We start from the raw sequence: 40,857 nt of genomic DNA on the forward strand, positions 1-40,857 counted from the left end.
CCGCTGCTGTCGCGGCCTTCGGCCACCCAGATGTAGGTATCGGCACGCAGGGGCTGACCCTTGTAGCGACCGTCCCAGCCCTGGTTGATGGCCGTAGTGGCAAACACCTCGCGGCCCAGCTGGTCATACACGCGGAAGTAGCGGAAGGTGGTCAGGCCCACGGTGATCGGCTTCAGCAGATCGTTCACGCCGTCGCCGTCGGGCGAGAAGGCCGTGGGAACGAAGATGTCGTCGCCTTTCTGAACGCGCACCAGCAGGGTATCCACCGTGACGCAACCCGAAGCGAAGGATACCTGGATGCGGTATTCCTGCTGCTGGCTGAGGGTGGCCACCGGGTACCAGATGAAGGGGTTGCTGAGGCCCGTGGCGGGCGTCCAGCTATACCGGCCATTGGGCAGGTTGCGGGCATGGAGCTCCGTGGCGCGGCCGCTGACCACGTCCTGCGTGGCCAGGCGCTGACCCGGCAGCGGTGCTTCGATGCGAATGGTTTGCCGCACGGTATCGTTGAGCGATGTACAGCCATTCGGCGAGGCAATGAGCTGCACCGTATAGTTGCCCGTGCCGCCATACGTAGCCGCGGGGTGCTGCAGCGTGCTGTTCTGCCCGTTGCCGAAGCTCCATTGGTAGGTTACGATGCCGGAGCCGCCCGTGCCGGAGGTGTTGGTAAACTGCACCGGCGTGTTCACGCAATAGCTGTTGAATGTAAAGCCGGCCGTGGGCTTTTGTACGAGCGTCAATACGATGCTGTTGGAAGCCGCGCGTGTGCAGCCGAAGCTGTTGCTGATGTTGACCGTATACGTGCCTGCTGTGCTCGCATTGAAGGTAGCACCGGTAGCACCCGGGATCGGGTTGCCACCAAGGAACCACTGGTACGAGGTGCCGCCCGAAGCCTGCAGCTGGGTGCTGCCGCCGGCGCAGATAAGCGTTCCATTGGGTGCCGTGATCGTGCCCGTGGGCAGCGGGTTGACCGTGATCGCAAAAGTGACGGCTGTGCCGGCGCAACCATTTGCCGTCGGCGTCACGGTCACATTGGCCACGATGGGAGTCGTGCCATTATTGACAGCCGTAAACGGTGCAATGTTTCCGCTGCCGGCAGCCCCGAGGCCGATCGCGGTATTGTCGTTCGCCCAGCTGAACTGCGTACCCGCCACGGGGCCGTTGAAATTGGGCACGTTGATGCCTTGCCCGGCGCAAACCGTTACTGGCGCTACTGCGTTGACGACCGCGGTCGGGTTGACAGTGATCGTAAAGGTTTGCACGCTGCCCGCGCAGCCGGCCGCCGAAGGCGTTACTGTTATGGTTGCGGTCACCGGCAACGTCGTGCTGTTGGTGGCGGTGAACGAAGCGATGTCGCCCGTTCCCGCGGCAGCCAGCCCGATGGAAGGCGTGCTGTTGGTCCAGCTGTAGGTCGTGCCACTGACCGCACCGCTGAAGTTCACCGCGGTGGTAGCCGCGCGGTTGCAGACCGCCTGGCCCGCGAGGGCAGTAACCGACGGTGTCGGGTTTACCGTAATGGTAAAGGTCGCCGGGTTGCCGGCACAGGTCTGCCCGCTGTTGCTGAATGAAGGTGTTACGGTAATAGTAGCCGTCACCGCTGCATTCGTGTTATTCAGGGCCGCAAATGAAGCGATGTTGCCGGTGCCTGCAGCAGCGAGGCCAATGGAAGCGGTGTTGTTGGTCCAGTTATACACTGCGCCCGCAACACTGCCGCCGAAGCTAATGGCCGTTGTGTTCGCACCGTTGCAAAGCGACTGGTTCGTCACCACATTCACAGACGGTGTCGGGTTGACGGTAATCGTGAAGGTTTGCGCAGCGCCCGGGCAGCCGGCCGCAGAAGGGATAACGGTGATCGTCGCAACCTGCACCGTAGAACTACTGTTCACGGCGGTGAAGGAAGCGATGTTGCCGGTGCCGCTTCCAGCCAGCCCGATCGACGTGTTGCTGTTCGTCCAGCTGTACGTTGTGCCGCTCACCGGTCCGCTGAAGCTGACCGCCGCGGTGGCCGACCCGTTGCACAACACCTGACTGCTCACCGCTGTTGCGGCAGGCGTGGGATTGACGGTAATGGTAAACGTCACCGGTGTGCCCGTGCAGGTTTGTCCACCGCTGGCGAACGACGGCGTTACGGTTATCGTTGCCGTCTGTACCGTAGCAGTGGCGTTCACCGCGGTAAAAGCGGCGATATTGCCCGTGCCGCTGGCTGCAAGCCCGATGGAGGGATTGTTGTTGGTCCAGTTGAACACGGTGCCCGGCACCGCGCCGCTGAAGCTGACGGCCGTCGTGGCCGCCCCGGCGCAGAGCGTCTGACCGGTTACTGCGTTCACCACGGGTGTCGGGTTGACGGTAATGGTAAATGTCTTCGGCGTTCCCGCGCATTGCAGCGAAGCGGTCGTAAACTGGCCGAGCGCGATGGGCGCCGCGCCAACCGCTACGCTGGTCACCGCGTTCGTGGCCGCATTGATAATCGATACGCTGTTGGAGTTGCGGTTGGCCACGTATACCGTGCTGCCATCCGGACTCACGGCCACACCGTAGGGGTAGTTGCCCACGGCGATGGAAGCTGTCAGCGCGTTCGTGGCCGTATTGATCACCGACACGTTGTTGTTGCCGCTGTTGGTCACATACACTTTCGAGCCGTCGGGGCTTACGGCCACACCGAGCGGGTCGGCGCCCACAGGGATGGTCGCCGTCACACTGTTCGACGCCGTGCTGATCACCGACACGGAGGCCGAGCCGTTATTCACCACGTACACTTTGCTGCCGTCGGCGCTGAGCGCCACACCCTGCGGGAAGGCCCCGACGCCGATGCTGGCCAGCACTGCATTGCTGGCAGTGTTGAGCACCACCAGCTTGCCGGCGCTTACCGACGAAGCCACATAGAGCCGCGCACCGTCGGCCGATACGGCCATGCCTTCGGGTTGCGTCACGTTGGTCATGAAGGTCGACACGTTGCTGGCCACGTCGATCCACGATACGGCGTTGTCGGTCCAGCCGTTCACATACACACGCGTACCGTCGGGCGAAGCCGCGAGGCCGTGCGGTGCGTTGTAAGGCGAGCTGCCCGTAACACTATTGGTTGTTGTGTTGATGACCGATACGGAATTACCACCGGTGTTCGACACATAGATCTTGCTGCGGTCGGGGAGCACGGCAACGCCGAAGGGATTGGCGCCTACCGTGATGGGGCTACCGATGGCGGCACCGGTGCTGAGGTCGATCATGCTCACCGTACCCGACGTGTTGTTGGGCACATAGGCGCGGCCGCTCAGGGTTGCCTGCGGCGTCACCGTGATGGTGGCCGTAACGGGCGCCGTGCCGTTGTTGACCGCCGTAAAGGAAGCGATATTGCCGCTGCCCGACGGCGCGAGTCCGATCGAAGGATTGTTGTTCGTCCAGGTATAAGCCGTACTGGCCACCGTGCCGCTGAAAACCACGGCGGTGCTGCCCGTGTTGTTGCACATGATCTGGCTGGCTACGGTATTGACGGTCGGTGTCGGGTTGACCGTAATGCTGAACGAAGCGGCCGTTCCCGGGCAGGTGGTTCCGCCGGCGGTATAGGAAGGCGTGACGGTTACGAGTGCCGTCACCGCTGCCGTACCATTGTTCACCGCCGCGAAGGAGGCGATGTTGCCCGAGCCCGAAGCGGCCAGGCCGATGGAGGTCGTGTTATTGGCCCAGTTGTATACCGTGCCGGGCACACTTCCGCTGAAGGTGACGGCGGTCGTGTTCGCGCCGTTGCACAGGTTCTGGCTTACAATGGCGTTCACCGTCGGGGCGGGGTTCACCGTAATGGTGAAGGGTTGGGGCGCACCGGGACAACCGGCCGCGGAAGGCAGCACGGTGATCGTTGCCGTTTGTGCCGTAGCAGTTGCATTCGCCGCGGTAAAGGAAGCGATGTTGCCCGAGCCCGTGGCCCCAAGCCCGATCGACGGGTTGCTGTTCGTCCAGGTATAGGTGCTGCCACTGACGGCGCCGCTGAAGGTCACCGCGGTCGTGGCCGCGCCGGCGCAAACCGTCTGGCTGGCCACTGCGGCCACGGTGGGCGTCGGGTTGACGGTAATGGTAAAGGTGGCTGCGCTGCCTGTGCAGGTAACGCCGCCAGCCGTGTACGAAGGCGTTACGGTAATCGTTGCGGTCTGTGCCGTAGCAGTACTGTTCACCGCGGTGAACGAAGCGATGTTGCCGGTGCCCGTGGCAGCGAGCCCGATCGCGGAATTGCTGTTGGCCCAGGTATACACGGTTCCGGGCACGGTGCCCGAGAAGCTAACGGCCGTGGTAGCCCCGCCGGCGCAAAGTGTTTGAGCGGTGATCGCATTGACCGTTGGTACCGGGTTCACGCTTACGGTCACGGGGCCGCCGTTGGCCACGCAGCCGTTTGCGGTGACCGTTACCGAATAGTTGCCGGCGGCGCTGGCGCTGATGCTCGACGTAGTGGCTCCGTTGGACCACAGGTACGTAGCGCCGGGCGTTGTGGGTGCCGAGAGCGTCACGCTGCCGCCGCTGCAGATCGTTAGCGGGCCGGAGGCGCTGATGGTGGCCGTTACCGGCGGGTTGATAGTGATGTTTGCCGTTGCCGTCACCTGCGGGCAAGGGCCGGAAGCGGCGATCGTGTAGGTAACGGTATAAGTACCGGGTGTGGACGCCGCGATGTCAACGGCACCGGTGCTGCTGTTGAGGGAAAGGCCCGTGGTGGACGAATACGTACCGCCCGCCGTACCGGCGAAGGTGGGCGATGCCGTTCCGGTGCCGCTGCAATAGGGCGAGCTGGTGTAGGAGAAGCTGGCGGTGCGTTGCGGCGATACCGTGATCGTAAAGGTCTTCGGCGCCGCGGCACAGAAGCCCGCGTTGGCAGTCATGCTTACCGTGATGGTCGCCGTCACGGGCGCGCCACTATTGTTAACAGCAGTGAAGGCAGGAAGGTTGCCCGTACCACTGGCCGCCAGCCCGATGCCGGGCGTGTTGTTGGTCCAGGTAAAACCCGATCCGTTCGTGCCGCTGAACGTGACCGCCGACGTGGCACTGCCGCCGCACACCGTTTGGTTGCCGGGTTGCGTGATCACGGCGGCCGCCTGGATCGTTACGCTCGTGCTGCTGGTCAGCTCGCTGCAGCCGTTGGCAGCGGCGATCGTATACGTCACCGTATAGGTGCCCGGCGTGCTGGCCGCCAGGTCGATAACGCCCGTCGTGGCGTCGATGCTCAGGCCGGTGGTAGACGAATAGCTGCCGCCCGTGGTGCCGCTGAAGGTCAGCGTAGCGGTACCGGTAGCGCAGAAGGGCGTGCCGCTGTAGCTGATGCTCGCGGTCGGTGCCGGGTTGACGGTGATGGTGAAAGATTGGGGCGTGCCGTTGCAGGACACATATGTTTCGCAGGCGTCGAGCAGCTGCACTTCGGCGGCGCTGAGGGCGCGGCTGTAGAGGCGGAAGTTGTCGAGCGTGCTGCCCGCCGGCAGGCTGGCCGACGAACTGTAGCCGCCGACTTTGAAGGGGCCTGCGCCGGTAAACGAAACGCCCCCCTGGGGCACCGACTGCACAAGGGTGCCGTTCACGTAGGCGTGGATCACGTTGGCCGCGGCGTCGTACACAAAGGTCGTGGTGCTGGCGCCGGTGCTGGCGCCGCCAGGCGCCAGTACGTCCGCTAAGGGGCCGCGCAGGATCCAGTTGCCCGCGCCGGCCACACCGCCGGTGAACACGCGGAAGCCGCCGGCGTTCACGTCACCCAATATATAATAGGTACTGGTGGTGCTGGGCACGTTGCTCGTTTTGAAGGAAAGCGTCCAGCTGCTGTTGCCCAGGTTGGGCGCCCAGTTCGTATTGACATAGTCGCCCGTTGATGCCTGACCCGTGCCGATCAGCGAATTGCCGCAGGTGCCGGCGCCCTTCGTTTGACCGCCCCCGATCGTAGCCGTGGTCGTTCCGGCCGGGGGCGCGGATGCCAGGTTGGGCACGGAGGTGCCGGTGCCTTCAAACGTGTAATAGAACAGGTCGGGCAAGGGAGCGGCAGACACCGGAGAGCTGCTGCCCACCGGGGTGACGGTAACCGTAGCCGTTGCCGGCGCATTGGTACCATTGACGGCCGTAAACGAAGCGATGTTCCCGCTGCCGCTGGCCGCCAGCCCGATCGACGGGTTGCTGTTCGTCCAGGTGTAGCTGCCGGCTGTGCCGCTGAAGGTCACCGCCGTGCTGGCGGCGCCCGCGCACAGCGCCTGGTTGCCCGGCGCATTCACGGTAACGCTGGCGTTGATCGTCACGCTCGCCGTGGCCGTCACCGCGCTGCAGCCGTTGGCAGCCGGAACGGTATAGGTTATCGTGTAGGTACCCGCCGTGCTGGCTGCCAGGTCGATGACGCCGGTAGTAGTGTTGATGCTGAGGCCGGAAGCCGATGTATACGTGCCGCCGCCCGTGCCGGTGCGGGTAGGGGTAGCCGTACCCGTTGCGCAAAAGGGCGAGCCGCTATAGGAGATCGTCGCCGCCGGCTGCGGGTTCACCGTAATGGTGAAGCTGCGCGACTGGCCCTGGCAACCATTGGCCGTGGGCGTTACGAAGATCGTGGCCGTTTGCGGCGTGCTGCCGGCGTTCACGGCCGTAAAGGATGGAATGTCGCCCGAGCCGCTGGCCGCCAGGCCGATGGAAGGATTGGCGTTCACCCAGCTATAGGTCGTTCCGGCTATGCCGCCCGAGAAGGTCACGGCCGCCGTCGCGCCGCCAGCGCAAACCGACTGGCTGCCGGGCACGTTGACCGAGGTCGACGGCTTCACTGTAATGGTGAACGTGTTGGCGTTGCCGGCGCAGGTCACGCCATTATTGGTGTAAGACGGTGTTACGGTAAACAGGCCCGAAATGTTCGTCGTGCCCGGGTTGGTGCCGGTAAACGAGAGCCCGTTGCCCGAGCCCGTCGCATCGGCGCCGATGGCCGGGTTGTCGAGGGTCCAACTGTAGTCGGCGCCGGGCACGTTGCCGCCGTTCGAGATCGACAGGCCGATGCCCTGGTTGTTACAAATGGAAGTGGAGAAGCCCGCGTTGTTCCAGGAAGGCTTCGGGTTCACCGTCAGCGTAAAGGTCTTCGGCGTGCCGTTGCACTGGTAAGTAGCCGCCAGCATGTTGCCGATGCCGATGGGGCCGTTGGCGCCGGCAAAGGCTACCGTGCTGCCGGTGTTCAAAGACGCATCGATGATCGACAAGTTGTTCGAAAGGCGGTTGGCTACGTACACCTTGCCACCGTCGGGCGACACCGAGATGCCGTACGGGTAGGTGCCCACCGGGATGTTTCCCAAAACCGTGTTGGTCGCCGTATTGATCACCGACACCGCGTTGGAGGCGGCGTTGCTGACGTATACGCGGCTGCCGTCGGGCGAAATAGCGATGCCGAGCGGCGCCGTGCCCACGGGAATGTTCTGCACGGAATAGGTGCTGGCGTCGATCACCGACACCGAGGCGTTGTTGGCGTTGGTCACATAGATAAAGCGTCCGTTGGGCGCTACGGCCACGCCCTGGGGATAGTCGCCTACCGCCACCGTCACGACCGTGTAGGGCGCCGTGGTATTGACCACGTACAGGTAACCGGGCGCCGTGGCCGAAGCGACGTATACCTTCTGGCCGTCGGGCGAAACCGCCATGCCTTCGGGGTTGGGCACGATCGCCATGAAGTTCGACACGTAGGTCGGGCTGCTCATGTCGATCCAGCTGAGCGCGCCGCTGTTGCCGGGGGTGTACCCGTTCACATACACGCGGCTGCCGTCGGGCGAAGGCACCAGGCCGTGCGGGTTGTTGTAGGGTGATGTGCCCACAACGGTATTGCTGGCGGTATTGATCACCGACACCACGTTACTGGCCGAAGAAGCCACCAGCACCTTGCTGCGGTCGGGCAGCACCGTCACGCCGAAGGGTCCGTTGGCCACGGGAATAGTGGCTACCACGACATTGTTGGCCAGGTTCAGCACCGAAACCGTATTGCCGTTCAGGTTGGGAATGTAGGCGAAGCCCTGGAGGCCACTGCCCACTGGCGTTACCGTGATCGTGGACGTGAGGGGCGTGTTGCCGCCGTTGCTGGCGGTAAACGCCGCTATGTTGCCGCTGCCGCTGGCGGCGAGGCCGGTAGCCGTATTGTTGTTGGTCCAGGTATAAGACCCGGCGGTGCCGGCGAAGGCGGTCAGCGTCGTGGTCGACCCGGCGCACGCCGTAGCGTTGGCAGGCTGCGTCACATCGGCCTGCGTGTTGATGCCGATGCGCACCGACGACTGGGCCTGGCTGCAGCCGCCGGCGGCGGCCACCGTGTAGGTAACCGTGTAGAGGCCGGGCGTGGAAGCGGCCAGGTCGATGGCGCCGGTGCCGGCGTTGAGGGACAACCCCGCCGTGGAGGTCCAGGTGCCGCCGGCCGTGCCCGTAAGCGTGGGCATAGCCGTGCCCGAAGGGCAGAAAGGCGTGCCCGGGTAGGAGAAGGTGGCCGTCGGCTGTGCGTTCACGGTAACCGTAATGGGAGACGAGGCTTCGTTGCCGCAGATCCGCACGCGGTAAAAGCCGCTGGCAGTAGCCGTATACTGCTGGCTGGTTGCCCCGGGAATGGTCACCCAGGTGGTTCCGTTTGCCGAAGACTGCCATTCGTTGCCGTCCACCATGCTCGAGTTCATCGACACGAAACCGCCGGAGCAAACCGTGGTGGCACCGTCGGCGGTGGCGGTGGGGAACTTGTAGGCCTGGCTGTACTTGTCGGAGAGGTAGCGGTTCACCGTCTGGATCTCGCAGCCCGTGAGCTTGCGCTCGTACACGATCATTTCGGCGATCTCGCCCTGGAAGAAATTATCGTCGCCGTCGTAGCCGATGCGCAGGGCGGTCTGGGCATTGCTGGCATGCGTAAAATCGGAGGTGGTGGCTACCAGCTGGCCATTGAAGTAAACGGCGCTCCCGTTGTCGACGCCGTTGTTGACGCCGCCGCTCACGTTGCCGTCGTACAGCGTGGTCACGAGCCGCACCAAACCGGGCGCACCCGCATTCGGGAGGTCGATGGTAAACGGCGCTACGGTCTGCCCGCGCGACACCGCGCCGTCGTTGCCGTTGAGGCGCGTGAAGAGAAAACGGTCCCAGCCGCCGTTGTCGTTGCCCCACACCGCCTGCTGGCCGAGGTTGGCCGTGGCGCCCTGGCGGTACACGGTGAAGATGGTGACGTCGGGACGCACGGCCGCGCGGATGTCGAGCCCCGGCACGGTATAGCCGGCTACGACGCTTGCCGTGCGGTTGAAGGAAATGGTACCCGCTGTGCCGATGGCCCCGCTGTTATAAACAGGCGCCGTGGTGCCGCCGCCGCCGAGCGCTACGGCGTTGAGGCCGTTGCCCGACTTATCGGTCCAGGTAACCACCGCCGAGCCGTTGCCCGGGGCCGTTCCGTTGCCGTTGGGATCCGAGCCGTCGAGCCAGAGTTTCAGCCCGGAGATCGTGTTGGGCGCCTGTGCGAAGGCGCATACGGAACCGATAGTGGCCACCAGGGCCAGCAGGAATCTTTTTTTCATAAAGCAGTAGTTGGTGGTGTTTCGGCAGGGGTACAGCAGCGGCGTGATCGGGCCGGCGCAGCGGTTCAGCACTGCAAATAAAACCCGTTTTTCCCAGTAAACAAACCGCCGGAGCACCCGGCCCGACGACTCCAGCGCAAAAGTAGCCTGGCCCGCGGCCCCCGCCAATACCAGTTTCCGGGTATTCGCTGCACGGCACAGTAGGGCATGATTGTTTTGGCACAGCTTGTAAAACCCACTTCGTTTATGAATCGCTTAGCAGGCAAAGTAGTCATCGTCACCGGCGGCGCCACCGGCATCGGCGAGGCCATCTCCCGCAAATTTGCCCGCGAGGGCGCCTCCGTTGTCGTCAATGGCTACCCCGAAGATCCGGTCAACGACGTCGTGCGCGACATCCTCCAGGAATCCGGCATCGCCTCCGCCTTCGCCGGCGACGTGTCGCAGGAATCCGTAGCGATGGCCTGCGTACAGCACGCCGTGACCACGTACGGAAAGCTCGACGTGCTGATCAACAACGCCGGCGTCTTCCCGGTCATGGCCACCGTGGAGAACTACCCCATCGACGTGTTCGAATACCTGCTCAAGAACAATATCCGCTCGGCCTTCCTGATGACGCGCTACGCCGTGCCGGAGCTGCGCAAGACGAAGGGCTGTATCGTGTCGGCCGGCTCCGAGTCGGGCTTCCTGGGTCTCGGCGAAAACGCGGTGTATGGCGGCACGAAAGGTTTCATGCACGCCTTTACCCGCGGCGTCGCGGTAGAGGGCGCGCCCTATGGCGTCCGCGCCAACTGCGTATGCCCCGGCGGCATCGACACGGCCTGGACCCACAAGGAAACCGGCCCCATGACCGCCAAGCACGAGCAGATGATCATCCAGGGCACGCCCATGGGCCGCCGCGGCACGCCCGAGGAGATCGCCAACGCCTACCTCTTTCTTGCCTCCGATGAAGCTTCCTACGTCACGGGGGCCCTCTTTTCCGTCGACGGCGGCATCACTATCGGCAAGGGCGCCGTGGGCGACGAGGTGAAGAAAGAAGCCAGCGAAGCGCCCGCCGGCGACCTCCAGCTGCACCACTCCATGGACGGCGCCACCAACATGCTCCGCGGCCGCGAGCCGCAGCTGGGACAAAAGGCCCCGTAGGAATACTGGATTACTTGAGTACATGAATAATAGAGTACTTGAGGGAAGGGGTGCGGGTTATTTACCTCACCATTCAGGTAATCATGTACTCTATTATTCAAGTAATCCCCCCTCGACCCTTTAACCTAATCAATCTTTCCTCCCATGTCGAAGCCCGTATTTACCACCAAGTCCTCGACGATCCACAAGATGGATTACAACGAGGCCGAGAAAACGCTGGAGATCGAATTCCGCAGCGGGAACGTATACCGCTACTACAACGTGCCGCCCCGGATGTTCAAGGTCTTTCAGCTTTACATCGAATGCGAGGGCTCCGCGGGCTCCTTCTTCAACGAATACATCAAGAACCAGTTTACCTCCGAGCGGATCAAAGCGGGCTCGGGAGAAGAAGAATAAGTTACCGGTTATTCGATTAACCGGTTCATGGGCATTTCATCTAAATGCCGAACAAATCAACCATGGAAGGACCGAGTCTTGTTATTTTGAAAGAGCAGGCCGTGAAATTCGTGGGCAAGCCCGTCATCGCCGCCACGGGCGCGGCGCGGATCGACTTCGACCGCATTACCGGCCAGACCCTGCGCCGCCTCGACACCTGGGGCAAGCACTTCCTGATGCTGTTCGACGACTGCTACATCCGCATCCACTACCTGATGTTCGGAAATTATTACATCGACAGCCGGCATGACAACCCCGAAAAGGTTGCCAAGCTCACCCTGCAGTTTCGCAACGGCGAATGGAACCACTATAACTGCGCCGTCAAGATCAACGAGGGCACCGATATCGACGCCGTCTACGATTTCCGTATCGACCTGATGAACGACCAATGGGATCCCGCACGGGCGCGCAAAACGCTGGAGGCGCACCCCGGCCGGCTCGTGAGCGACGCCCTGCTGGACCAGCAGGTGTTCTCCGGCCTCGGCAACATCATGAAGAACGAAATCCTCTTCCGCACGCGCATCCACCCCGAAAGCCGCGTGGGCGCCCTGCCCGACAAAAAGCTGAAGGAGCTCGTCGCCGAAGCGCGCACCTATGCTTTCGACTTTCTCCACTGGAAAAAAGAGGGCACCCTCAAGCGCCACTGGCAGGCACACACGAAAAAGATCTGTCCGCGCTGCGACATTCCGCTCATCAAGCGCCACACCGGCGTCACGCCCCGCCGCAGCTTCTTTTGTGAGCAGTGCCAGGAGTTGTACGTGTAGGCGCAGAGGCGCTCCAATTGTACGTCAGTGCGAGCGAAACGAAGGGGCTCAGGGACGGTCCGCCCCGCAATTAGAGATGGGCGGTACTCCTGGCTTTCCTTGCAATACCGATGTGCTGCGACGTACAGGCGGTCAGGGAACGACGACGATCTTCTCCGTTTGTTGCCGGCCCCTGGCGAATTGCAGGCGCAGCAGGTACGAGCCGGGCGGGATACCGGAAAGTGAGATCGTTCCCGGGTCGCCGGCAGGCCGGCCCCACTGGCGCAACAGCCTTCCGCCCATATCAAACAGAAAGAGGCTTTGCAGGTCTGCGGTACCCGGCACATGCACGACGTCGCGGGCAGGATTGGGGTAAACGCGCGTTTCTACGGCCGCAACGGCCGGCGGCCGGCGTACATAGGCGCGCCGGGTGCGCAGGATACAGCCCCCGCAGCGGATGCGGCGGATTACCGGCGCCGTAACGACTACTTCTTTCAATTCAGCCAACGGTTCCATCCGGATCGCCGGCAGCGTGTCGGCCGTCGTCACCTCCACCGTGCGGAAGCCGGCATAACTCACCCGCAGTACGGCCGGTCGTGACAGCCGCGGCACCCGGAACAAGCCGTTCGAGTCGGCCAGCACCGCGGTGCCGTTGGCCAGCGTGATACTGGCAAACGGCAAGCCCTTGCCCTGCAGGTCTGTTACGGTGCCCCGGAGCTCCCGCAGGCGATCCTGCCCGTCGATAACAAAACAGCTATGATACCGGCCCCTGAGGGCCGATCGCAAGTCCACATACCCGGCACCCGGGGCGTGCTGCTGCGCGGTATCCACCTTTCGGCGAGCGGCCGACCCCGGTTGAGCATTGGCGTTACCTGCGAGCAGTGCGCTCACCAGTACCAGAACGGGCGATCTCCATGACAGGAACATACGGATTGGTTTACAGTGACGACAGGATGTATTCGAAAGACCGTCGGACAAAGGCCAATGCTGCATCAGCAACAAGCTTCCCGCTGATAATGGCCGGAGAACACTGGTGAACACCCGGAGAACGCTTATGCCTGCCCGAAAATGCCATAGGAGCGGCGGGAGATCGCTTGGAACGAGCCAAAGATGACAGGTAGGCAGCCAGAACTGACAGGTGGGCAGCGGAAGATGGCTCGTACAACGTTGGAGATCGTTTGTATGGGTACCGACATGACAGGTATGCATACGAACATGACAGGTATACAGGTGGAGGCGACAGGTAGAAAACCGGGGCCGACAGGTATGCAGCCCGGGATGACAGGTATGCAGCCGCCCCGCCAGCAAATCGCCCAACCGGAAACAAGCAACCGGCAACCGGCAACAAAAAAAGGCCGCCCCTTGCGGGACGGCCTTGCCAGAACAAAGGAGCAGGCTCCTGTTTAGAGTTTCACGATCGTGCGAACGATCGAAGTACCCGTGCGGGGGTCAGCGAACTGGATCGAGTAGGAACCGGGGCGCAGGGCGCTCAGGTCTACTTGGATGTTGGTGGAGGCCACGCGGCGTACCGGCATCAGGATCGTTCCGTAGGCGTCGCGCACCAGCACGTCGAGCTGCTGGGCGGTACCGCTGTACTGTACGCGAACCACACCCGTGCTGGGGTTCGGGCCAGCGATCACCGAACGGTCGAAGGCGATACGTGCGTCGGCGTCACCGGTGCCCGTGCTGCCGGCTGTGCAGTTTTGCGTCTGCACCTGGAAGGTCATCGGCGTACCCACGCAATGGTTGGCGATCGGCGTTACGGCGATGGTGGAGGTCACACCCACCGTGTTGGAAGCGGTGAACGCGGGGATCGTGTTGGTGCCCTTGCGCTGCGACAGGCCGATGGCGGCGTTGGAGGAGGTCCAGGCAAAGTAGGTACCCGGCGTTGCGCTGCTGAAAGACATCGGCGCCACAGCGGTGCCGGTGCAATAGAACTGGTCGGCAACGGGGTTGGCCTCCGGTACCGGGTTAACGGCAATACGGAAGGCCATGTTGCGGAAGGTGCAACCCGTGCCGCCCGAGGGCTTCACGTTGAACTGCGCATACTCGATGGCAGGGCCCGCATTGCCGGCCACGAACGAAGGCAGGTCGCCGGAGCCCGAAGCCACGAAACCGATGTTGGGGTTGCTGTTCGTCCAGTTGTAGGTCAGGCCCTGGATGGGGCTGCTGAACGTAACAGGATTGGTGGGGGAACCGGAGCAGAGCGATTGGTTGGGAACATTGTTCATACCGGTAGGCATCGCGATCTGCGGGCGAACGGCGATCTGCGTGTTGAGGGTGCCACCCGAATACGTATACGATGCGGTGTGCAGGCCGGCAGTAGATGCGGCCAGGTCCACGTCACCGGTCACAGGATCGATCGAGAGCCCGGCGTCGCCGCTGTACACGCCGCCGGCCGGGTACGAATTGGTGATCGTGGCGCTACCGCTGGTGCCGCAGTAAGGGCTGCCGCTATACGTGAAAGCAGGCACCGTGTAATCCAGCACTGCGTATGCCGGCATAGCTACAATAAAAGGCCGCTCGCCCGCCATGCGGAACAGGTACTGACTCGTGTGCGCATGGATGGTGGGCTGAAGAACCCACTCCATTTCATAGGTAGTGGTCATCGCCTGGTCAACGTGGAAACTGATCACGGCAGGGCCGCTTCCGTCTCCGACGTAGCCGCCCATGTGCGGAACCGTACCAGAAAGCTGGTCGGTGGTGGGCGTACCGCCCGTCACGTTCGGACTCGTGGCAATCACGAAATCGTTGCTGGTGTTGTTGGTGACCGAGATCCAGACGCCGCTGCCATCCGCCATGTACTGCAGTCCGGCAGCAACCACCGTGTCCTTCGTTTCCGGACCAGAAACATCGTAGCTCATACGCAGGCGCAGGGTTTGACCAGCCGCATTGGAGAGGGAAAGGGGCGTGCCTTCAGGAGCGCGCCAGGTGGCGGTGGCTTCATTGCCGTCGTCGTTGCGCCAGCGATACTGCGTTGGCGAGATAAAGCTGCCTCCGAATGCGAAGGCCGATGCGCTGCTCACGAGCAACGCCAGGAAGAGTACCATTTTTCTCATGATCGTGTGTTTGGGGATTATTGTTTAGGTTTCGAAAAAAAGCGGTTACAGGTCGCCAATACGACCAGGATGAACAGGTTGAAGAAGAGATGCGAAGGGGGCAGCCCCTCGTGCAGTTGCAGGCTGGCGGGGCGCGCCGCGGGCTCGTGGCCGTCGAAGCGGGCGGCGATATCGCCGGCGGCCCGGATGACGCCGGCCACGCCCATGTTGATGTTCACGACAAGGTCCTTACGGTTCTCCACGGCGCGGATGCGGCACTGGTTGAAGTGCCCTGCCGCCACATAGGTGTCGGCAAACCAGTTGTCGTTGCCCAGCACAGCCAGCCAGGTAGCGCCGGCGGCGGCGCGGGCGCGGGCTTGCGCGGGAATCGTGGCCTCGTTGCACAGCAGCAGTCCGGCCGGGCCCCAGGCCGACGGCACGGGGGCGCCGCCCGACCCGGCGCGGAAGCGCGTGCCGTTGCCACTCTGGAAAGGCAGTACCAGTCCGCCCACAAAGGGGCGTTCGGCGCCTGCGAGCAATTCCTGTTTGTCGTAACGCCCTTGCAACGCGCCTGCCCCGTCAAAGAGGTACAGCGAGTTGCTCCGCAGCGGGTCGGCCGCGGTGCCGTCCGACGACATGCCGAGCAGCATTGCCGAGCCGGCGGCCGTGCTCGTGGTTCGCAGCGCGCCCACAAAGTCGTCGTCGGGTCGGTAGGTCCAGGGCACGGTGGTTTCGGTCCACACGGTAAGCGCCGGGCGCAATGCCGCCGCCTGGCGGTTGAGGGCGAGGAGGTGTTGAACGAGCTGGTTGCCGTTTTCGGGATCCCACAAAAGGTCGGTAGACAGGGCGGGTTGCACGAGGGCCACGTCTATGGAAGGCAGGCTGGCCGCTTTCGTTTCGGCAGCGCGGTGGAGCGCCCATCCGCCCGTAAGTTGCAACAGCAGCAGGGCCCCTGCGGGCAGGGCGGCGCGCCAGCGGCGCGTATGCCAGGAAACGGCGAAGAGGTAGGCGGGAACCACCAGCAGGAAGGTCAGCGCAAACACGCCTCCAAACACCGCGGGCTGCAGCAGCAACGTGCTTTGTCCCGCGGCGGAGCCCCAGGCATAGCTCATAAAGGGCACGGCGCTGAACAGCCAGGCGCGCCCCCATTCGAACAACACCCACACGGCGCCAAAGAACAGGGCGTTGCCCCAGTGGGCGGCGGCGCTGCTGCCCCGGCGGCGCAGGAACGCGAAAAGGGCGAACTGCAGCCCGAAAAAGGGTGCCATCAGGGTCCAGGAAGCCACGTAGCAGCCGATAGCCATGAGCCAGTTGCCACCGGTGTATTTCAGCAGCACCGGCACCATCCAGTAATTGAGCAGGATGGCCGTTCCGCACATAAAGGCCACACCCGTTACGGCGGCCTCGCGCAGGCTCCGGGCCTGCAGCAACAGGATGGCGGCGCAGGCCACAGCCAGAAGACCCGGCACATACTGCACGCGGGCCACCGCCAGCGTATTGCACACGCAGGCGAGCAGCAGGGGCAGCCAATGGCGGCGCAGGAAGCCGCGCGGGGGAGGCGGGGCTTGCACGACGGTTTCCTTGTGAAGGGGACGCGTTGCAGTGGTCATAAGCAGGAGCGCCCGGGGCGCAACTTGGTAGTGTGTTGTTTGGTGATACGGCGCAATCGGTAAAGGACGGTCAGGGGAAATCCTTATTGACAGCAAATATAGACGACGCCGCGAGATAATTTCCGCGGCGTCAAAAATTCCGTATAAATACGGCAAATGGTCAGGAAAGCCAGGCGGCGATCATCATGGAGAGTGCGCCCACAAAGAGGCCGCTGTATACTTCGGCGCTGTTGTGGTCGCCCGAAAGCAGGCGGGCCGTGCAGATAAGCCCGGTCAGCAGCAGGCCTACCGAAAGGTAGAAGCCCCAGGCAAAGGGCGAGGCGAGGGCCAGCACAAACAGGAAGGTGACGCCGGTGCCGGCGGCGAGGGCGTGCATTGAGATCTTAAGCCAGGCGTTGAGCACGAGGCCCGCGCTGGAGGCGAGGAACACGCCCAGGGCGAAGGCCGCCAGCGGCAGCGGGAAGGATCCCTGCTTGTGCAGCACGTACCACATCCAGAAGTAATAAATGCCGCAGCCCACGTAGGGAATGATGCGGTCTTTCTGCGAGCGCAGGCGGATGGAGTCCACGAAGCCGAGGCCTTTGGCCAGCAGCACCGTTACGAGCGGAAACAGGATGTACATCAGCCCGAAGGAAAGCGAGATCCGCGTTTTCACCAGCGGGTCGAGCGCGATGGTGAGCGGGCTCACCCACAGGGTGAACAGCAGGATATATACCGGGATGAACAGCGGGTGCAGCACCACGGAAATGAATTCGGCGCCCCAGCGGAGGGCGGGATGGAAAGCAGGTGCTGCAGGCGTGTCGGGGGTCATGAGGGAGCAAAGGTAGCGAAGGAGGGAGAACGATTAATTGATTACTTGAGTACATGATTACATGATTTTAGAGGTGTAGGTTCCCTCATGTATTCAAGTAATCATGTACTCAAGTAATCTAGTACTCCTCAGAGCTCTTTCCGGAGGCGGGCCACCGGGATGTTGAGCTGCTCGCGGTATTTGGCTACGGTGCGGCGGGCGATATTGTATCCTTTTTCCTGCAGCAGCTCGGTGAGGCGCTCGTCGGAAAGAGGTTTTTTCTTGCTTTCCCCTTCAATGAGGTCGCTCAGGATCTTTTTCACCTCGCGGGTGGACACTTCCTCGCCCGAGTCGGTGGTGAGCGATTCGGAGAAGAAGAACTTGAGGCGGTAGGTGCCGAACTCGGTCTGCACGAACTTGGAATTGGCCACACGGCTCACCGTGGAGATGTCGAGGCCGGTGCGCTCGGCGATGTCTTTGAGGATCATCGGGCGGAGCGAGGTCTCATCGCCGGTCATGAAGAATTCCTGCTGGTGGTTCATGATGGCGGTCATCGTGCTGAGCAGGGTATGCTGGCGCTGCTTGATGGCGTCGATGAACCATTTGGCGGAGTCGATCTTTTGCTTGATAAACAGGACGGCTTCCTTCTGGCGGCGGTCTTTTTTCTGGCCGCGGTCGTATTCCTTCAGCATGTCGCGGTAGCCTTCGGAGATGCGCAGCTCGGGGGCGTTCTTTGAGTTGAGCGTCAGTTCGAGCTTGCCGCCGTTGTTGTAGATAAAGAAGTCGGGCACCACGTAGCTCTCGGCTTTGTTGATCTCGCCCACGTTGCCCCCCGGCTTCGGGTTGAGCTTCGTGATCTGGGTCATCACGTCCTTGAGGCCTTCGTCGCTGAGGTTGAGGCCACGCTGGATCTTTTCGTAGTGCTTCTTGGTGAATTCGTCGAAGTAGCGGGTGAGGGCGGCGATGGCGATGTCCACTTCCTTGCCGTCGATCTTCTGGCGGTTCAGCTGGAGGATGAGGCATTCCTGGAGGGTGCGGGCGGCGACGCCGGGCGGGTCGAAATTCTGGATCCGCTTGATGAGGCCTTCCACTTCTTCGTCGCTCGTCATCACGTTCTGCCGGAAGGCGAGGTCGTCCACGATGGCCGACGTCTCGCGGCGCAGGTAACCGTCTTCGTCGATGGAGCCGATGATCTGCTCGGCGATCTTATAAAGGCGTTCGTCGAGGTTGAGCATTCCGAGCTGGGCTTCGAGCTGTTCGTAGAAGGAGGTTTCCACGCGGTAGGGCAGGGTGGTCTTTTCCTCCTGGTCGCCGTAGTTCTCGTCGCGCATCTTATAGTCGGCGATGTCGTCGTCGCCTTCCGATACGTAGTCGGAGATATCGATATTCTCGTAGGGGTCGTCGTTGCTGTCGCTGTCTTCGGTATAGTCGTCGTCGGAGTCGTTGGAGGCGAACTCGTCGGGGGTTTCATCGCCCTCGAAGCCTTCGTCGGCGAGCTCGAGCGCGGGGTTTTCTTCCAGTTCCTCCTTGATGCGATCATCCAGGATGGCCGTAGGCACCTGCAGCAGTTTCATCAATTGAATCTGCTGGGGCGACAGCTTTTGTAACAGCTTTTGTTGTAAACTCTGATTCAGGCTCATAATCCTCGGTTTCTGCGGGGTCTCCGCGTCAAGCATTCACGCCGTAAATTTACACCAAATCATCCGGGATGACGAAGCGGTGGACCGGCTTAGGTTGTTTGTTGTTTTTTTGTCTGGACTGCGACGCGCAGCTGGGAAAGCCGCGCCCCGATTCGATTGCCCCTATATCTATAAAAACGGTGCCACCGGATTTCTATACCCGCCGGCTTTCGTTTTTCTGCCGCACCGAATGGTCGCTCCAAAAGGCGACGGGACGCCCGGTTTTCCTGCGCCTGGGCAGCAAGGAATATGTGGATTATTTGGAACAGAAACCGGGCGCGAAGCGCCCGTGAGGCTTGAGGCGCAAAGCGCGGCAAAAAGAACGGATGCCCAAGGCATCCATTCCTGATTACCGGCGTTAGCACTCACGGCTCACGGCTCACGCCTCACGAACTTCCCACTTCCTTTGCCGAAGGCCCACTTAATTACTTGCTAGAGAGGGTCGCCCGGCCAGCCAGGGCATCGGCGGCACCTGCGCGGGTACGCGGTAATAATTCAGGCGGAGCGTATCGTTCCAGCCGTTCGGGTTGCGCTCGAAGCTTTTGGAGCTGAAGTAGAGCGAGCCCTGGATCTGCGGGTACTTCCGCAGCAACTCGATCTGCCGTGGGATCTGGTCCTGCCGCTTCCAGGCGGGATTGCTTTCGTAGTAGCGGTAGATGCCGTGGCCGATGTATACGTGGCGGCCATAGCTGTGCTTCGCCCACCAGTCTACCAATGTGGTATAGTCTGCCTTGGAGAAGCCGATCTCCCAATAGAGCTGCGGCGTCACGTAGTCGATCCAGCCTTTGCGGAGCCAGAGCAGGATGTCGGCATAGAGGTCGTCGTAATTCGTTTGACCCGCCTGCGTGGCCGAACCTTCGGGGTCGGTGCTCTTGTTGCGCCACACGCCGAAGGGCGAGATGCCGAACTTCACCCAGGGCTTTGCTTCCTTGATGGCGCGGCCGATCTTGTTGATGATGGAGTCGGTATTGCTGCGGCGCCAGGCACCTTTTTCGAGGCCGTTGCCATATTTGCGGAAGGAGGCGCTGTCCGGGAATTCCTTACCGGCGATGCGGTAGGGATAAAAGTAGTCGTCCATGTGAATGGCGTCCACGTCGTAACGGCTCACGATGTCGGTCACCACGTCCACCACCCACTGTTGCGCTTCGGGGTTGCCGGGGTCGAAGTAGCGGGTGCCGCCATAGTCGAGAAACCATTCAGGGTGTTGCTTCGTGATATGGCCGGGGGCGATGGAGGATTTGGCGATGCTGAAGGTGGCGCGGTACGGGTTGAGCCAGGCGTGGTATTCCATGCCGCGCTTGTGGGCTTCTTCGACGCCGAAGGCCACGGGGTCCCAGAGGGGCAGCGGCGCGCGGCCTTGCTGGCCGGTAAGCCACTGGCTCCAGGGCTCGTAGGGCGAGGGGTAAAAGGCGTCGGCGGCGGGGCGCACCTGCACCACCATGGCGTTCATGCCGTTGGCCTTGTGCAGGTCCAGCTGGCGGCGGAAGTCGATCTGCTGTGAGTCGACGTTGTATTGCCCGCGTGCGGGCCAGTCGATATTGTCTACGGAAGCCATCCATACGCCGCGGAATTCATAGCGGGGCGCGCCGGAGGGCAGGCTGTCGCGGGAGGCCATCTTGCTGCTGTCCGCCACCTGGGCGAACGAGCAAACGGAAGCGAGTAAAAGCGACAGGAAGAAGGTGGCTTTTTTCATACGATAACGGGTGGGGGTTCTTAAGACTGGCGGAATCCGCTCAAGATTACTAATAAACGAATTAAGGGGTGCATCATTTAACGCGGCTTTAGCCGCGGATCTTATCCAGCAGGGTGCTGAGCTGGGCGGCTTCGTTCTCGCTAAGGCTTTTCATGATCGCCTGGATATGGTCATCGCCCTTGTCGAGGCGCGCGAGCAGGGCGAGGCCCTTGTCGGATATGGTCACGTCCACGAGGCGCTTGTCTTTGGCGCAGGTCACCTTTTGCACCAGCTCCTTGGCCACGAGGCGGTCCACGATGCGCGAGGTGTCGCTCATTTTATCGAGCATCCGGGCGCGGATCTGCAGCGTCGACAGCGGCGCCGCCGCGCCGCGCAGGATGCGGAGGATGTTGTATTGCTGGTGTGTGATGTCTTCGCAGGCGAGAAAGGTTTTGATTTGCTCCATCACCCAGCCGTAGGTATACAGCAGGTTGATCATCGCTTTCTGCTTGGCGCTGACAAACTTTGTCTGGCGGATATCTTGTTCTAGACCCATATAGCGGAAATAAAGGTAGGGAGCGGCCAGACAGCGAAGTCTTAAAGTGGGAGGTCGGAAGTTGGAAATTCGTGAGCCGCCGGGCGTGAAGCCTGAGCGCTGGCGCCGGTATCGAAAGGCTTAAGGCGTGGAGCACCCGTTTTCTGCCGCGCTTGCGGTTCACGGCTCACGCTTCACGCCTCACGTTTCACGTTTCCCACACCTTGACGCCCTCGGAGCAGTTGGCGCAGATATCGATATTCTTACGGCTCTGCAGTACTTCGGTGCGGAAGCGCTGGTACTCGCCGCTGCGCCAGATGTCGGCAAAGGGGCGCTGGCGCAGGTGACCGAGGCGGTGCTGCGCATCCTTGTCGAAGCAGCAAGGCACCACGGCGCCGTCCCAGGTGATGACGGGATCGTGCCAGAGGCGCCAGCAGTGGTTGGCGTTGTTGCCCTTGAATTCCATCCGGCCCTCCGTATTTCTACGGTAGCGGCTGTATTTGCCATTTTGCGGAATGAGCCCGTTGGGATCGTTTTCGTAGTCGTATACCTGCGCGGTCTTGAACCACACATCATCCACCCCGATCTCTTTCGCCAGCTGCCGGACGTCTTCCACCTGGTGCTCGTTGTGGCGCACTACCAGGAACTGGAACACCACGAAGGGCGTTTTGCTTTTGAGCTCCCGCTTCCACTTCACGACGTTGCGCGCGCCCTCGAGCACTTTGTCGAGGCGGCCGCCCACGCGGTATTGCTCGTAGGTTTCCTGCGTGGTGCCGTCGATGGAGATGATGAGGCGGTCGAGGCCGCTCTCCACGGTGCGGCGGGCTACGTCGTCTTTGAGGTAATGCGCATTCGTGGAGGTGGCGGTGTAGATCTTTTTTTGCGTGGCGTAGCGCACCATCTCCAGGAAACCGGGGTTGAGAAAGGGTTCGCCCTGGAAATAAAACACGAGGTAGCTCAGGTCGGGGGCGAGGCTGTCGATGGTGTCGCGGAAGAAGTCTTTCTGCAGCATCCCCGTGGGCCGTGTAAAGGCGCGGAGGCCCGAGGGGCATTCGGGGCAGCGCAGGTTACAGCTGGTGGTGGGCTCGAAAGAAATGGAGATGGGCATGCCCCAATGAACGGCCTTGCCGGTCCAGCGGCTCAGGTAGTACGAGCTCCACACCTTCGTCATGTTCCACACACGGCGCGGCGTCAGCTTCGACAGGAAGTTCAGGCTATCGGTCCAGTTGAAGGGCATTCGCGCAAAGGTAGGCGGCGCGCCGCAAGCGGCGGAGAGAGAAACGACGCAGATCTTTTATGATTTTTAGGATGAACGCAGGTTTTCGTTCGTGTGCGTCGGTAACATCCCGACAACGGATATCCGGCTGCGCCTGCCGCCTGCCGTACCAGCATTGTTTCTCTGGGTTCCGCGCCTTGCCGGTTGCCGCCTTCAGTTGGACGGCCGCTCCACGCGGGTCTTGCGCAGGAACGTGCCGCCATAGACCATCTGGTAGCTGTTTTTGTACTTTTCATAACGCTCATTTGCCTGCTCGTGGTTGCGCACGGTTTGCAACAGCACCCGCTGGGTGAAATAGGCGCTGCCGGCGCGGCGCCCCAAGCTTGGATCCACGGAGTACCAGGCAAAATCGGAGGTTTTATACGCATCGAGGTTGCTGTTGGCCATGGGCCGGAAATCGACCAGTAAGGTAAAGTGCGTGGAGTCTTTGAAGGCGTTGAAGTCGGCTTCCGAAAGTGTCACCGCGGGTTTCGGAGGCTCGGGACGCACAAACTGGAGTCGCTGGGACAGTTGCTGCGTACGATTCATGCGGCGAAACAGGGACAGCAGTTCGTCCTGCTCGGCCGCGGTGATGAGGCCGGCATACGAATAAAAGGGCGCATCCGGTGCTAACCGGTGCTTCACCGCCAGCTCCTCGTATCGGGCCATTTCCGCAGCCGAAAGGCCTTCGGCCGTGGCGGGCGGGAAGTTGCGGGCGCGCACGGAATCGATTTGGGCCTGAACCTGGGTGCGCGTCATACCGGGCCCGGTGGACAGTGTAGCCTGTTGCGCGCCGGCAGTAAGGGAGAACAGGAGGGGAATCGAGGCGATGAGGAGCCTTTTCATGACGGTGATTTAGGAACCGTAAGGTACTTCAATTCCCCTGTTCCTTGTTCTGCGGTTCCTTCCCTAGTTTCGCAGCCATGGCCCGCTCCCGCCGCACGAAGCAAACCCGCAAATACGTCCAGCGCTTTATCGTGCTGGCGCTGCTGCTTGTGCTGGCCTGCCTCGGCTGGCTGACCTGGCTGTGGTGGCAGGAGCGCGACGAAACCGGCATGGTGCGCTACCCCGAGTTCGGCATTTCGATGCCCACGCAGTACGCCATCCACGGTATCGATGTCAGCCGCTACCAGGAAGGCATCGGCTGGAGTTCGGTCAGCGCGATGGACATCGACGGCATCCGCATCGGATTTGCCTTCATCAAGGCCACCGAGGGCGTGTCGAGTGCCGACCCGCAGTTTCGCCGAAACTGGAAGGGGAGCAAAAAGGCGGGGATCGTGCGGGGTGCCTACCATTTTTTCAGTCCGGGCAAGAGCGGGCGCCTGCAGGCCGAGCACTTCATCCGCACCGTTCCCCTCGAGCAGGGCGACCTGCCGCCGGTGGTGGACATCGAAGGGGCGGCCAATGTAAAGCCCGACTTGCTGCGCCGCGAGCTGAAGGCCTGGCTCGACATCACCGAACGGTACTACGGCGTACGCCCTATTTTGTATACGTACCTCAATTTTTACGAGCGCTACCTGCAGGGGCATTTCGACGACTACCCGCTGTGGGTGGCGCACTACCTGCAGCCCGAGGGGCCGCGGATCACGCGCACCTGGGCCTTCTGGCAACACTCCGAGCAGGGCCACGTGAACGGCATCCGCGCACGCGTGGATTTCAACGTTTTCAGCGGCGACTCCACTGCTTTTCGCGCGCTCTTAGTACCTTGACGCATGGATGAATACGACCGGAGCTTTGACCCCGAGATGCGGCGCTACCTGAAAAAAGTGCTCCGGACCCTGTTCCTGGGTCTTTTCTGGATGCTGTTCATGGCGCTCTTTGGCCTCTACCTCGGCTGGGGCATCGTGTACCGAGGCCGCGTCGACGGCTTCAATATTTTCTTCTACTGCTTTTTCGCCCTTTCCCTGACGGGGTTGATCTGGTATTACCGGCGCCTCTGGAAATCGTGAGCCGTCAGCCGTGAGCCGTGAGCAACGCGATGCGCGGCAAAAAGAACGGATGCCGTTGGCATCCGTTCTTCGTTATAGGCGTCAGCGCTCACGGCTCACGGCTGACGCCTCACGCTTCACGCTTCACGACGTGTGGTCCGACACGATCACCCAGCGGCCTTTCACCTTGCGGAACAGCAGGTCGTAGTGGCCGCCCACATCGCCTTTGCTGCGGGCGAGGTGCCACTTGCCCACCACGAAATAATAGTCCTTGGCGAGCCGCTTCAGCAGCAGCAGCTCGAACGAGAGCTTTCCCATGGTGGCGGTGTCGGGATAGCCCTTAAGGTAGTTGGCCAGCGTCTTGTCCCAGCCGTAGGTGAGGCCTTTGGAGCCGATGAACAGGAGGGAGTCGCTTTTCCAGTAGCCTTCCATGAAGGCGGGGATGTCGCCCCGGTTCCAGGCGGCCACCTGCCGGTCGAGCACGGCGCGCACGGCGGCTTCGTCGCGGCTTTGGGCGGCGGCAGACAACGTCAGGAACAGGCAGAGGGCGAGCAGGATCCGTTTCATGGGCGGAAGATACCGAAAAGGCCCCGACGGTTATCGTCGGGGCCTGAGGCTTCATTGTATCCGCTTCGCTTTCGGCTTCCGCAGCTCCCAGAGCTCACCGAGGATCACACTAACGGCGACAGCGGTAAGAAACCAGGAGTTTTGCCGGCTGCCATTGGATGCTACCAGCCAGGCCATGGCGATAAGTACCAGGCTGCATCCGATCCGCATGTAGGTCCGGGCAGGCCTTGTAATCCGCGACGTATAGTAGGCACCGCCGACCATTACGACAGCGAAAGCTACGACAAGGAGGATTTCATTCATATGGAGGTGGTTTTAATCCGGTAACAGAGAAGACGAACCGATCTCAAAGATTGCCCACTACAAAAGGCGCTTTTTTATTTCGGCAATTGCGCACGAATCCAAATTTCTGACCACTGAGCGAAGCACCGGCGTTTCCGGAAAACCCATCCGGTGTGTCCACAGAAAACTTCAGGTAGCTTAGGTGCCCTGATGCGTCGAATTTGCGCTGCAGGTAGCTGATCTTGAAATGCAGACTCGCCATGTTTTCCGCGATTCGATCCAGGTCCTTTTGACTCATCCGGTTGTGGAACAGAACCTTCACCTTTTTAGAGTCCTTGCAATTACTTTTGCTTTGGGCAAGAGCCGAAAGGGACAGGGTGCAAAAGGCCAGCACCAGAATGCGGCCTCTTGTTGCAAACTTTTTCATACAGCTTTGGTTTTGATAAATTTAGAAATAAGCTCCGACAACTGAACAAATTAACGTCGAACTGGTCGTCGCGATCCTTAGTCCTTGCAGCAATAACAGCGAGTAGATTTAGCGGAGCAGCAAGAATAATAGCCATCCTTACAATGCACTTTACAGGTTTGATTGATACCCATATACTCTTCTTTAATTTCACAATCCGATGAACCTGCCCCACCTGAAGTACACGATCCTTTCGAACAGATATTTTCAGCAAGGGGCGCGTTTTTCGCGAAATCCTCGGCCTCTTTACTAATCCCATTGCGGCCGGTAACATCTGCTGCAGCCAGGTAATTGAATGGATCCTGATAAGTGCTTTTTGCCAACGCATCCCCTTTCCAACCACCAGTCAGGTAGGATAGTCCGTAAGCAAGGAAAACGTCGCTGGCCAGGTTTTTTCCGATGATCTCGTTGTTTCTCAACCTTTCGATTTCTTTTTGCGTTTCCGCTTCATCTAGGCCGAATACAAACACTTTTTCGAGTTGGTTGTCGATCAGGAAGACTACTCTTTGATCCTTATGAATAAAAATCGAGGCTTGCTTGCTGCTCAGTTCCGGAAAGGGTTGTGCCTTATCGGATGTCAACACAAATGCACGATCATAAAGGTTCGATGATGTCGTACTGAGCGTCAGGACAGCGGTATTGACCTTTGTTTGGTGCACTTGAACAGAGCCAGATAAAGACTCGTAAAACTGGTTGGAATAGAGAGCGCGAACTGCGTCAGTAATCTTGGTTTGGGCATGGGCATTTAGGAACACTACCAGTGCCAGAATAAAAAATAGGAAGCTTTTCATGTTAAAAGTGTTTATTAGGTCCCTACTCTTTGAACCGGATTTTCGGGATGCTCCGTCCATGGCCATTGGAGCAACCAAGGTACTTTCCCCGGAAGGGCGTTTCCATGTGAAAAAACACAGAAAAAAATGTTTTTTTTCCCATCGCGGGGTGCCGGCCCCATCAGCGTCAGGCCCCGGAGGCCGCGCCGGCCGTACCTTTGCCGCATGTCGCGCAAACGCCTTTTTTACGTGGGGTTCTTCTCCATACTGTTCCTCGGCTTCGTAGCCGCGCTGGCCATCGCCGTGCCCGATTTCTTCAAGAACCGCCTGCCACCGGTATCGGAAGTGCAACCCTTCTCCTTTATCAACCAGGACGGCCGGACGGTCACCGAAAAGGACATCGCCGGCAAAGTGACCGCGGTGAACTTCTTTTTCACCACCTGCAAGAGCGTTTGCCCCAAGATGAACAACAACCTGAAGCCGATCTACGAGGCGTTCAAAGGGGAAAAGGACTTCCTCCTGCTGTCGCATACCTCCGACCCCGGCCGCGACTCCGCCGCCACCCTGAAACGTTATGCCGATTCGATGGGCGTGAACACGCAGCAATGGATGTTTCTTACGGGCCGCAAAGACAGCCTGTACAAGGCCGCCCGCCTCAGCTACAAGATCGACGACCCCAACAACAGCGTGGCCAACATCGACGACGACTTCCTGCACACCCAGTTCGTGGCGCTGGTAGACCGCGACGGCAAAGTGCTGCACATCTACGACGGGCTGAAAACAAGTGAATTGAAGGAAATGGAGGCAGAGATCCGTAAATTGCTGAAGAAATAAAGCTGCCCATGGGCGCCTCCACACACAAAGCAACAGAAGCCCGCATCGCCGAGATCCTGCGGCGCAAAACCCTCAGCATCACCGACAGCCGGAAGAAGATCCTGTCCATCTTCCTGGCGCACCCCGACGCGCTCGCACATGGCGACATTGAAAAAAAGGCCGGCGAGAAATTCGACCGCGTAACCGTATACCGCACGCTCCAGACTTTCGTGGATAAAGGCATCCTCCATACCATTCCCACCGCAGACAACTCAGTGCTCTATGCCCTGTGCAAGGACTGCGACGAAGGCCACCACCACGACGACCACGTGCATTTCATCTGCAACAACTGCCACAAAACCTACTGCCTCGACGGCGTGGTCACGCCGCGCATCAACCTGCACGAAGGCTACCGCGCCAGCTCGGTGCAGGTGCTTATGCACGGCATCTGCCGGGAGTGCAACCCGGGATGAAGTGGGAAGTGGGAAGTGCGAAGTCGGAAGTAGCTCGCCTTGCGGCACGCTTGCTCCGTGTACAAAGTACTTTCTTTGCTTCTCCGCGTTACAAACCGCGCTCCCGCGTAACGGGCCGCAGCGTCGTGTCGCCCGTTACCCGGAACACTTTCGTTTCGCTGTCGGGCGTGGCCACGAGCAGCTCGCGGCGATGGCGGTTGCGGGCCAGCAGCTCTCCCCCGGCGCGGGCCGCCAGGTCCCAGAAGTAGTAGGCGCGGCGCGCGGCGTTGTAGAGCCACACGTGGTAACTGCGCTGGCTCAGGCTGCTCTCCTGTGCGTTGAGCAGCACCAGGTCGGGGTGGCCGTCGAAGTTGACGTCTTCGGTGATAATGCGGCCGCCTTCCTCGAAGTCGCGGCTCACCCAGCGCTCCGTCAGGTCGAGCGTCGTATCGGTCTCCTGGAACAGGGGCACCGCAAAGCAGTTGCGGCTTTCGCCGGCGAGGATTGCTCCCAGCTGCTCGTTGCTGCAATGCAGCGTGCGGAGCGAGTCGAACTCAGCGCCGCGGTATACCAGCGATCCTTCCCACACGTCGCCGTTGACCGCCAGGCGCAGGTGCGCCTGCCGCGTCGGGCCGTCGCCGGTATAAGAAGCGGGCTGCACGCCGGCGGGCGGCTTTACCGGCCACTGTCCGAAAGGACGCTTCGGCTCACTGCTGCAGGAGCTGAAAAAGGTAAGGGCGATACCGGGCAATAAAACGGGATGAAAAAGAAGACGGCGCAAGGGTTTCATGGAATGGAGTTGGAAGACAACAAAGTTCGAAAAAAGCCCCGACGGTCGGAGGCCAATTGTGTGTTAAAGGAGCCGCCCATCCCCTTACCCCTTCCCGAGAGGAAGGGGGATGAAACGACCCGATCGCAAGGGATCGGGTCGTTTCACAACAAAGGTCGGGTCCGGAATTTAGAAGGTTTCTTTGGCCTTAGTGCCCCCTTCGGGGGTCAGGGGGCTTTTCACGTATTTCTCCAGCCAGGCATTCTGCTCCCACAGCAGGTGCAGCAGGTTTTCGCGGCCGCGGTAGCTGTGGGCCTCGTAGGGCAGCGACACGTAGCGCACGGTGCCGCCATGGCCCTTGATGGCGTTGTACAGCCGCTCGGAGTTGATGGGAAAGGTGCCGGGGTTGTCGTCGGAGTCGCCGTGAATGAGCAGCAGCGGCGTCTTGATGGCATCGGCATACGTAAACGGACTCATCTCGGTATAGAACTCGGGGGCCTGCCAGTAGGTGCGCTCTTCGTTCTGGAAACCGAAAGGCGTCAGCGTGCGGTTGTAGGCGCCGCTGCGGGCGATCCCGGCCTTGAACAGCTTTGTATGGGCCAGCAGGTTGGCGGTCATGAAAGCGCCGTAGCTGTGGCCGCCCACTGCCACGCGGGCCCGGTCGCCCACACCCATGTCGGCGAGCTTGTTGATGGCCGCCTCGGCATTCCACACGAGCTGCTGGCGGAAGTTGTCGTTGGGGCGCGCGCCGGTCCTGGCCACGATAGGCATCTCGGCGTTGTCGAGCACAGCGTAGCCCTGCGTCACCCAAAATACCGGCGAAGCCCAGGAAACGGTCGTAAAGCGGTACTGCGAGCCGCGCACCTGCGCGGCGTCGGCGGCCGACTGGTACTCGCGCGGGTAGGCCCATACGATCACGGGCAGCGGACCGTCTTTTTCCTTGTTGTACCCGGCGGGCAGGTACAGGTCGCCGGTGAGGTCCACGGAGTCGGCGCGCTGGTATTTGATCTTTTGCTTCGTCACGCCCTGCAGCCCGGGATACGGGTTGGCGAAGGCCGTGAGGGCTTTTTCGGAACCGGCCTTCAGGTCGCGGAGGTAGTAGTTGGGTGCCTGCTGCTGGCTTTCGCGGCGGGTGAGCAGGAGGCCTTTTTCGGCGTCGATAACATCGGCCACGTATTCGTACTGGCCTTCGGGGCAGCGCCACAGTACTTCCCGCTTGCCGGTCTGTAGCTCCAGGGTGGCCAGGAAGGGGCGATCGCCCTGGGGCGAGGAACCAACGGGGTTGTTGTACAGCAGCTTCGTGCCGTTGGCGGTAAACAGCAGCACATTACGGCCCCAGGTGTTGCGGTGCAGCACCGGCGACCCGGGATTGTTGTAGGCGTCGGTCTGGCTGAGGTCGTACAGCTTCGCCAGCGCGCCGCTGCCGGCATGGTACACGTCGATGCGGCTCAGCTGCTTCGAGCGCAGGCCTTCTTCCACCAGCGCCACGCTGCTGTTGCCCCAGGTGGCGCCGCGGTAGCGCATCTCTGTTTTAAACAATTCTTTCGGTGTGCCGCTGAAGGGCGCCGCCAGCGCATACACGGCGTCGTGGTGGGGCACTGCTTTGCGGATGAGGCCACTGTCGAGGGGCTGCGCCCAGGTGATGGTGGCGGGCTCGTCGTCGCGCCAGTCGAAGGCGCGGGGCACGTTCTGCGTGTTGTCGTAGCCGCTCGGCGTGCCTTCCGAGGAAGGCAGTTCAGCCAGCACCTTCACGGTCTTGCCCGCGCGGTCGGTGAGGGTAACGGCCGAGGGAAAGCCGCCGGCCGTTACGAGGTACGAAAAAGGCTTGCGGATCGTACGCATCATCAGGTAGTTTTTGTCGGGCGAGAGGCTGAACGACAGGTAACGCGCCGGGGCGCCCACTTTCGTTTCAACGCCGCCTTTCCACTGCGTCAGCTGCGCGGTGGCGTAGAAGTCGAACAGTTCCTCGTCGTACGGCGTTTTGATCAGGTCCTGGAAAGTGGCGCTGGGCGCCGCCTTGCCGAGGTTTTGCTGCACCGCCGGCCCGCGGGGCGTAATCTTCTTTTTGGGTGCGGCCGTTGCGGGCTGCACCACGGCCTTGTACAGGATCGTGTTGTCGTCGGCCCAGGCGAAGGCGCTGCCCAGCGTGTTGTTGACCGCCTGCTTGTTGATCTTCACCGCTTTTTGCGTTGCCACGTCCACCACGTAGAGGTCTACCCGGTTGGCGCTGATGGACAGGAAAGCCACCTTGGTCTGCGACGGGTTCCACTGGGCGGGGCCGGCGCTGAGGTCGGCGGGCAGCCCGCTCACGGCGTGCTCCTTGCCGCTGGCGAGGTGCTTGAGGCGAAAGCCGTTGCTGTAGGTCTGGCGCGTGGGCGAAAAATTATTGGGGTTGAGGCGGAGGCCCGCGATGCGCAGCTCCGGCTGACCGAGTTCTTCCACCGACGGGTAGGAATTGCGCTCGGCGAGCAGCATCCATTGGGCTTTGTCGTCTACGGATACGCTGGGGGTCGGCTTTGCCAGCAGCAGGTCGGCGATGGCCTTGGGCGGAAGCTGGTAGGTAAGGCCGTCCTGGGCCTGCGCCAGCAGGGAGCCGCCCAGGAACAGGGTAAGGAGGATTTTCTTCATGTGCAGGGATTGATGGGTAGCAAAATACGAAATGTGCCGCTGTACCGGCAGCGGTTGCTTACAGCGAAAGCGCATACGCCTGCCGCAGTCCGCAGCAAGGAAAAAATGCGTTCCCGGCTGTCCCATCAATACGAACGCCGCTCCTCCGGAGCGGCGTTCGCTTATTAGCAGACCAGCAGATTGGCTCATTAGCAGATTTCATTACTGCCGCACAAGCGACCGCTGCACCGTCTCCCCGGTGAAGGGGTCGGAGAGCTGCACGATGTAGTAGCCGGCTGACAAGCCGCCCATATCGAGCGTGGCGGTATTGTTCCGCACGTACAGCAGCCCTTTTTTCACGAAACCCGCCGAGGTGACCAGCGTGGCATTCAACGGGCCGCTGTAGCCTTCCACCCGCACGGTAACCAGCCCGCGCGTGGGGTTGGGAAACAGGGTAATGGCGGCGGTACGCAGCGCACCGGGTGGCACGACCACGCTGTCTTCGGGGGCGACGGAGCAATCCGCCACCCGGATGCGGAACACCATGGCCTTGCCGGTGCAGGTGCCGGCGCCGCCTTCAGGCACTACGCGGAGGGTAGCGGTCCCTGTGCCGGTGGGCACGAACGACGGCAGGCTGCCCGTGCCGCCCGTCGCCAGCCCGATGGAGGGGTTGTCGTTGGTCCAGCGGTAGCTGCTGGCATTGCCGCTGAACGTAACCGGCGTGCTCGCCTGCCCGTTGCAGAAAACCGCGTTGGGCGCCGGGTTGACGGTGGCGCGGGGCAGCACGGTGAGCGACGTCGTGGCCGTTGCGTTGCAGCCGCTACCGGCTGCTACCGAGTAGGTGATGGTAAAGGAGCCGGCCGCAGAGGCCGCCAGGTTCACGGTGCCGCTCTGCGCATCCAGGTTGAGACCCGAAGGTGCTGCGCTGAACTGTCCGCCACCCGAGCCGGTGCGCTGCACGAAGGCCCGGCCGCCGGGGCAATACGACGCTTGCAAGTAGCTGATGCTGCCTGCCGCCGGCGACACACTGAGGTTGAAAGCAATGGGTGTGCCGTTGCAGGCATTGGCGCGGGGCGTTACCTTGATGGTAGCCGTTTGCGGAAGGCCGTTCGGGCTCAGGGGCAGGAATGCGGGAATGGTGCCCGTGCCGGCGGCCACCAGTCCGATGGCGCTGTTGTCGTTGGTCCAGCTGAATATGGTCCCGGGAACAGCCCCGGTGAAAATCACCGGCGTCGTGGACTGGCCCGCGCAAACCGTTTGGTTGCTTACGGCGTTCACGGTGGGTGTGGGATTGATGGTGATGCGGAACACAAAAGCCTGGATGCTGCAGCCGCTGCCGCCGCTGGGCTGCACGCGGATGCTGGCCAGGAGGGGCGCTGTGCCGCTGTTCTGCGCCGTAAAGGCGGGCAGGTCGCCGGTGCCGGCGGCCGGCAGGCCGATGGCCGGGGCGGCGTTCGTCCAGCTGTAGGCAAGACCAGGCAGCCCGTCGAAGACCGTGGCCGGAGCCGCGGTTCCCGCACACAGCACCTGGTTGGGCTGGCCGGCCACGAAGCTATCAGGCCGGATGGCCACCGAGGTAGTAACGCTGCTGCTGCCAGCACGGTAGGTAACGGTGTAGGTGCCTGCTTGCGCCGTAGACAGGTTGATGATCCCGGTAGCGGCATCGATGGGCAAGCCCGACGGCGTAGCCGAGAAAGAGCCGCCCGGTGTTCCGGTGACCAGCGGCTGCGCGCTGCCCGTGTCGCGGCAATACGGCGTGCCGGGGTAGGCGATGCTGTCGGGCGCCGGCTCGTCCTGCGTAAGACGGGACAGGAGTGGCCGCGGCAAGCCGTTGGCGGAAGAAAGCTGAAATGTCGGGGGCGCCGCCACGGGAGCGGGCGCCCGTCTTCCGCGCTGTGCGTATAGGCACACGGAAAGGATGAGCAGCAGGATGCTGAACAGGTGTTTTTTCATGGTTAGACGGTTTGGTTTCAGGTAAAAACAGCGGTGCCTGCAGGATAGGGCCGGCAGGGCATGGCTGAGTCATTCAATAAGTTTGGGGGGGATGTGTAGGTACCTGCAAAAAAAGCACCCGGCCTTTTTGTGGAAGCACAGCGCTAGCGCAGCGGTGGCTGGCGGAGCCAATTAATTGTGAAGGCCGAAAACAAAAAGGGCTGCCGCCGCAAACTAGCCTACCTTCAATGTTCATTGAGCATCAGGCATCAGCGCCGGATTTCTTTTCTCCCCCTCTCGCTCCTCCACTCCTGCATCCTGTTCAATTCAACCGCACATTATGAAGATCTACATTGCCAATTTCAATGGTGCAGTTACCTGTGCTGACCTGAGAGCGTTTGTGGCCCCCTTTGGCATCGCTACCCATTCTGAGATCGCCCTCGATGCATGTACCGGGAACTCGCGCGGTTTCGGCTTTGTGACGATGGATGACACCGAAGCGAAGGCCGCCATCGACACGCTTCACAACAGCCTTTGGAACGGTCACCGCATTACCCTGCAGGAAGTAACGGTGCAGCGGAGAACCTTCCGCGCCCCTTCTTCGGCCGCCGGCACGATACCGCCCGGCATCTATTAAAAAACGAAGCGATGAACGACGCCGACCAGATTCTTGCCCGCTTCCACCCTGTGGCCAGCCGCGCCTTTTTCGGGCAGCTGAACGCTTTTGAAGAAGCCGTGCAAGGCATCGACCGCGCCCATAACGAGCGGATCTACGGCGCCCTCCGCGAGCAGCACCTCCGCTCGCTGCGCGGCATACTCGAAGACGAAGCCCGGTATTTTCTGCAACAGCACCAGGGCGTGCCGCAGCTGGGCGCCATCGACCTGCACCTGCGGCAACTCATTCAGGGATACCTGTACCGCTTTGTGCAGCACTGCGCCTGAGCCCGCTTTGTGAACGCCTTACCCCGGAGCGATCCGGACTAAATACTTGCCCATGATCCCGATCAAAGAATTGCGTCTCGGCAACCACGTGTGGGTCGATCAAACGATCTGCACGGTCACCCTGCTGCACGAAGACCCCATGTTCGCCGACGGCCCCTGCGTGGGCTACGAAGGCCCCGACGGCCACGGCTTCCGTTGTGTGGACGACCCCGCCCTCGAAGGCATTGCGCTCAGCGACGAGCTGCTCGGCCGGCTGGCCTACGTGTTTCACCCGCACTTCAAACTTTGGCAGCATCCGAAAAAGCCCGGCACCTTCAGCATGGAGCTGGACCGCGATCATACCGCGCTCGACTTCGGGCACCGTACCATCCTGAAAGAGATCGCCAGCCTGCACACCCTGCAGAATCTTTATTTCCTGCTTTCCGGCGAAGAGCTCGTGCTGGCCGGCGCGCCGCGCCCAGTGCCCAACCGCCTACCCTGTTAAACACGCGAAACCCCGCTCAGGCGGGGTTTCGCTTCCGTAACCGGACGATTGTTTAATGTACCTGCGGGTGCGTCACGTTCTTCAGCTCTTCGTTCACAAACAGCATCAGGTCGGCAATGTGGTCGGGGGAAAGCGAGAATTTGAGGCCCGCCGCTTCGTAAAGCTCCGGTAGCGTTTTAGTGCCGCCGAGCGACAGGGCGTTGGTATAATTGCGCACCGCCCCTTCGCGGTTTTCCTTGAACTGCTTCCACAACCCGATGGCGCCGAGCTGGGCGATGCCGTACTCGATATAATAGAACGGCACTTCGTAGAGGTGCAGCTGGCGCTGCCAGGAATACTTGCGAAATTCTTCGAGCCCCGTTACGTCGATGGAGAGCGAGGTATAATCGTTGACGATGCGGCGCCAGTTTTCGGCGCGTTCGTCCAGCGTGTGGGTCGGGTTTTCGTATACCCAGTGCTGGAATTTGTCGATCGTGGCGATCCAGGGGAAGATGCTGATGACGCGCTCCAGCTGGTGCTCGCGGGCGCGACGCAGGTCTTCCTCGTTGTCGAAATAAACGTCCCAGTAGTCCATGCTCATCAGCTCCATGGCCATTGACGCCACTTCGGCGATCTCCATGGGGTATTGCTTGAAGGCCGTCAGCGGCAGCTTGTGGGCCAGGAAGGAATGGATGGCGTGGCCGCCTTCGTGCACCATCGTGGTCACGTCGCTCATCTGGCCGGCGGCATTCATAAAGATGAAGGGCGCGCCTGTTTCCTCGAGCGGGCAGTTGTAGCCGCCGGGGGCCTTGCCCTTGCGCGAGTCGAGGTCGAAGCGGTTCATCTCTTTCATCTTCACGAGGCAGTCGGCAAAGAAGGGATCGAGCTTGCGGAAGCAGTCGACGGTCTTGTTCACCAGCTCGTCGCCGGTCTGGAAGGGTGTGAGCGGCTTGATGCCTTCGGGCTCGGCCTCGGTATCCCAGGGGCGCAGGTTGGGCAGGGCGAGCTTCTGGCGCTTGCGGTCGTAAATGAAATCCACCAGCGGCAGCACGTGCGTCTTCACCGCTTCGTGAAACTGGAAGCAGTCTTCCTTGGTATAATCGAAGCGGCCCATCTCCACGAACTTATAGTCGCGGTAATTGTCGAAGCCGGCGTTTTTGGCGATCTGCGTGCGCAGGTCCACGAGCTTCGTATACATATCGTTGAGGGTGTCCTTGTCCTGCATCCGGCGCTCCTGGATCTTGAAATACACGCGCTCGCGGAGGCTGCGGTCGGGGCTTTCGAGAAACTTGGCGGCCTGCTGCAGCGTGTATTCCTGGCCGTCGAGCTCGATGCTCATCTTGCCGGTAACGACGCCGTATTGCTGCGCGAGCACGGAGGTCTCGGATTGCAGCGGGATGTTGGCCTCGCGAAACAGCTCGATGCTTTTGCGCACGGAGCGGAGGTAGGTGCCGTATTGCGCCGGGTCGAGCTCGGCGGCCAGCGGCGACTCCACCAGCTTGCGGTTGAGGCGGTCGGCGTAGGGCTGCATCGGCGGCTGGATTTGCGTTACGAAGAAGGTAAAGGCGTCTTCTAGGGCTTTATTCTCCGTGTCGCAGGTCATACGGATCTGGCGCCAGGCGGCGTCTTCGCCCACCACGGCTTCGAGTTCGGAGAGGTCGCGGAGCCACTGCTCGAGGGCATCGCGCTGGTCGATGTTGCGGTTGACAAGGTCTTCGAAGTAAGGCTGCAGGCCGGCCCAGTCGGTCACTTTAAAATCTTCGGGGAGAAAATGACGGGGCAGCTTCTGAATATCCGCGCTGTAGTTCATGGTCAATAGTGAATGGTGATTGGTGAAAGTAAAGCAGGGCCAATGAAAAAACCAGGCCCGGCGGGGGGGGCTGTGTGCGACGACGGCCTTCGGCGTCATTGCGCGCGCAGCGAAGCAAACTCCGCGACTTTAAGACCGTACCCAACTTTAAGCGACTTCCATTAAAAGCGCTTTCAAAGCGAGCGGAGTTTTCGTGACGGAGGAGGCCGCTGCGCGGAGTTTATCCCGCCTCAGCGGGGCCCGCAATGACAAAAAGCCTCCCGTGTCCCGGGAGGCTTTTTTATCGTGCCACACAGCTTATTCGGCCGCGTCGTCTTTCTTCTTCTTCGGAGCGGCCTTTTTCTTGGGCTTTTCCTCGGTGGCGGCGTCGTCGCCGTCGGTGGAAGCTTCCGCTTTCGGAGCCGCTTTTTTCTTCGGGGCCGCCTTCTTGGGCTTGGCTTCCCCGGCCGTTTCTGCAGCTGCGTCGGCTACCGGGGCTTCGGTTTCGCTGCCAGCCTGGGCGTCGGTGCCGTCCTCGGCGGGGGCCGTGGGCACCTTGAACGCGATGCCGTTGGCGTTGAGCGACTCATACCACTTCACCATCTTCTTCATGTCGCTGGTATACACACGCTCGAAGTCGAGGGCGGGGAACGCTTTTTCAAAGTAGCCTTTGAGGGCTTTGCTGTCCTTCACGTCGGGCAGGGCCACGCCGCTTGCTTTCATAGCTTCGAACACTTCGGCCAGGTTCACGTTTTCGCCGCTGGTATAGATCTCGATGCTTTCCAGGTGCGAGAGGTTGTGTATGCGCGACGAAACGAATTTGGTGGTCTTGTCTTCTACCGAACGCACCAGCGCCCCGTCGTTCTTGCTGCTCACAATCTCATACAGCCCGGGTAAGCCGGTCACGGCTACAATTCTGTTGTACTCCATGGGTTGGGTTTTAAAGGGGCTGCAATATAACCAAAGGTTCGTAAGGTCCTGAGGGTTTTTAGGGTTCTGCCGGTTTACCTGGCAAACCCTAAGAACCTTCAGAACTATCAAAACCTTAAAAACCCTATTCACGTCTTTCACCTTAATTAACCTCGCCGCCTCCCGTCCGGAATGGTTTTAGCTGAATTTTGGCCAAAATTCCCCCGGATATGTTCCTGCGAAGAGCCGTATTGTTTTCCCTGGCATTGCTGTGTTTTGTGGCCACCAACGCCCAGACGGGTTCTGTCAGCGGCCGCGTGCGCGACCCCGAAACGCTCGTCAACCTGCGCGGCGCCACCGTGGGCCTGCGCTCCATCCGCGACTCTTCGTTTTTCGTCACTACCAACACCGACTCCCTCGGTCGCTTCCGCTTCGACGGCCTCCGCCCCGACTCGTTCCGCGTGCGCTTTTCCTACGTGGGCTATGCGCAATACGAGCAGACCTTCCGCCTCGACAGCAACAGCAGCGCCGACCTCGACGACATCCTGCTGCCCCGCTCCAGCAAGGAGCTCCAGGGCGTGGTGATCGTGGGCACCACCCCGCCCGCCATGCAGAAGAACGACACCGTGCAGTTCAACGCCTCCTCTTATAAGGTAAATCCCGACGCCTCCTCCGAAGACCTCGTGCGCAAGCTCCCCGGCATCACCATCGAAAACGGCCAGGTGAAATCCAACGGCGAGGCCGTGCAGAAGGTGACCATCGACGGGCGCGAGCTTTTCGGCGACGACGCCACCGCCGCCCTCCGCAACCTGCCCGCCGAGGTGATCGACAAGATCCAGGTGTTCGACCGCCTCTCCGACCAGGCGCAGCTCACGGGCTTCGACGACGGCAATTCCCAGCGCGGCATCAACATCGTTACGAAAGCCAATATGCGCAACGGGCAGTTCGGCCGCATCTACGCCGGCGCCGGCACCGACGAGAAGGCCTCCGCCCTGCGCTACAGCGCCGGCGGCAACACCACCATCCTCAAAGAAAACCGCCGCATCTCCATCGTGGGCAACTTCAACAACATCAACCAGCAAAACTTTGCGCAGCAAGACCTGCTGGGCGTTACCTCCACCGGCAGCAACCGCGGTGGCGGCCGCCAGGGCGGCGGAGGACGCAGCGGCGGCGGTGGCCGCCCGCAGACCGGCGGCGCCAACGGCAACTTCGGGTCCTCGGCCAACTTCCTCGTGGGCCAGCAGCAGGGCATCAACCGCACCACCGCCCTCGGCGTCAACTTCAGCGACCTCTGGGGGAAAAAGAAAAACCTGACCGTCACCGGCTCCTACTTCTTCAACAACGGACGCAACAATACCTACGAAGAATCCGTCACCGACTACTTCGCCGCCAGCAAGAACGCCTTCAGCCGCACCACCGACACCACGCGCTCCTTCAGCAACAATACCAACCACCGCATCAACGGCCGCCTCGAATGGCGCATCGACTCGTTCAACCAGCTCATATTCACCCCCAGCCTGTCGTTCCAGCTCAACGAAACCGAGCGGCAGACCGCCCGCTTCTTCGGCTACAACACCAACAACGCGGGCCTCACCGAGCGCCTCACGGCCAACAACAGCAACAGCAGCCGCAAGGGCAACAACGTCAACGGGTCGCTGCTGTACCGCCACTCCTTCGCCAAACGTGGCCGCACCTTCTCCATCAACGTCAACCGCACCTCCAACCAGCGCACCGGCGAAACCTATGTCAGCACCCGCGACCGCCGCTTCTTCGGCACGACGCCGGGCAACGACTCGGCCAGCCAGCGCTTCACCGACCAGGACAATGACGGCTGGCAGCTCAATACGAACTTCATTTACATCGAACCCATCGGAAAGAAGGCGCAGCTGCAGCTCAATTATAACCCCGTGGTATCGCGCAGCAACGCCGACCAGCAGACCTACGCCTTCGACTCCGCGCAGGGTAAATACAGCCGCTTCGTAGACTCGCTGTCGAACCGGTTCAACAACCGCACGGACGCACAGAACGCCGGCCTCTCCTACCGCTTCGGCGACCGCGACCGCATGGTTTCATTCGGCGCCAACTACCAGCACACGCGCCTCCGCAGCGACCAGACCTTCCCGCGCCCGCTCAACGTAGACAACGCCTTCGACAACATCCTGCCCAACGCGATGCTGCGCTGGAAGCTGAGCACCCGCAGCTCGGTACGCTTCAACTACCGCGCGCAGGTGGCTACACCGTCGGTGACGCAGCTGCAGGGTGTGGTGGACTTCACCAACGCCCCCATTTACACCGTGGGCAACCCCGACCTCGACCCGCAATACACGCACACGCTGAGCGGCCAGTATACGTTCACGAACACAGCCAAGGGCCAGCTGCTGGTGCTCAACCTGTTCGGGCAGGCCGCCAACAACTACATCTCCACCGCCACCTTCCAGCCTACCCAGGCCGATTCGGTGGTAGCCGGTTACAAGATCCCACAACTGGCGCAGCTCAATAAGCCCGTCAACCTCGATGGCTACCGCAGCCTGCGCGGCCTCGTCAACTACGCTTTTCCCATCAAGCCGATCAAGACGAACCTGAACTTCAACACCGGCGTGCAGTGGAACCGCCTGCCCGGCATCGTCAACAACGTGCGCACGCAGACCGACAACACGGTGTTCAGCCTCGGCACCGTGGCGGCGAGCAACATCAGCCAGCACGTGGACTTCACCGTATCGTACACGGCCAACTTCAACGACGTCAACAGCCGCACCACGTCGAAAGATTCGGTCTCGCGCTTCAGCTACTTCCAGCACGTTGCCTCGGTGCAGCTCAACCTGCTGTCGAAGAACGGCTGGCTGCTGCAGACCGACGCGAGCAACCAGTATTATTCGGGTTATTCGGGCACCCCTTCCCAGATCTATACGTTGTGGAACCTGGCCGTGGGCAAGAAGCTGGGTAAGAGCCGCAATGCCGACATCCGCCTGTCGGTGTTCGACCTGCTGGGCCAGAACCAAAGCATCCTCCGCGAGGTGCAGCCCACCTACATCGAAACGCAAACCACGCAGGTGCTGCAACGCTACTTCCTGCTCACCTTCACCTACAACCTGCGCAACTTCGGCACGGCCGCCGCCCGGGCGGCCAACCGCGCCGCGGCGGGTACGCGGTAACCACCCCACCCCCTCCCCGGGCGGGAGGGGAGCGCCAACGGGCGCCGGGGAATCCTAATAAAAGGACAGGGCGGCCTCTGCGAAACGCACTCCGCTCCCCATGACAAAGGCCCCGCACCGCGGGGCCTTTGTGCTCCCCGCTCCCCTGGAGAGGGGTTGGGGGTGAGGTCGGTGCTTATTGCTTCACCACCGTCACCGCTTCGCTTGCCTCGCCATTGCCGGCGATCGCCTTCAGGTGGTAGGGACCCGCGGCCAGCCCGGCCAGGTCCATATTCACCGTGGTGGAAGCACCGGCTTCCGTCAGCACGCTTTGCTGACGCACCACGCGGCCCTGCATATCCGTGATCTGGAGCACCACGTCGCCCCCCTGGGCCGAGGCCTGCAGGCGAACCGAGGCAGCGCCCTTCACGGGGTTGGGGTAAATGCCATCCACGGTGATGATACCGCTCTTGTCGCTTTTCAGCATGACCACCGCGCTGTACTTCGAGCGGCCGTCGAGGTCTTCCTGCTTCAAACGATAATACCACTTGCTGCCTGCCGTGATGTTCTCAGCAAATGTGTAATTGATATCCGAGGTGCTGTTGCCACCGGCCGCACGGCTGGTCACAAAAGACACCTG

Annotated in this window: 32 protein-coding genes; 12 read left to right on the forward strand and 20 right to left on the reverse strand. The window is 61.4% G+C overall.

Annotation, left to right across the window (positions count from 1 at the left end; genetic code table 11):
* Positions 1–9,500: PKD-like domain-containing protein (locus E0486_RS18530; protein ID WP_131854551.1), on the reverse strand; the 9,500-nt coding region annotated here is incomplete at its 3' end.
* A gap of 246 nt (positions 9,501–9,746) precedes the next feature.
* Between E0486_RS18530 and E0486_RS18535 the strand changes: the two genes are divergently transcribed.
* From E0486_RS18535 to E0486_RS18545, 3 genes are all read left to right on the forward strand, one after another.
* The gene (locus E0486_RS18535; RefSeq protein WP_131854553.1) at positions 9,747–10,640 is read left to right on the forward strand and encodes an SDR family NAD(P)-dependent oxidoreductase; all 894 of its coding nucleotides are present in this window, start codon (positions 9,747–9,749) and stop codon (positions 10,638–10,640) included.
* Positions 10,641–10,784: 144 nt separating this feature from the next.
* A complete protein-coding gene (locus E0486_RS18540) occupies positions 10,785–11,036 on the forward strand; it encodes a KTSC domain-containing protein (protein ID WP_131854555.1) in 252 nt (83 codons plus the stop codon).
* Positions 11,037–11,098: 62 nt separating this feature from the next.
* Positions 11,099–11,839 carry a DNA-formamidopyrimidine glycosylase family protein gene (locus E0486_RS18545; protein ID WP_131854557.1) on the forward strand — a complete coding sequence of 247 codons (741 nt, stop codon included), beginning with the start codon at positions 11,099–11,101 and terminating at the stop codon, positions 11,837–11,839.
* Positions 11,840–11,971: 132 nt separating this feature from the next.
* On the opposite strand, the gene E0486_RS18550 is transcribed toward E0486_RS18545, so the two are convergent.
* The 5 genes from E0486_RS18550 to rpoN all read right to left on the reverse strand — a co-directional run bounded on the left by E0486_RS18550 (position 11,972) and on the right by rpoN (position 18,896).
* Positions 11,972–12,745, reverse strand: coding sequence for a carboxypeptidase regulatory-like domain-containing protein (locus E0486_RS18550; RefSeq protein WP_165917419.1), 774 nt, complete (start codon positions 12,743–12,745; stop codon positions 11,972–11,974).
* Between the two features lie 476 nt (positions 12,746–13,221).
* The gene (locus tag E0486_RS18555) at positions 13,222–14,877 is read right to left on the reverse strand and encodes a T9SS type A sorting domain-containing protein (RefSeq protein ID WP_131854561.1); all 1,656 of its coding nucleotides are present in this window, start codon (positions 14,875–14,877) and stop codon (positions 13,222–13,224) included.
* A 17-nt stretch (positions 14,878–14,894) separates the two neighbouring features.
* Positions 14,895–16,427 carry an apolipoprotein N-acyltransferase gene (lnt, locus tag E0486_RS18560; RefSeq protein ID WP_165917420.1) on the reverse strand — a complete coding sequence of 511 codons (1,533 nt, stop codon included), beginning with the start codon at positions 16,425–16,427 and terminating at the stop codon, positions 14,895–14,897.
* Positions 16,428–16,626: 199 nt separating this feature from the next.
* Complete coding sequence (locus tag E0486_RS18565; protein ID WP_131854565.1) at positions 16,627–17,277, reverse strand: hypothetical protein; 651 nt, start codon at positions 17,275–17,277, stop codon at positions 16,627–16,629.
* A 128-nt stretch (positions 17,278–17,405) separates the two neighbouring features.
* Complete coding sequence (gene rpoN / locus E0486_RS18570) at positions 17,406–18,896, reverse strand: RNA polymerase factor sigma-54 (RefSeq protein WP_131854567.1); 1,491 nt, start codon at positions 18,894–18,896, stop codon at positions 17,406–17,408.
* Positions 18,897–18,964: 68 nt separating this feature from the next.
* On the opposite strand from rpoN, the gene E0486_RS18575 reads away from it, so the two are divergent.
* A complete protein-coding gene (locus tag E0486_RS18575; RefSeq protein WP_131854569.1) occupies positions 18,965–19,228 on the forward strand; it encodes a hypothetical protein in 264 nt (87 codons plus the stop codon).
* 128 nt (positions 19,229–19,356) lie between these two features.
* On the opposite strand, the gene E0486_RS18580 is transcribed toward E0486_RS18575, so the two are convergent.
* The 4 genes from E0486_RS18580 to E0486_RS18595 all read right to left on the reverse strand — a co-directional run bounded on the left by E0486_RS18580 (position 19,357) and on the right by E0486_RS18595 (position 23,243).
* Positions 19,357–20,628 (reverse strand): glycoside hydrolase family 10-like protein, encoded by a 1,272-nt coding sequence (locus E0486_RS18580; protein WP_243697480.1) that lies wholly within the window; start codon positions 20,626–20,628, stop codon positions 19,357–19,359.
* A gap of 88 nt (positions 20,629–20,716) precedes the next feature.
* A complete protein-coding gene (locus tag E0486_RS18585) occupies positions 20,717–21,163 on the reverse strand; it encodes a MarR family winged helix-turn-helix transcriptional regulator (RefSeq protein ID WP_131854571.1) in 447 nt (148 codons plus the stop codon).
* A 187-nt stretch (positions 21,164–21,350) separates the two neighbouring features.
* Positions 21,351–22,379, reverse strand: a complete 1,029-nt coding sequence (locus E0486_RS18590) for a radical SAM/SPASM domain-containing protein (RefSeq protein WP_131854573.1) — start codon at positions 22,377–22,379, stop codon at positions 21,351–21,353.
* A 192-nt stretch (positions 22,380–22,571) separates the two neighbouring features.
* The gene (locus tag E0486_RS18595; RefSeq protein ID WP_131854575.1) at positions 22,572–23,243 is read right to left on the reverse strand and encodes a hypothetical protein; all 672 of its coding nucleotides are present in this window, start codon (positions 23,241–23,243) and stop codon (positions 22,572–22,574) included.
* A gap of 77 nt (positions 23,244–23,320) precedes the next feature.
* On the opposite strand from E0486_RS18595, the gene E0486_RS18600 reads away from it, so the two are divergent.
* Together E0486_RS18600 and E0486_RS18605 are read left to right on the forward strand one after the other, a co-directional pair.
* Positions 23,321–24,106 (forward strand): glycoside hydrolase family 25 protein, encoded by a 786-nt coding sequence (locus tag E0486_RS18600; protein WP_131854577.1) that lies wholly within the window; start codon positions 23,321–23,323, stop codon positions 24,104–24,106.
* Positions 24,107–24,109: 3 nt separating this feature from the next.
* Positions 24,110–24,346 (forward strand): hypothetical protein, encoded by a 237-nt coding sequence (locus E0486_RS18605; protein WP_131854579.1) that lies wholly within the window; start codon positions 24,110–24,112, stop codon positions 24,344–24,346.
* 123 nt (positions 24,347–24,469) lie between these two features.
* Here the strand turns inward: E0486_RS18605 and E0486_RS18610 are convergent, their stop codons facing one another.
* The 4 genes from E0486_RS18610 to E0486_RS18625 form a co-directional block, all read right to left on the reverse strand.
* Positions 24,470–24,892, reverse strand: coding sequence for a YybH family protein (locus E0486_RS18610; RefSeq protein WP_131854581.1), 423 nt, complete (start codon positions 24,890–24,892; stop codon positions 24,470–24,472).
* A gap of 51 nt (positions 24,893–24,943) precedes the next feature.
* The gene (locus E0486_RS18615) at positions 24,944–25,195 is read right to left on the reverse strand and encodes a hypothetical protein (protein ID WP_131854583.1); all 252 of its coding nucleotides are present in this window, start codon (positions 25,193–25,195) and stop codon (positions 24,944–24,946) included.
* 43 nt (positions 25,196–25,238) lie between these two features.
* Complete coding sequence (locus tag E0486_RS18620) at positions 25,239–25,601, reverse strand: hypothetical protein (protein ID WP_131854585.1); 363 nt, start codon at positions 25,599–25,601, stop codon at positions 25,239–25,241.
* 77 nt (positions 25,602–25,678) lie between these two features.
* Entirely contained in the window at positions 25,679–26,431 is a 753-nt protein-coding gene (locus tag E0486_RS18625; protein WP_131854587.1) for a hypothetical protein, read from the reverse strand.
* Positions 26,432–26,635: 204 nt separating this feature from the next.
* On the opposite strand from E0486_RS18625, the gene E0486_RS18630 reads away from it, so the two are divergent.
* Entirely contained in the window at positions 26,636–27,244 is a 609-nt protein-coding gene (locus E0486_RS18630; protein ID WP_131854589.1) for an SCO family protein, read from the forward strand.
* Between the two features lie 8 nt (positions 27,245–27,252).
* Entirely contained in the window at positions 27,253–27,696 is a 444-nt protein-coding gene (locus E0486_RS18635) for a Fur family transcriptional regulator (protein ID WP_131854591.1), read from the forward strand.
* A gap of 88 nt (positions 27,697–27,784) precedes the next feature.
* Here the strand turns inward: E0486_RS18635 and E0486_RS18640 are convergent, their stop codons facing one another.
* The 3 genes from E0486_RS18640 to E0486_RS18650 all read right to left on the reverse strand — a co-directional run bounded on the left by E0486_RS18640 (position 27,785) and on the right by E0486_RS18650 (position 33,004).
* Entirely contained in the window at positions 27,785–28,465 is a 681-nt protein-coding gene (locus tag E0486_RS18640) for an XAC2610-related protein (RefSeq protein WP_131854593.1), read from the reverse strand.
* A 168-nt stretch (positions 28,466–28,633) separates the two neighbouring features.
* The gene (locus E0486_RS18645) at positions 28,634–31,072 is read right to left on the reverse strand and encodes an alpha/beta hydrolase family protein (protein ID WP_131854595.1); all 2,439 of its coding nucleotides are present in this window, start codon (positions 31,070–31,072) and stop codon (positions 28,634–28,636) included.
* Positions 31,073–31,273: 201 nt separating this feature from the next.
* Positions 31,274–33,004 (reverse strand): T9SS type A sorting domain-containing protein, encoded by a 1,731-nt coding sequence (locus tag E0486_RS18650; RefSeq protein WP_131854597.1) that lies wholly within the window; start codon positions 33,002–33,004, stop codon positions 31,274–31,276.
* 319 nt (positions 33,005–33,323) lie between these two features.
* On the opposite strand from E0486_RS18650, the gene E0486_RS18655 reads away from it, so the two are divergent.
* The 3 genes from E0486_RS18655 to E0486_RS18665 are packed head-to-tail and all read left to right on the forward strand — an operon-like array spanning position 33,324 to position 34,409.
* A complete protein-coding gene (locus E0486_RS18655; protein WP_131854599.1) occupies positions 33,324–33,620 on the forward strand; it encodes an RNA recognition motif domain-containing protein in 297 nt (98 codons plus the stop codon).
* A gap of 11 nt (positions 33,621–33,631) precedes the next feature.
* Complete coding sequence (locus E0486_RS18660) at positions 33,632–33,925, forward strand: hypothetical protein (protein WP_131854601.1); 294 nt, start codon at positions 33,632–33,634, stop codon at positions 33,923–33,925.
* A gap of 52 nt (positions 33,926–33,977) precedes the next feature.
* On the forward strand, positions 33,978–34,409 hold the full coding sequence (locus E0486_RS18665; RefSeq protein ID WP_131854603.1) for a hypothetical protein: 432 nt from the start codon (positions 33,978–33,980) through the stop codon (positions 34,407–34,409).
* A gap of 52 nt (positions 34,410–34,461) precedes the next feature.
* Here E0486_RS18665 and E0486_RS18670 read toward each other — a convergent pair whose 3' ends face one another.
* Positions 34,462–36,198, reverse strand: a complete 1,737-nt coding sequence (locus E0486_RS18670) for a M3 family oligoendopeptidase (RefSeq protein ID WP_131854605.1) — start codon at positions 36,196–36,198, stop codon at positions 34,462–34,464.
* A gap of 297 nt (positions 36,199–36,495) precedes the next feature.
* Positions 36,496–37,107 (reverse strand): DUF5606 family protein, encoded by a 612-nt coding sequence (locus tag E0486_RS18675; RefSeq protein WP_131854607.1) that lies wholly within the window; start codon positions 37,105–37,107, stop codon positions 36,496–36,498.
* A 209-nt stretch (positions 37,108–37,316) separates the two neighbouring features.
* On the opposite strand from E0486_RS18675, the gene E0486_RS18680 reads away from it, so the two are divergent.
* On the forward strand, positions 37,317–40,238 hold the full coding sequence (locus tag E0486_RS18680; protein WP_131854609.1) for a TonB-dependent receptor domain-containing protein: 2,922 nt from the start codon (positions 37,317–37,319) through the stop codon (positions 40,236–40,238).
* A gap of 175 nt (positions 40,239–40,413) precedes the next feature.
* Here E0486_RS18680 and E0486_RS18685 read toward each other — a convergent pair.
* Positions 40,414–40,857: T9SS type A sorting domain-containing protein (locus tag E0486_RS18685; protein WP_131854611.1), on the reverse strand; the 444-nt coding region annotated here is incomplete at its 5' end.

The sequence above is a fragment of the Flaviaesturariibacter aridisoli genome (assembly GCF_004343705.1).
Lineage (GTDB): Bacteria > Bacteroidota > Bacteroidia > Chitinophagales > Chitinophagaceae > Flavisolibacter > Flavisolibacter aridisoli.

Coding starts and splice junctions, on each gene's coding strand:
- E0486_RS18555 (WP_131854561.1), bottom strand. CDS start 14,877: ATGAGAAAAATGGTACTCTTCCTGGCGTTGCTCGTGAGCAGCGCATCG.
- E0486_RS18600 (WP_131854577.1), top strand. CDS start 23,321: ATGGCCCGCTCCCGCCGCACGAAGCAAACCCGCAAATACGTCCAGCGC.
- E0486_RS18625 (WP_131854587.1), bottom strand. CDS start 26,431: ATGAAAAGCTTCCTATTTTTTATTCTGGCACTGGTAGTGTTCCTAAAT.
- E0486_RS18565 (WP_131854565.1), bottom strand. CDS start 17,277: ATGACCCCCGACACGCCTGCAGCACCTGCTTTCCATCCCGCCCTCCGC.
- E0486_RS18535 (WP_131854553.1), top strand. CDS start 9,747: ATGAATCGCTTAGCAGGCAAAGTAGTCATCGTCACCGGCGGCGCCACC.
- E0486_RS18660 (WP_131854601.1), top strand. CDS start 33,632: ATGAACGACGCCGACCAGATTCTTGCCCGCTTCCACCCTGTGGCCAGC.
- E0486_RS18680 (WP_131854609.1), top strand. CDS start 37,317: ATGTTCCTGCGAAGAGCCGTATTGTTTTCCCTGGCATTGCTGTGTTTT.
- E0486_RS18635 (WP_131854591.1), top strand. CDS start 27,253: ATGGGCGCCTCCACACACAAAGCAACAGAAGCCCGCATCGCCGAGATC.
- E0486_RS18620 (WP_131854585.1), bottom strand. CDS start 25,601: ATGAAAAAGTTTGCAACAAGAGGCCGCATTCTGGTGCTGGCCTTTTGC.
- E0486_RS18670 (WP_131854605.1), bottom strand. CDS start 36,198: ATGAACTACAGCGCGGATATTCAGAAGCTGCCCCGTCATTTTCTCCCC.
- E0486_RS18540 (WP_131854555.1), top strand. CDS start 10,785: ATGTCGAAGCCCGTATTTACCACCAAGTCCTCGACGATCCACAAGATG.
- E0486_RS18590 (WP_131854573.1), bottom strand. CDS start 22,379: ATGCCCTTCAACTGGACCGATAGCCTGAACTTCCTGTCGAAGCTGACG.
- E0486_RS18595 (WP_131854575.1), bottom strand. CDS start 23,243: ATGAAAAGGCTCCTCATCGCCTCGATTCCCCTCCTGTTCTCCCTTACT.
- E0486_RS18610 (WP_131854581.1), bottom strand. CDS start 24,892: ATGAAACGGATCCTGCTCGCCCTCTGCCTGTTCCTGACGTTGTCTGCC.
- E0486_RS18675 (WP_131854607.1), bottom strand. CDS start 37,107: ATGGAGTACAACAGAATTGTAGCCGTGACCGGCTTACCCGGGCTGTAT.
- E0486_RS18640 (WP_131854593.1), bottom strand. CDS start 28,465: ATGAAACCCTTGCGCCGTCTTCTTTTTCATCCCGTTTTATTGCCCGGT.
- E0486_RS18665 (WP_131854603.1), top strand. CDS start 33,978: ATGATCCCGATCAAAGAATTGCGTCTCGGCAACCACGTGTGGGTCGAT.
- E0486_RS18585 (WP_131854571.1), bottom strand. CDS start 21,163: ATGGGTCTAGAACAAGATATCCGCCAGACAAAGTTTGTCAGCGCCAAG.
- E0486_RS18615 (WP_131854583.1), bottom strand. CDS start 25,195: ATGAATGAAATCCTCCTTGTCGTAGCTTTCGCTGTCGTAATGGTCGGC.
- E0486_RS18650 (WP_131854597.1), bottom strand. CDS start 33,004: ATGAAAAAACACCTGTTCAGCATCCTGCTGCTCATCCTTTCCGTGTGC.
- E0486_RS18550 (WP_165917419.1), bottom strand. CDS start 12,745: ATGTTCCTGTCATGGAGATCGCCCGTTCTGGTACTGGTGAGCGCACTG.
- E0486_RS18645 (WP_131854595.1), bottom strand. CDS start 31,072: ATGAAGAAAATCCTCCTTACCCTGTTCCTGGGCGGCTCCCTGCTGGCG.
- E0486_RS18605 (WP_131854579.1), top strand. CDS start 24,110: ATGGATGAATACGACCGGAGCTTTGACCCCGAGATGCGGCGCTACCTG.
- rpoN (WP_131854567.1), bottom strand. CDS start 18,896: ATGAGCCTGAATCAGAGTTTACAACAAAAGCTGTTACAAAAGCTGTCG.
- E0486_RS18580 (WP_243697480.1), bottom strand. CDS start 20,628: ATGAAAAAAGCCACCTTCTTCCTGTCGCTTTTACTCGCTTCCGTTTGC.
- E0486_RS18545 (WP_131854557.1), top strand. CDS start 11,099: ATGGAAGGACCGAGTCTTGTTATTTTGAAAGAGCAGGCCGTGAAATTC.
- E0486_RS18655 (WP_131854599.1), top strand. CDS start 33,324: ATGAAGATCTACATTGCCAATTTCAATGGTGCAGTTACCTGTGCTGAC.
- E0486_RS18630 (WP_131854589.1), top strand. CDS start 26,636: ATGTCGCGCAAACGCCTTTTTTACGTGGGGTTCTTCTCCATACTGTTC.
- E0486_RS18575 (WP_131854569.1), top strand. CDS start 18,965: ATGACGAAGCGGTGGACCGGCTTAGGTTGTTTGTTGTTTTTTTGTCTG.